The 56,560-nt window shown below is 65.5% G+C and carries 55 protein-coding genes and 1 tRNA gene (2 of these 56 cut by a window edge); 25 read left to right on the top strand and 31 right to left on the bottom strand.

The genetic code is table 11. The annotated features are described in order from the left end of the window. The 9 genes from hutH to V8J55_RS10210 form a co-directional block, all read left to right on the top strand. Positions 1-1,228 carry the 3' portion of a histidine ammonia-lyase gene (gene hutH, locus V8J55_RS10250; protein WP_336445494.1) on the top strand. The gene continues 293 nt to the left of window position 1, outside the view, so only the last 1,228 of its 1,521 coding nucleotides appear in the window; the start codon falls outside the window, past its left edge; its stop codon occupies positions 1,226-1,228. Further along, positions 1,228-2,031, top strand: a complete 804-nt coding sequence (hutG, locus tag V8J55_RS10245; RefSeq protein ID WP_336445493.1) for an N-formylglutamate deformylase — start codon at positions 1,228-1,230, stop codon at positions 2,029-2,031. The genes hutH and hutG overlap by 1 nt, the downstream gene beginning before the upstream one ends. Continuing rightward, entirely contained in the window at positions 2,028-3,689 is a 1,662-nt protein-coding gene (gene hutU / locus V8J55_RS10240; RefSeq protein ID WP_336445492.1) for a urocanate hydratase, read from the top strand. The genes hutG and hutU overlap by 4 nt, the downstream gene beginning before the upstream one ends. Positions 3,690-3,763: 74 nt before the next feature. Continuing rightward, positions 3,764-4,927 carry an acyl-CoA dehydrogenase family protein gene (locus tag V8J55_RS10235; protein ID WP_336445491.1) on the top strand — a complete coding sequence of 388 codons (1,164 nt, stop codon included), beginning with the start codon at positions 3,764-3,766 and terminating at the stop codon, positions 4,925-4,927. Continuing rightward, a complete protein-coding gene (locus V8J55_RS10230) occupies positions 4,927-5,763 on the top strand; it encodes an FAS1-like dehydratase domain-containing protein (RefSeq protein WP_336445490.1) in 837 nt (278 codons plus the stop codon). The genes V8J55_RS10235 and V8J55_RS10230 overlap by 1 nt, the downstream gene beginning before the upstream one ends. Positions 5,764-5,965: 202 nt before the next feature. Beyond that, the gene (locus tag V8J55_RS10225; RefSeq protein WP_037516455.1) at positions 5,966-6,496 is read left to right on the top strand and encodes a hypothetical protein; all 531 of its coding nucleotides are present in this window, start codon (positions 5,966-5,968) and stop codon (positions 6,494-6,496) included. 81 nt (positions 6,497-6,577) lie between these two features. Beyond that, complete coding sequence (locus tag V8J55_RS10220) at positions 6,578-6,985, top strand: hypothetical protein (protein ID WP_336445489.1); 408 nt, start codon at positions 6,578-6,580, stop codon at positions 6,983-6,985. Between the two features lie 7 nt (positions 6,986-6,992). Beyond that, complete coding sequence (locus tag V8J55_RS10215) at positions 6,993-7,727, top strand: C39 family peptidase (RefSeq protein WP_082639667.1); 735 nt, start codon at positions 6,993-6,995, stop codon at positions 7,725-7,727. A gap of 8 nt (positions 7,728-7,735) precedes the next feature. Beyond that, positions 7,736-8,302 (top strand): hypothetical protein, encoded by a 567-nt coding sequence (locus V8J55_RS10210; protein ID WP_336445488.1) that lies wholly within the window; start codon positions 7,736-7,738, stop codon positions 8,300-8,302. Between the two features lie 104 nt (positions 8,303-8,406). Here V8J55_RS10210 and V8J55_RS10205 read toward each other — a convergent pair whose 3' ends face one another. Then, positions 8,407-9,843 (bottom strand): hypothetical protein, encoded by a 1,437-nt coding sequence (locus V8J55_RS10205; protein ID WP_336445487.1) that lies wholly within the window; start codon positions 9,841-9,843, stop codon positions 8,407-8,409. Beyond that, positions 9,840-10,520, bottom strand: a complete 681-nt coding sequence (locus V8J55_RS10200; protein ID WP_336445486.1) for a helix-turn-helix domain-containing protein — start codon at positions 10,518-10,520, stop codon at positions 9,840-9,842. Before V8J55_RS10200 ends, V8J55_RS10205 begins: the two co-directional genes overlap by 4 nt. 358 nt (positions 10,521-10,878) lie before the next feature. Between V8J55_RS10200 and V8J55_RS10195 the strand changes: the two genes are divergently transcribed. Beyond that, complete coding sequence (locus V8J55_RS10195; RefSeq protein ID WP_052187702.1) at positions 10,879-11,145, top strand: response regulator transcription factor; 267 nt, start codon at positions 10,879-10,881, stop codon at positions 11,143-11,145. A 251-nt stretch (positions 11,146-11,396) separates the two neighbouring features. On the opposite strand, the gene V8J55_RS10190 is transcribed toward V8J55_RS10195, so the two are convergent. Then, positions 11,397-12,002 carry a cytochrome b gene (locus V8J55_RS10190; protein ID WP_336445485.1) on the bottom strand — a complete coding sequence of 202 codons (606 nt, stop codon included), beginning with the start codon at positions 12,000-12,002 and terminating at the stop codon, positions 11,397-11,399. 86 nt (positions 12,003-12,088) lie between these two features. Further along, a complete protein-coding gene (locus V8J55_RS10185) occupies positions 12,089-12,364 on the bottom strand; it encodes a hypothetical protein (RefSeq protein WP_310255246.1) in 276 nt (91 codons plus the stop codon). A 219-nt stretch (positions 12,365-12,583) separates the two neighbouring features. Here V8J55_RS10185 and V8J55_RS10180 point away from each other — a divergent pair, with 219 nt between their 5' ends. The 3 genes from V8J55_RS10180 to V8J55_RS10170 all read left to right on the top strand — a co-directional run bounded on the left by V8J55_RS10180 (position 12,584) and on the right by V8J55_RS10170 (position 14,429). Next, a complete protein-coding gene (locus V8J55_RS10180; RefSeq protein ID WP_336445484.1) occupies positions 12,584-12,853 on the top strand; it encodes a hypothetical protein in 270 nt (89 codons plus the stop codon). Between the two features lie 19 nt (positions 12,854-12,872). After that, on the top strand, positions 12,873-13,991 hold the full coding sequence (locus V8J55_RS10175) for a glycosidase (RefSeq protein WP_336445483.1): 1,119 nt from the start codon (positions 12,873-12,875) through the stop codon (positions 13,989-13,991). Between the two features lie 99 nt (positions 13,992-14,090). Continuing rightward, positions 14,091-14,429, top strand: a complete 339-nt coding sequence (locus V8J55_RS10170) for a hypothetical protein (RefSeq protein ID WP_336445482.1) — start codon at positions 14,091-14,093, stop codon at positions 14,427-14,429. Here V8J55_RS10170 and V8J55_RS10165 read toward each other — a convergent pair. From V8J55_RS10165 to V8J55_RS10145, 5 genes are all read right to left on the bottom strand, one after another. Further along, positions 14,409-15,716, bottom strand: a complete 1,308-nt coding sequence (locus V8J55_RS10165) for a glycoside hydrolase family 130 protein (protein WP_336445481.1) — start codon at positions 15,714-15,716, stop codon at positions 14,409-14,411. The genes V8J55_RS10170 and V8J55_RS10165 overlap by 21 nt on opposite strands. Further along, the gene (locus V8J55_RS10160) at positions 15,670-18,015 is read right to left on the bottom strand and encodes a glycosyltransferase family 4 protein (RefSeq protein WP_336445480.1); all 2,346 of its coding nucleotides are present in this window, start codon (positions 18,013-18,015) and stop codon (positions 15,670-15,672) included. Before V8J55_RS10160 ends, V8J55_RS10165 begins: the two co-directional genes overlap by 47 nt. A gap of 247 nt (positions 18,016-18,262) precedes the next feature. Continuing rightward, positions 18,263-18,880, bottom strand: coding sequence for a 2-dehydro-3-deoxy-6-phosphogalactonate aldolase (locus V8J55_RS10155; RefSeq protein WP_336445479.1), 618 nt, complete (start codon positions 18,878-18,880; stop codon positions 18,263-18,265). Then, entirely contained in the window at positions 18,877-19,749 is an 873-nt protein-coding gene (locus V8J55_RS10150; RefSeq protein WP_336445478.1) for a 2-dehydro-3-deoxygalactonokinase, read from the bottom strand. The genes V8J55_RS10155 and V8J55_RS10150 overlap by 4 nt, the downstream gene beginning before the upstream one ends. A 13-nt stretch (positions 19,750-19,762) precedes the next feature. Continuing rightward, a complete protein-coding gene (locus tag V8J55_RS10145; protein WP_336445733.1) occupies positions 19,763-21,346 on the bottom strand; it encodes a sodium/sugar symporter in 1,584 nt (527 codons plus the stop codon). A 211-nt stretch (positions 21,347-21,557) separates the two neighbouring features. Here V8J55_RS10145 and V8J55_RS10140 point away from each other — a divergent pair, with 211 nt between their 5' ends. Then, the gene (locus V8J55_RS10140) at positions 21,558-22,277 is read left to right on the top strand and encodes a FadR/GntR family transcriptional regulator (protein WP_336445477.1); all 720 of its coding nucleotides are present in this window, start codon (positions 21,558-21,560) and stop codon (positions 22,275-22,277) included. Here V8J55_RS10140 and V8J55_RS10135 read toward each other — a convergent pair. From V8J55_RS10135 to V8J55_RS10105, 7 genes are all read right to left on the bottom strand, one after another. Further along, positions 22,274-23,221 (bottom strand): family 43 glycosylhydrolase, encoded by a 948-nt coding sequence (locus V8J55_RS10135; RefSeq protein ID WP_336445476.1) that lies wholly within the window; start codon positions 23,219-23,221, stop codon positions 22,274-22,276. The two genes, V8J55_RS10140 and V8J55_RS10135, sit on opposite strands and share 4 nt — an antisense overlap. Further along, positions 23,221-25,935: a TonB-dependent receptor gene (locus V8J55_RS10130; protein ID WP_336445475.1), complete on the bottom strand. Its 2,715-nt coding sequence runs from the start codon at positions 25,933-25,935 to the stop codon at positions 23,221-23,223. Before V8J55_RS10130 ends, V8J55_RS10135 begins: the two co-directional genes overlap by 1 nt. Before the next feature lie 115 nt (positions 25,936-26,050). Then, positions 26,051-27,181 (bottom strand): endo-1,4-beta-xylanase, encoded by a 1,131-nt coding sequence (locus tag V8J55_RS10125; RefSeq protein WP_336445474.1) that lies wholly within the window; start codon positions 27,179-27,181, stop codon positions 26,051-26,053. Between the two features lies 1 nt (position 27,182). Continuing rightward, entirely contained in the window at positions 27,183-28,328 is a 1,146-nt protein-coding gene (locus tag V8J55_RS10120; RefSeq protein ID WP_336445473.1) for an aldose epimerase family protein, read from the bottom strand. Positions 28,329-28,394: 66 nt separating this feature from the next. Further along, the gene (locus tag V8J55_RS10115; RefSeq protein WP_336445472.1) at positions 28,395-29,255 is read right to left on the bottom strand and encodes an SMP-30/gluconolactonase/LRE family protein; all 861 of its coding nucleotides are present in this window, start codon (positions 29,253-29,255) and stop codon (positions 28,395-28,397) included. Beyond that, entirely contained in the window at positions 29,252-30,982 is a 1,731-nt protein-coding gene (locus tag V8J55_RS10110) for an IlvD/Edd family dehydratase (protein ID WP_443030816.1), read from the bottom strand. Before V8J55_RS10110 ends, V8J55_RS10115 begins: the two co-directional genes overlap by 4 nt. A gap of 108 nt (positions 30,983-31,090) precedes the next feature. Further along, complete coding sequence (locus tag V8J55_RS10105; RefSeq protein ID WP_443030801.1) at positions 31,091-32,116, bottom strand: glycosyl hydrolase family 43; 1,026 nt, start codon at positions 32,114-32,116, stop codon at positions 31,091-31,093. Between the two features lie 89 nt (positions 32,117-32,205). On the opposite strand from V8J55_RS10105, the gene V8J55_RS10100 reads away from it, so the two are divergent. After that, on the top strand, positions 32,206-33,168 hold the full coding sequence (locus V8J55_RS10100) for a Gfo/Idh/MocA family protein (protein WP_336445731.1): 963 nt from the start codon (positions 32,206-32,208) through the stop codon (positions 33,166-33,168). A 21-nt stretch (positions 33,169-33,189) separates the two neighbouring features. Next, positions 33,190-34,200 carry an alpha/beta hydrolase gene (locus tag V8J55_RS10095; protein WP_336445470.1) on the top strand — a complete coding sequence of 337 codons (1,011 nt, stop codon included), beginning with the start codon at positions 33,190-33,192 and terminating at the stop codon, positions 34,198-34,200. 18 nt (positions 34,201-34,218) lie between these two features. On the opposite strand, the gene V8J55_RS10090 is transcribed toward V8J55_RS10095, so the two are convergent. Next, complete coding sequence (locus V8J55_RS10090; RefSeq protein ID WP_336445469.1) at positions 34,219-35,286, bottom strand: glycoside hydrolase family 43 protein; 1,068 nt, start codon at positions 35,284-35,286, stop codon at positions 34,219-34,221. 323 nt (positions 35,287-35,609) lie between these two features. Here V8J55_RS10090 and V8J55_RS10085 point away from each other — a divergent pair, with 323 nt between their 5' ends. Both V8J55_RS10085 and V8J55_RS10080 read left to right on the top strand, forming a co-directional pair. Then, positions 35,610-37,301 (top strand): TonB-dependent receptor plug domain-containing protein, encoded by a 1,692-nt coding sequence (locus V8J55_RS10085; RefSeq protein ID WP_336445468.1) that lies wholly within the window; start codon positions 35,610-35,612, stop codon positions 37,299-37,301. A gap of 3 nt (positions 37,302-37,304) precedes the next feature. Beyond that, the gene (locus V8J55_RS10080) at positions 37,305-38,480 is read left to right on the top strand and encodes a TonB-dependent receptor domain-containing protein (protein ID WP_336445730.1); all 1,176 of its coding nucleotides are present in this window, start codon (positions 37,305-37,307) and stop codon (positions 38,478-38,480) included. A 141-nt stretch (positions 38,481-38,621) separates the two neighbouring features. Here the strand turns inward: V8J55_RS10080 and V8J55_RS10075 are convergent. From V8J55_RS10075 to V8J55_RS10060, 4 genes are all read right to left on the bottom strand, one after another. Beyond that, positions 38,622-38,698: transfer RNA gene (locus V8J55_RS10075), tRNA-Arg, on the bottom strand. A 49-nt stretch (positions 38,699-38,747) separates the two neighbouring features. Further along, the gene (locus tag V8J55_RS10070) at positions 38,748-39,215 is read right to left on the bottom strand and encodes a DUF1178 family protein (RefSeq protein WP_336445467.1); all 468 of its coding nucleotides are present in this window, start codon (positions 39,213-39,215) and stop codon (positions 38,748-38,750) included. Positions 39,216-39,217: 2 nt separating this feature from the next. Continuing rightward, positions 39,218-39,478 carry a glutaredoxin 3 gene (grxC, locus tag V8J55_RS10065; protein ID WP_037518367.1) on the bottom strand — a complete coding sequence of 87 codons (261 nt, stop codon included), beginning with the start codon at positions 39,476-39,478 and terminating at the stop codon, positions 39,218-39,220. A gap of 12 nt (positions 39,479-39,490) precedes the next feature. Beyond that, positions 39,491-40,363 (bottom strand): ComF family protein, encoded by an 873-nt coding sequence (locus V8J55_RS10060; RefSeq protein ID WP_336445466.1) that lies wholly within the window; start codon positions 40,361-40,363, stop codon positions 39,491-39,493. A gap of 24 nt (positions 40,364-40,387) precedes the next feature. On the opposite strand from V8J55_RS10060, the gene V8J55_RS10055 reads away from it, so the two are divergent. Then, on the top strand, positions 40,388-41,239 hold the full coding sequence (locus V8J55_RS10055; protein WP_336445465.1) for a methyltransferase domain-containing protein: 852 nt from the start codon (positions 40,388-40,390) through the stop codon (positions 41,237-41,239). Here the strand turns inward: V8J55_RS10055 and V8J55_RS10050 are convergent. Further along, positions 41,236-41,664, bottom strand: a complete 429-nt coding sequence (locus V8J55_RS10050) for a (deoxy)nucleoside triphosphate pyrophosphohydrolase (protein WP_336445464.1) — start codon at positions 41,662-41,664, stop codon at positions 41,236-41,238. The genes V8J55_RS10055 and V8J55_RS10050 overlap by 4 nt on opposite strands. Before the next feature lie 384 nt (positions 41,665-42,048). On the opposite strand from V8J55_RS10050, the gene V8J55_RS10040 reads away from it, so the two are divergent. Continuing rightward, entirely contained in the window at positions 42,049-42,222 is a 174-nt protein-coding gene (locus V8J55_RS10040; RefSeq protein ID WP_336445462.1) for a Flp family type IVb pilin, read from the top strand. A 90-nt stretch (positions 42,223-42,312) separates the two neighbouring features. On the opposite strand, the gene V8J55_RS10035 is transcribed toward V8J55_RS10040, so the two are convergent. The 5 genes from V8J55_RS10035 to V8J55_RS10015 form a co-directional block, all read right to left on the bottom strand. Then, entirely contained in the window at positions 42,313-43,824 is a 1,512-nt protein-coding gene (locus tag V8J55_RS10035; RefSeq protein ID WP_336445461.1) for a M48 family metalloprotease, read from the bottom strand. Positions 43,825-43,952: 128 nt separating this feature from the next. Then, positions 43,953-44,900, bottom strand: coding sequence for an acetyl-CoA carboxylase carboxyltransferase subunit alpha (locus V8J55_RS10030; RefSeq protein WP_336445460.1), 948 nt, complete (start codon positions 44,898-44,900; stop codon positions 43,953-43,955). 11 nt (positions 44,901-44,911) lie between these two features. Next, entirely contained in the window at positions 44,912-45,835 is a 924-nt protein-coding gene (locus V8J55_RS10025) for a tyrosine recombinase (protein WP_336445729.1), read from the bottom strand. Between the two features lie 107 nt (positions 45,836-45,942). Continuing rightward, positions 45,943-47,760, bottom strand: a complete 1,818-nt coding sequence (locus V8J55_RS10020) for a hypothetical protein (protein ID WP_336445459.1) — start codon at positions 47,758-47,760, stop codon at positions 45,943-45,945. Next, positions 47,757-47,882, bottom strand: a complete 126-nt coding sequence (locus V8J55_RS10015; RefSeq protein ID WP_268746392.1) for a hypothetical protein — start codon at positions 47,880-47,882, stop codon at positions 47,757-47,759. The genes V8J55_RS10020 and V8J55_RS10015 overlap by 4 nt, the downstream gene beginning before the upstream one ends. A 128-nt stretch (positions 47,883-48,010) precedes the next feature. Between V8J55_RS10015 and V8J55_RS10010 the strand changes: the two genes are divergently transcribed. Continuing rightward, entirely contained in the window at positions 48,011-48,589 is a 579-nt protein-coding gene (locus V8J55_RS10010) for a shikimate kinase (RefSeq protein ID WP_336445458.1), read from the top strand. After that, on the top strand, positions 48,577-49,689 hold the full coding sequence (gene aroB / locus V8J55_RS10005) for a 3-dehydroquinate synthase (protein ID WP_336445457.1): 1,113 nt from the start codon (positions 48,577-48,579) through the stop codon (positions 49,687-49,689). The genes V8J55_RS10010 and aroB overlap by 13 nt, the downstream gene beginning before the upstream one ends. Here the strand turns inward: aroB and V8J55_RS10000 are convergent. The 4 genes from V8J55_RS10000 to radA are packed head-to-tail and all read right to left on the bottom strand — an operon-like array spanning position 49,675 to position 53,915. After that, on the bottom strand, positions 49,675-51,582 hold the full coding sequence (locus V8J55_RS10000) for a cation:proton antiporter domain-containing protein (protein WP_336445456.1): 1,908 nt from the start codon (positions 51,580-51,582) through the stop codon (positions 49,675-49,677). The genes aroB and V8J55_RS10000 overlap by 15 nt on opposite strands. After that, positions 51,579-52,007, bottom strand: a complete 429-nt coding sequence (locus tag V8J55_RS09995; RefSeq protein ID WP_336445455.1) for an iron-sulfur cluster assembly scaffold protein — start codon at positions 52,005-52,007, stop codon at positions 51,579-51,581. Before V8J55_RS09995 ends, V8J55_RS10000 begins: the two co-directional genes overlap by 4 nt. Next, positions 52,004-52,543 carry a CvpA family protein gene (locus V8J55_RS09990; protein WP_336445454.1) on the bottom strand — a complete coding sequence of 180 codons (540 nt, stop codon included), beginning with the start codon at positions 52,541-52,543 and terminating at the stop codon, positions 52,004-52,006. The genes V8J55_RS09995 and V8J55_RS09990 overlap by 4 nt, the downstream gene beginning before the upstream one ends. Positions 52,544-52,553: 10 nt before the next feature. Beyond that, positions 52,554-53,915, bottom strand: a complete 1,362-nt coding sequence (gene radA, locus V8J55_RS09985; protein ID WP_037518547.1) for a DNA repair protein RadA — start codon at positions 53,913-53,915, stop codon at positions 52,554-52,556. A gap of 129 nt (positions 53,916-54,044) precedes the next feature. Between radA and fsa the strand changes: the two genes are divergently transcribed. From fsa to V8J55_RS09970, 3 genes are all read left to right on the top strand, one after another. Next, on the top strand, positions 54,045-54,695 hold the full coding sequence (gene fsa / locus V8J55_RS09980; protein WP_248457362.1) for a fructose-6-phosphate aldolase: 651 nt from the start codon (positions 54,045-54,047) through the stop codon (positions 54,693-54,695). A 144-nt stretch (positions 54,696-54,839) separates the two neighbouring features. Then, entirely contained in the window at positions 54,840-55,634 is a 795-nt protein-coding gene (locus V8J55_RS09975) for an enoyl-CoA hydratase-related protein (protein ID WP_336445453.1), read from the top strand. Position 55,635: 1 nt separating this feature from the next. Continuing rightward, on the top strand, positions 55,636-56,560 hold the 5' portion of the coding sequence (locus V8J55_RS09970; RefSeq protein ID WP_336445452.1) for an acetyl-CoA acetyltransferase. Its footprint extends 578 nt past the window's final position; the window shows 925 of its 1,503 coding nt (coding positions 1-925); the start codon lies at positions 55,636-55,638; the stop codon falls past the right edge of the window.

Raw genomic sequence — 56,560 nt, 5'->3', positions numbered from 1 at the left:
CTTGAAGCTCGCGAGCTTCGGCATGGGCGCGTCGGGGGTGAAGCGCGAAACGGTCGCGATGCTCGAAGCGATGCTGGCCAAAGACCTGACCCCGGTCGTCCCGTCGCAGGGTTCGGTCGGCGCAAGCGGCGACCTCGCGCCGCTGTCGCATATGGCCGCGGCAATGATCGGCGTCGGCGCGATCGAGGTCGGCGGCAAGACATTGCCCGCCGCCGACGCTCTCGTACAGGCGGGCCTCACTCCGCTCGACCTCGGCCCGAAAGAAGGCCTCGCGCTCCTCAACGGCACTCAATTTTCGACCGCCAACGCGCTCGCGGGTCTGTTCCGTGCCGAAACCGTCTTCCGCTCGGCGCTGATCACCGGCGCGCTCTCGACCGAGGCCGCCAAAGGCTCCGACGCGCCCTTCGACGCGCGCATCCATGCACTCCGCGGCCATGCCGGACAGCGCGAGGTCGGCGATACGCTGCGCGGCCTGATGGCGGGATCGGCGATCCGCGCCTCGCACGCGGTCGACGATCCGCGCGTGCAGGACCCTTATTGCCTCCGCTGCCAGCCGCAGGTGATGGGCGCCGTGCTCGACCTGCTGCGCCAGGCCGGAACGACGCTCGGTATCGAGGCCAACGGCGTTTCGGACAATCCGCTGATCTTCGCCGACACCGACGAGGCGCTGTCGGGCGGCAATTTCCACGCCGAGCCCGTCGCCTTCGCTGCCGACATGATCGCGATGGCGCTCTGCGAGATCGGATCGATCTCGGAGCGGCGGATCGCGATGCTCGTCGACCCGGCGCTGTCGGGTCTTCCCGCCTTCCTCACCCCGCGCCCCGGCCTCAACTCGGGCTTTATGATCCCGCAGGTCACCGCCGCGGCGCTCGTCAGCGAGAACAAGCAGCGCGCCTATCCCGCGAGCGTCGATTCGATCCCGACCTCGGCGAACCAGGAGGATCATGTGTCGATGGCCGCGCACGGCGCGCGCCGCCTGCTCGAGATGGCCGACAATGTCAGCGCGGTGATCGGCATCGAACTGCTCGCGGCGTGCCAGGGCATCGACTTCCATGCTCCGCTGAAATCGAGCGACGCGCTGGAGGCCGCACACAAGCATCTGCGCGCGGAGGTCCCCACGCTCGAGGACGACCGCCATTTCCATCCCGATATGGAGGCCGCCACCGCGCTGGTCCGGTCGGGCAGCCTTGTCGCCGCGGTTCCCGCCGACCTGCCAGGTCTCGCCTGATGGACTGGCTGCGCGTCCATCGCGGCGACGCGCCGCTCGTCATCGCCTTCCCGCACGGCGGCACCGACCTTGCGGGCCTCGACGAGCAGTTCGTCTCGCCCTGGCACGCGCAGATCGACACCGACTGGTACATCGACGAGCTTTACGCGTTCGCCGCCGACCTCGGCGCGACGCTGGTTGCCACCGATATCTCGCGCAGCGTGATCGACATGAACCGCGATCCGTCGGGTGCGTCGCTTTATCCGGGACAGGCAACGACCGAGCTGTGCCCGACGATGACCTTCGACGGCGACCCGCTCTATCGCTTTGATGCACCGGACGAGGCCGAGATCATGCAGAGGCTGAACTCTTACCACCGCCCCTATCACGATAGGTTGAGCGAAGAACTCGACCGCTTGAAAGCGACGCATGGCCGCGTCGTCCTGTACGACGCGCATTCGATCCGCAGCCACGTCCCGCGGCTGTTCGACGGCGAGCTGCCGCAGTTCAACATCGGCACCAACGGCGGCGCGACCTCAGCCCCCGAACTCGAAACAATCGTTGCGAACATCTGCGCCGCCAGCGGCAAGAGCCATGTCGTCAACGGCCGTTTCAAGGGCGGCTGGACGACGCGCCATTATGGCCGCCCCGACGATGGCGTCCACGCGATCCAGATGGAGTTGGCGCAGCGCGGCTATATGGCCGAGCCCGACGCGATCACGCACGCCAACTGGCCCTCCCCCATCGATCCGAACCCGGCGATCCGGCCCGTGCTGGAGCAAGTGATCGCCGCGACCCTCGATTTTGCGAAAGGAAAAGCATGACCCGCCTCGACAACAGCCGCGTGATCCGGCCGGCAACCGGGACCGAGATCAGCGCGAAGAGCTGGCTCACCGAAGCACCGATGCGGATGCTGATGAACAATCTGCACCCCGATGTCGCCGAAGCGCCGCACGAGCTCGTCGTCTATGGCGGCATCGGCCGCGCCGCGCGCGACTGGGAAAGCTATGACCGGATCGTCGAGACGCTGAAGCGGCTCGAAGGTGACGAGACCTTGCTCATCCAGTCGGGCAAGCCCGTCGGTGTCTTCCGCACCCACGAGAATGCGCCGCGCGTCCTGCTCGCCAATTCGAACCTCGTCCCCGAATGGGCGAACTGGGATCATTTCCACGAGCTCGATAAAAAGGGCCTGATGATGTACGGCCAGATGACCGCGGGCAGCTGGATCTATATCGGCAGCCAGGGCATCGTTCAGGGCACCTACGAAACCTTCGTCGAAATGGGCCGCCAGCATTATGGCGGCAGCCTTGCGGGCCGCTGGCTGCTCACTGCGGGGCTCGGCGGCATGGGCGGCGCGCAGCCGCTCGCCGCCGTGATGGCGGGCGCATCGTGCCTCGCGATCGAATGCCAGCCGAGCCGCATCGAAATGCGCCTGCGCACCGGCTATCTCGACAAGCAGGCGTCGAGCATCGACGAGGCGATCGCGATGATCGAAGCCAGCCATGCCGAGGGTACGCCCGTATCGGTCGGCCTGCTCGGCAACGCCGCCGAAATCCTGCCCGAGATCGTCCGCCGCGGCATCCGCCCCGACCTGCTCACCGACCAGACCTCGGCGCACGATCCGGTCAACGGCTACCTCCCCGCGGGCTGGACGCTCGACGAGTGGTTTTCGAAGCGCGAGAGCGACCCGGCCGCGGTCGCGAAGGCCGCGAAGGCGTCGATGGCGGTGCATGTCCAGGCGATGCTCGACCTGCAGGCCGCGGGCGTGCCGACGACCGATTATGGCAACAACATCCGCCAGATGGCGAAGGACGAAGGCGTCGAAAATGCGTTCGACTTCCCGGGCTTCGTCCCCGCCTATGTCCGCCCACTCTTCTGCCGCGGCATCGGCCCGTTCCGCTGGGTGGCGCTGTCGGGCGATCCCGAGGATATCTACAAGACGGACGCCAAGGTGAAGGAGCTGCTTCCCGACAACAAGCATCTCCACAACTGGCTCGATATGGCGCGCGAGAAGATCCAGTTTCAGGGCCTGCCCGCGCGCATCTGCTGGGTCGGGCTCGGCGATCGCCACCGGCTTGGTCTCGCGTTCAACGCGATGGTGGCGTCGGGCGAATTGAAAGCTCCCATCGTCATCGGCCGCGATCATCTGGACTCGGGCTCGGTCGCCTCGCCCAACCGCGAGACCGAGGCGATGCGCGACGGATCGGATGCCGTGTCCGACTGGCCTTTGCTCAACGCGCTGCTCAATACTGCATCGGGCGCGACCTGGGTGTCGCTGCACCACGGCGGCGGGGTCGGCATGGGCTATTCGCAGCACAGCGGCATGGTGATCGTCGCCGACGGCACCCCCGAAGCGGCGAAACGGCTCGAGCGCGTCTTGTGGAACGACCCCGGCACCGGCGTGATGCGCCACGCCGACGCGGGTTATGACATCGCGATCGACTGCGCGCGCGAGAAGGGCCTCGACCTGCCGAGCATCTAGCGCTTGTTTCAGTTGCGCCGAAACAGCTTCGCATCCTAAGGCTCTCCCCACGACAAGGGGAGAGCCAGAAGCCGATGTCCGAAGCGCAGCCGCCGAGCTACCCTGAAATCCGCGAGGCGGTGCGCCGCCTGTGCGCCGATTTCCCCGGCGAATATTGGCAGCGCCTCGACCGCGACCGCATCTATCCGACCGAGTTCGTCCGCACGCTCACCGAAGCGGGTTTCCTCTCGGTCCTCATCCCCGAACAATATGGCGGCTCGGGCCTCGGCCTCGGCGCCGCGACCGCGGTGCTTGAGGAAATCCATCGGTCGGGTTGCAACGGCGGCGCGTGCCATGCGCAGATGTACACGATGGGGACGCTGCTCAAGCACGGGTCGGAGGCGCAGAAGCAGGCCTATCTGCCCGCGATCGCCAGCGGCGAGCTGCGCCTGCAGGCGTTCGGCGTGACCGAACCGACCGCGGGCACCGACACAACGCGCATCCGCACTTTCGCACGTAAGGTCGGCGACAACTATATCGTCAACGGACAGAAGATCTGGATCAGCCGCGCCGAGCATTCGGACCTGATGATCCTCCTCTGCCGCACCACGCCGCGCGAGGAATGCGCCAAGCCGTCGGACGGGATGAGCGTTCTGCTCGTCGACATGCGCAAAGCGCAAGGTAACGGCCTGACGATCCGTCCCGTGCGCACGATGCTCAACCATGCAACGACCGAGCTGTTCTTCGACGACCTCGAAGTCCCCGCCGCGAACCTGATCGGCGAGGAGGGCAAGGGCTTTCGCTATATCCTGTCGGGCATGAACGCCGAACGCATCCTGATCGCGTCCGAATGTATCGGCGACGGCCGCTTCTTCATCGACCGCGCCACCGTTTATGCCAAGGATCGCCAAGTGTTCGGCCGCGCGATCGGCACGAACCAGGGCATCCAGTTCCCGATCGCGCGTGCTTACGTCCAGATCGCCGCCGCCGCCGAAATGGTCGACAAGGCGGCACGGCTGTTCGACGCCGGGCAGGATGGCGGGACCGAGGCGAATATGGCGAAGATGCTCGCGTCCGAAGCGAGCTGGTACGCCGCCGACATGTGCGTCCAGACGCACGGCGGCTTCGGCTTTGCCGAGGAATATGACATCGAGCGCAAGTTCCGCGAGACGCGCCTCTATCAGGTCGCACCGATCAGCACGAATTTGATCCTGAGCCATGTCGCGACCCACGCGCTCGGCCTGCCCAAGAGCTTCTGATGGACGATTATTCCGCCTGGGTCGGCCGCAGCGAAATACGCGAGGATGTCGCGGCCGCGGCACCGCTCGCGGGCCTCGCCGCGCTGCTCGACCATGACGTCTCGCCTTGGTTGCCTGGCACCGTGCCGCCGCTCGCCCATTGGCTCTATTTTCTGCCCACCGCGCGCCAGTCGGTGATCGGCGAGGATGGTCACCCGCGCCGCGACGGCACAGGCTTGCTCCCACCCGTCCCGCTCCCGCGCCGCATGTGGGCGGGCAGCCGCATCGAGTTCGTCGCGCCAATCGCGGTCGGCGCCGCGCTGACCCGCATCACCACGATCGATGCGATCAAGCCCAAGCGCGGCGCGAGCGGCGACCTGCTCTTCGTGACGCTGCGCCACGACATTGCGGCGGACGGCGTCGCCGCGATCCGCGAGGAGCAGGACATCGTCTTTCGCGCGCCCGCCACAACCGCGCCCGCGCCCACGCCAGCGACAGCAATCGAACCCCAGCCCGCCGACGCGGTGCGCAGCCTGTCGCCCGATCCGGTGCTGCTGTTCCGCTACTCGGCGCTCACCTTCAACGCCCACCGCATCCACTACGACCGCGACTATGCACAGCGTGTCGAGGGCTATGCGGGGCTCGTCGTCCACGGCCCGCTTATCGCGACCTTGCTGATGGATCACTTCTTGCGCACCGTGCCCGGCGCTCTCCCCCGCCGCTTCAGCTTCCGCGCCGAGGCCCCGCTGATCGACGGCGCCCCCTTCGACCTCTGCCTCGCCCGCGATGGCAATGCGACGCGATTGTGGGCACGCGACGCGGCGGGACGAACGACGATGCGCGCCGACGTCGCATAGCGGGACCCGGCCCAAGCAAATCCACCCACCGAGATCATCTGGGTATTTCTCCGCCCCCGACATTGCCAATTCGCAAAGCGGGTCATGCCGCGGCGGACCATGATCGCCTTGTTCGCACCGATGCGGACGGAGTCGGGGAGGATCCGCATCAGCCATGCCGATCGGCATCGCGCGCCATCCCCTTTTTGTAAGGAGAGTAGCCATGATCAAGAAAGTCATGCTGGCAGTGTCGACGCTGGCGCTTGCCGTCTCGGCCGCACCTGCGATCGCGCAGGGTCAAGACCAGGACAATGACAACACCACGACCGGTGCCTCTGGCAACAACAGCGACACCGTCGTCGTCAACGACCTGATCGACCTGTTCGTCCAGGACAATGCTGCCGACACCTTCTCGGATGACGATCAGGACAATGACGGCAATGGCTCGTTCAACGGCAACAGCTTCGTTGTGGCGACCCAGTCATTGAGCGCGACCAACACCAACCAGAATCTCGACGAAGTCGTCGACATGGATGGTGAAGACGACAGCGACACGAATGTCGGCTATCAGAGCGGCAACAACAGTGTGACCGGCAGCGCCTTCGCGGCCTATGCCGGCATTCTGAACGCCGCCTGGAACACGGGCATCAACGCCAACACCCAGGCAGCGACCAACATCGCGGCGAGCGGCACTGTCAGCTTTGGCGACAGCGGCGGCAACGGTGGTGCCGGCGGCGGCGCCGGCGGCGACTAACAGCGTCCCCCGGATGGCCGGCCCGACCCACTGGAGGGCCGGCCATTTCCCAAATTTTCGCTTTCAAGGAGCGCCCGCGCTATGAAACCCCCGATCGTCCCGGCCCTGCTGGTCCTGGCAGGCCTGTCCGTGCCCGTATCGGCACAGCTGCCACCGCCCGAAGCAGCGGCGCCGCGCGTGGTCGAGGCCGTCGCGGCCGAAGCCGATGCAGCCCCGGCGATCGCGGCGCGGCCCGAACGCAAATCGCCGATGCTGAAAGACAAAGAGCTCGACACGCTGCGCGGCGGCCAGTCGCTCGTCATCACCAATCAGACGATGGACTCGATCGTCAGCGGCAACGTCCTCAAGGGCGACTATACCGCGGGTGCGGTCACGCTGAGCGATTTCGCGCTTTCCAATTTCAACGGTGTCGGCAATCTGCTGATCAACACCGGTGCGCAGGTCAGTGCCCAGAGCGGCATGAACCTGACCATCAACCTCGGCGATTGAGTTCGCCATGCGGCCCATGCGCGCCTTGATCGCGGGCATGCTATGCGCCCTTGCTGCGGCGCCCGCCGCCGCCGAGGTCCGGCTGACCGGACCCGAAACGGGCGGCAATTACCAACTTCAGGTGATGACCTGGTGGGATATTCCTTTCCGCTCGGTCGTTCGCCAGCGCTATGATTTCAGCTGCGGTTCCGCCGCGATCGCGACCTTGCTCACCTATCATTATGGCGCGCCGACATCGGAGGCGATGCCTTTCCGCGCGATGTGGAAAACGGGCGACCGCGAGGCGATCCGCAAGGTCGGCTTCTCGATGCTCGACATGAAAAACTATCTCGCCTCGCGCGGCTTTCGCGCCGAAGGCTTCCGGATCACCGCCGAGCAATTGAAGCAGGTGAAGCGCCCGACGATCGTCCTGATGGACCTCAAGGGCTTCAAGCATTTCGTGGTCGTCAAAGGCGTCCGCGGCGACCGCGTGCTCACCGGCGATTCGGTCCTCGGCCTCAACGAATATTCGCTCAGCGATTTCGAGAAGCATTGGAACGGCATCGCGCTGGCGATCGTCGAGGGCGGACAAAAGCGCCCGTCCTTCAACCTTGCCGGCGACTGGGGTCCCTGGTCGCAGGCGCCGCTCGAAGATGAGGGCGCGCTTCGCGTTTCGATCAGCGATCTGACGACCAACCTTCCCCCGCAATATCAGCTGACGCCGCAAATCCTGCTCGATGTACGCGTCGGCACCGTGAAATGAGGCCGACCATGTCCCCCCGCATCCTCCTGCTCGCCTTCGCGCCGGTGCTCCTCGCGGCAAGCGAGCCCGCGGCCGACGATCCGCTGGCGGACGCCGAGACGGTATCGGACGAGGTGCTGGCGACGCAGCGCGGCGGCTTTGCCTTTCAGGGCATGGTGATCGCCTTCGGCGCCGATATTCGCAGCTTTGTGAACGACGAACTTGCGCTCCGCACGATCGTCAGCTGGACGCCCCAGGGATCCTCGATCGAGCGCTTCGTGTCACCGGCGCTCACCGCGGTCGACGCGGCGCAGATCCAGGGCGGCATCCTGACCAGCGGCGGCATCACCATGCGCGTCGGCGATGAACCGGTATTCCTCGCGAACAATGGCCAGACCGCGCTGATCCAGCGCACCGACGCGATCCAGAATGTCCTGATCAACACCGCCAGCAATGTCTCGCTGAACCAGCAGGTCGACGCCGTGCTCGACATCAGCGGCTATGAAGGTTTCCGCGACGCGCTGGCGTCAACGCGGATGAGCGACGCGATTGGCGCCGTAATGGGCGCGCAGACGGTCGGCGCGCTCGGCAACTGAACGACCCCCCGCCCCTGTTTCGACAGGGACGGTTCACCTCGCCCCGCCTCTTTTGGCGGGGCTTCTTTATGGGGTTCTTATGGAGTTGGGTTCGGCCGCCCGGATCATAATTTCCCGCCGAACGGCATGCGCAGCGTGATCGACACGTCGGGCGCATCTTCGGTCACGCCAATTTCGAAGCCCATGTTCAGAACGTCGCGTTCGGTCAGGCGGTACGACATGCCGAAATTGAGCGAACCGACATGGATATAGTTGGATTTCTGATTCGTATCGCCAATCTCGGTCTTGGTCGGGAAGATATAATTGTGCCGGTAACCGAGCGAGAAAGAGAAGCGCGGGTTGAGCGCGAAACCGAAGCCGATGTTGGCCGAAACCGCGTCGCCCGGATCGACGCGCCCGATCAGCACCTCGCCGACTAGTTTGTTCACGTCGCGCGGGATATGATAGAGATAGGCCGCGCCGCCATAGATCACCGCGGGATCGGACGGCATCAGGAAATTGAGCCCAGGCTGTACCGCCCAGAAACCCGACCCGGTGGCGAGCCCCGTGGCGACGCCGAATTCGTCGTAGCCGACCTCGAACGGCCCCTTGCCCGTGTCCGATTTCACCCGCAGCGTTCCGACGAAGATCGGCTTTTGCCCGACCGGGCGGTTGAATTGATAGCGCAGCGAGAATTCGGCGTCGCCGACCCCGTCCTCGCGCAGCGCGATCGACCGGACGATGCCCTCGTCGCGCTGCTGGACGACCTCGATCCGGTCGTTGCGATAGAGATAGGGGATGCGCACCTCGGCCTCGAGCCGGTCGCTGATGCCGTAGCGCAGCGAGGCCGTGCCGACGAGCGTGTCGCGGTCGGCGTCGGTCGCCTCGATCAGCCCGATCTGGATCCCCGGGATCAGCTCGATCCCGCGGAAGACAAGACGATTGGTCGACGAGCGCGTATATTCGAACGAGGGTTCGAAAATGAGGTTGCCGGCGCGCGTCAGCACCCCCTGCCCTTCGGGAACCGCGGCGACGCGTTCGGCGGTCGACTCGCTCGGCGGCGGTGCCTCGCCGACCGGCGCATCGGGCAGCGCGACGGCGTCGCTGCCGGGGCCGGGAAGCGCGGGGCCGGCAACGCCTTGTCCCATGCCGGTCCCGCGGAACATGTCGAGCGGCGCCTCGGCGAGCGCGAAGGACGAGAGCCGGTCGATCTGCGCCTGCTGGGTGATAAGCTGTCCCTGCATCTTCACGATATGCTGCCGCTGCTCGGCGAGCATCACATTCTGCTGGTCGATGAGCGCGCGCTGCTCGGCGATGATCCGGCGCTGCGCGTCGATCTCGCTCTCGACGCTCGCGGCGGGCGGACTTTCGGCGGCGCCGTCCGGCGCCGCAGCCGCCGCATTCCATGTTGGCGCGGTATCGAGAAAGGGAAGCGCCTCGCACAGACATTCGAGCGCGGGCGTGTCATGCGCCCTGGCCTGCGAGGGCGTAAAAACCGCCGACAGCCCGACGGCGGCCACACCCACATGGCGCAGCACGGGCGGCGCTGACACATTGCTCATGCGCCGGCCCCCTGCCCGGTGAAGCTTCGCCGCGGCTGCATCGCGCGCAACTTGTCGATCGCGACGCCCATTTCTTCGCCGGCAATGGCGCGCAGTCCGTCGAGGTCGACGAGCCGGCACAGTTGCGGCCCCTCCAGCTCGATCAGACCCTGGCGGACAAAGCCCGAGATCGTCCGGCTGACCGTATGGATCGTCAGGCCCAGATGATCGGCAATATCGCCGCGCGTCATCGGCAGGGGAATGCTGCCGAGCGCCGACAGCCGCTTCGCCGCGATCAACAGGAACGCCGCGACGCGTTCATTGGCATTGCGGCGGCCGAGCAGGAATATGCATTGGTTCGCGCTGTCCAGCGCGCGTTCGAGCGCGCGGTTCTGCCCGAGCGAATCGGGGTCGCCACCCAGCGCCGGGCGGCGGGTCAGGATCGTGTTGGTGACCGCTTCGGCCGCCGCGTCGCGCGCGCCATATCCGACGCCGAACACATCGCCCTGATAGAAAAACCCCGTCAGCTGGCGGTGCCCGTCGACATGGAAATGACAGGTTCTGACCGTGCCCGAGATGACTTCGAACCAGCAATCGCCGGGATCACCCTGCGAGAAAATAATCTCGCCTTTCCGGAATTTTAGGATGGTGTCCTGCGGAATGGACTCGCGTTGAAACTCTGCCGACAGACCTTGCACGCCACGTCTCCAATCTGGAATTGGTATTTGCGGCGACCCCGTTTGCGAGTCTCATCTGCCTTTGCGGGTACTGAATCCATCCGCATAAAAACCAAGGAATTCGTGTGTATGAACAGCCTAGGAAAATCACTTACGTAAATTTTCTTAGCATTTGAGGATGGATTAATAATGAATTTCAGCATCATAGCTATATTGGCATGTGCCGTGCCGTTATATGCTTAATTAGCTTAGGTTAATTGATAAACAGCGCACAAACATATATCATCGAAGCCAGAGCAGGTGGGTTGCGGCAATTGCCGCGCAAAAGATGCTCGTCGGTCGCACTGTGTCTACGCCTTGGGTGTCAGGGGATTGCGCCGTGCATCAAAACGCTTTGAACGTCGAACCGCATTTGACCTTTCGCGAGCATCAGATACTCGAACTGGTCGCCGTCGGCTGCTCGGCCAAGCAGATCGCGATCGAGATCAACATCGCTCCACGAACCGTCGAACGGCACATCGAAAATGTGCGACTGAAACTCAATGCGCGCAACCGCGCGCATCTGATAACCCAGGCCATGCACCTGGGCCTGCTGGTCATCGAAACGCCGTCGCCCGACGAACCGACGCTCTTCGAACTCAAATGATGGTGCATCCGACATGGATATGATGGGCATCGATAGCGAAAGCAGATGCTGACCACCGGTCAGGCCGGCGAATGCTGATGAAGGCCGGGAGGGAGCGCCGCGCCCGGCCCCAGCCTTCATTCCTATGGGGTGTCAAATAAACGGATAGGTCACGCCATAATAGCCATAGACGCCGCGGCCGTAATCGTCGGTATTCGATGACCGCGCCGGTCGGGCAAGCCGCGCCCGCGCACTGACGCGACAGAAAATTGTCAGGGCGAAGCGACGGGGTGTTCGCCGGCCGCTTGAAAAGGCGGCATCCGGCCCGCCGCACGATGCCGCGCGATCTGGTGCTTGAGCGCGGCAGCGACATGCAGGACGAGGAGCGCGAGCGTAACGAACACCAATAGTTCGTGAACGCCGCCGAGCCGTTCGCCGGCTTCTTCGGAAATTCCGGGGACCAGCGGGAGCGGAATGCCGCCAAGCAGCGGCGTGACCGATTTGCCCTCCGCGCTCGCACCGCCCGACACGGCCATCAGGCCGGTAAGCGGCAGGGCAAGCAGAAGGACGTAAAAGGCCCGATGCGTCCAGACGCTCGCCAGACGTTCCCAGCGCGGCAGTTCGATCGGAAAGGGCGGCGGCGGATACGCAAGGCGCCAGGCAAGGCGGACAAACGCAAGCAAGAGGATTGTTGCCCCGAGCGTCTTGTGCACGATGAAGAGGTCGCCGCGCGCCGGACCGCGGTCCATGCCGGAAAAGGTGAAACCGACGACCACCTGCGCCACAATGATCAGCGCCATCAGCCAATGCAGGAGAACCGCGCCATTATTATAGCGCAACAGCCGTTCCTGCGGCGTGGCTTCGGGGACGCTCGCCATTTCGGTTCAACGCATCGTAAATACAAACGATCCATCGAGCGGCGAGCCCATCTTCCGGGCAGACTGCGGCCCGCGGCGCTATTCGATCAAAATTCCGAGATCGTTTCATCCTCGATCGCCGCGCGGATCATCCGGTCCCAGACATCGGCGTCACCGACCGCGAGCATCCGCCCGCTCGGCTCGCGCAGCGTACGAAGCGCGGCGAGCGCGGCATCGGTATAGTCGGGCCATAGAGCATCGACCGCCGGACCCGCCGACGTTAGTTCGCCTTCGGCATTTTTGCTCAGCGCATGACCGGCGAGCGCGCGCGCGACACGCTCGACGGGAGCGGTCGCGGCATGGTCGAGGTTGCCGTGCGACATGGTGGATCTCCTTTTCGTGACATGAGCTCAACGTTCGCCGAGCCACCCGGGTTGCAGACCGGCGCCGTTCGTAATCGAAGCCGCTTTGTTCCATCGCCTGCAACCGCCGACGGACAGGATTCCCGATAAAAATTGCCGGCCCCACCTGCCGCCACGGAAACCCCGCGGCGTGTCATTCGTTGCTCATTGCGTAAACGGGGAGGCGCGAAAGGAGTCGACGTGATTACCTATGCGCTTCGTTATGCGGACGACGGGATCGGCATTGAAAAACGCGTCGAATTCGAAGCCGATACGCCGGCGCAGGCCCTGTTGATCGCGCAAGGCGAGGCCGAGGGACGCTGGGCAGAACTCAGCGCGGACGGTCGGCCGATCTGCCTGCTCGGGCGCGAAAACCTGGGCGCCGGCAACTATTGGGTCATCCGGCCGCAACAGCAACCCGAGATTGTAGCTCCGATCAGCGCGCCACAGACCCCGGAGCGCGCGGAGTAGCAGGTCGGAGCGCCGCCATATGGACTTCGCGATAGACCACCTCATCTTCGGCCCCGACGACGTCGATCTCGGACGCTCGCCGCTCACGGGCGCGTTCGATGCCGAGACCTATGTGCTCGGCGCCTTTAATCCCGGCCTCACCCGGCTCGAAAACGGCAATCTGCTGATGATGGTGCGCGTCGCCGAAGCATTGCGCGATCCGATCGCCGATGGCCATGTGCGCGCGATCCGCTGGACCGAGGGCGGCTATCGGCTCGACGCCTGGCCGCTCGATCTTTGCGATACCGCCGACCCGCGCAAATTCATGGTACGCGGCGGCGCGTGGCGCGTGATGGCGCTGACCTCGCTCTCCTGGCTCCTTCCGGTCGAGCTGTCGCCCGACGGGCTCGATCGCGTCGCGATCCATTATGACAAGGCGGTGGCACCGCAAGGCAGCTTCCAATGCTATGGCGTCGAGGATGCCCGAATTTCGCGGGTCGACGACCGCTGGCTGATGACGACCTGCTCGGTAAGCCCCGAACGGCATTCGACAACGCTCTACAGCTCGACGAACGGGATCGACTGGCGCTTCGGGGACATCGTCCTCGACCACCAGAACAAGGACATGCTCATCTTCGAAGGCCGCATCGACGGGCGCTACTGGGCACAGACGCGCCCGCTGGGCGACCTCTATTTCGCCTATCCGCCGGGCTCGGAGTGGCGCGCGGGACCGTCGATCAATCTCGCGACTTCGCCCGACGCCCTGCACTGGAAACCGCATCTCGCGCCGGGCATCCGCCCGCATGCCGATACGCTCGCGACCGCGCGGATCGGCGGCGGCACCCCGCCGATCCTCACCGACGATGGCTGGCTGACGCTCTGGCACGGAGTCGAACCCAAGGAAATCGTCGGTATCTACCGCACCTATTGGTCGCTGCTCGACCGGCGCGATCCGTCCAAGATCCTGCGAACCGGCGACCAGCCGTTGATCGAAGCTAATGCCGACCTCACGCGCCCGCTGGAGGACCAGCTCTACGTCCGCGACGTCGTGTTCACGACGGGGATCGCCGACGGAGGCGACCATTATGTCGTCGCGTCGGGTGAAGCCGACCTCGCCTGCCGCATCACCCATATCCCGAAGTCGGTTTTCGCCGCCTGAGATGCGAGAGGCCGGCTGGCATCGAAAAAGTCCGGACACCATCACCGGCCTGCAACCATCGCCGCGTCGCGCCGTTGCTTTCTTCGAGAGGAAAAACCTATGGCAAAGATGGCGGCATCGCACCCGGGCGCACTCCGGCTCCGGGGCTTCGCCGGGATATTCGGCGGCATCGCGCTCGCCTGGCTCGCGGCACGCGTGATACGCAGGCGGGCCGGGCCGGCGAAGGCCGACCGCCATTCGGCTGCCTTTCGCGACCGCGAGACCGATGCCGAAAATTTCGATCAGACACGATCGGCCGGCCCCGACGCGATGCGCGACGGGATCCGCCGGCCATGGGAGGCGATCGATCAGGCCATCGATGAGTCCTTTCCGGCGAGCGACCCGCCGGCAACTTACGGATCCGGGAACGTCCGCCCCTCAGGCGAGGTGGCGAAGTAGGTCGTCGATCGAGGCGATCGCGAAACCGATCGCGCTGTCCGATATGCCGAACGGAATGAAAAGCTCGTCGCCGACGCGCATCGCGCCGCAGGTATAGACGACATTGGGCACATAGCCTTCGCGATCACTCTCGGCGGCGGCGAGGATCGGGCAGGACGTGCGCCCGAGGACGCGCGATGGGTCGTCGCGATCGAGGAGCGCCGCCCCCAGGCTGTATTTGCGCATCGCCCCGACGCCATGGGTGAGGAGAAGCCAACCCGCATCGCACTCGATCGGGCTTCCGCAATTTCCCATCTGGATGAATTCCCAGGGAAATTCGGGGCGCATCAGGATCGCCCCTTCCTCGTCCCAGCACGTCAGCGTGTCGGACGCGAGCAGGGTGATATTCTTGCCGTCCTGCCGCCCGATCATCAGATAGCGTCCGTCGATCTTGCGCGGGAACAGCGCCATGCCCTTGTGCCGCGCGGCCCGTCCGGTGAGCGGCGCGAGGCTGAAGCTTGTGAAGTCGCGGGTGCGCAGCAGTTCGGAGCGGATCGCCTGCCCCGAATAGGCGGTGTAGGTTCCGATATATTCGGTGCTGCCATCGTCGTGAACGAAGCGCACGAGGCGAAGGTCCTCGAGCCCGTTACGCTGCGCCTCGGTCACGGGAAAAAGGACGCTGTTCGAGATCGCGCTGTCGGGCTGGCGGTGCACGGTCACGGCATCGTCGGGACCGATATGATGGCGGTCGTCGGCAACCGCCGCCATCGCCGGCCCCGATTGCGGCCAGAGATGGAAATCGCCGCCGGGGCCGATGATGCCCTCTCGAAAGGCCACCGAGCTGATATGCCCCTCGCCCACCGCGCGCATCGACATCAGGAAGCGCTGCTGGTGCGCGGCGAGCCCCGTCTGGTCGGGATGCGGCACGACGCTCGGGTTCATCAGCGCCGCCGCAGCATAACTATATTCGTGGCAGAAATAGGCACCGATCAGGCGCCGCTTGACCGGCGAGACGCTGCTCACGGCAAGCGCCAGATCCTCGGCGATCTCGGCGAAGCGTTCGTCGAAAATTTTGCCGATCTGCCAGTGCCGCTCGGAAAAATCCTTCCAGATCAGCCCAAGCTCGAGCTCCGCCTGATCCTCGTCGAGCGCGACGACGTCGGCGACGAGTTGCGCGGCGCGCGGCGGTTCGGAAACATTCGACGCCCAAGCGAGGTGGAAGGGTCGCAAGACGACCCGCGCGGGATCGGCGCTGAGCTTTTCATTGAGTATGTGCAGCGGCGACTGGTCGGGTCTGCAGATCAGCATCGATAAGGCCCGCCTTTTCGTTGATCCCCGCCTGCCAGAATAGGTCGTCCATCGCGTGATAGGCAAGGTGAAATGCCAGCACCGACTCGGCGCCGACATTCGTATTGACGCCCCGCGGGGTCAGTCCGTCGCAGCAGCGCCCGGTCGCGGCGTTCGCGAGCGCGAGCGACCGGTCGTTGTCGCCGTGGAACCAGCGCCAGGCCATATCGGCGCGCGCGCTCCAGCGCGGCAGACCGGTCGAGGCGAAAGCCTCGCCGCAAGCGGCAATCGTCGCCCACGCCTCCAGCGGCTGCTGGTCGAAGGGCAAGGTTTCGCCGGCGAGACCGAAACCCTCGGACCCCGCCTGGCGGAACCATCCGCCCGCGCCCGTCTGGCGGTCGCAAAGCCAGTCGAGCGCCGCAAGCCCCGCCTCTTCGAGGGGGAGCGAGCGCAGCCGGAGACCAGCGCGCATCAGCGCCTCGGCGAGCCGGGCATTGTCATAGGCAAGCCCGGCTTCGAACCAGTCCCACCCGGGGCGGCGCGAAGATTTCCAGAGCGTGTGGAGAAACGCGCCGCCGCGCTCGATCAGCGCGCGCGCATCGGCATGCGCAGGGTGACGCTGAAGCAATTCGTCGGCGCCGAGCATCGCGAACGCGATCGCGCGCGGGCTCCGGAAATCCCCAGCCATCGCGGCGGTGCGCCCGAACCATTCGAGCCCCCAGTCGGCGAGCCCCGAAAGCGGCGCACGGCCGGCACAATGGCCAAGCACCCAGAGCGCCCGCCCGTTGCTGTCCTCCGACCCCTCCGCCTCGAGCCATTGGCGGTCATAGCCCATGAAGTTGCGGAAGCGGCCGTTCGCGGGATTCCACGCATGCTGGACAAAGCTCGCATAGCGCAAGGCGAGCGCTTCGTTTTTGGCGAAGGCTTTGGACCCGAGGCTGTTGAGGAGCATCAGCGCGCGCGCATTGTCATCGATGCAATAGCCGTGGGCGCGATCGGGGACGATACCGAAGCCATGCTGGAAGATCCCCACCCCGTCGCTCATCGCGCGGATCGCGCCGAGCGACGGCGGTGCGCGCTCCTCCTTGATGGCCGCCGCCGGGGTAAGCTGGCCGAGCAGCGCGGTATATTGCCGGGCGATTTCGGGCCAGGCGGTGCGCCGTCCGCGCCTATAGGCCCGGTGCTGGAGGGCGCGGCGCTCCTCCGGGACCGAGAGAAGGAGGAGCACCGCCTCTGCGATCGCGTCGCTGTCACCCTGCGGCACCAATATGCCGACATCGTCCGCCAAAAGCTCGCGGGCGTGAACGAAGGGTGTCGAGACGACCGCGCGTCCGAGCGCGACGGCATAGGCGAGCGTGCCCGACGTAATCTGGGCGAGATTGGGATAGGGCGCGAGATAGATATCGCACAGCTCGATCTGGTCGAGCAGTTCCTCCGTCTCGAGGAAACGGTTCTCCCAGGCGATATTATCCTTCACTCCTAGGCTTTCGGCGAGCGTCTTGAGGCTCTCGCGGTACGCCTCGCCTTCGGACGCGAGGAGGTTGGGATGGGTCGCGCCGACGATGCGATAGAGGATGCCGGGATATTGCGCGGCAATGACCGGCAAGGCGCGGATCGCGGTTTCGAGCCCCTTGCCGGGACCGAGGAGCCCGAACGTCGAAAGGACGGGCCGCTCCGCGAGCCCGAGCGCCGCACGCAGCGGCGGCGACGCGGTGAAGGGCCGGTCGGGCGTCCCATGTTCGATCAGGACGACCGAAGCGGGTTCGGCGCCATAGATGTCAATCAGCGTCCGGCGCCCGAATTCGCTCATCACCACCAGCCGCGACGCGCGCGCGACGAGCCGCCCGATCACGCGCCGCTGCGCGTCGCTCGGTTCGGCGAGCACGGTGTGCAGCGTGACAATCAACGGCGCTGCGATGCGATCGACCAGTTCGAGAACCAAGTCGCCCGCGGGTCCCCCAAAGATGCCGAATTCATGCTGGAGCCAGACCGCCGCCGCGGCGCTGCGGTTGATCGCCGCTGCAGCGGCTCGATAGGAGGCGGAACTGTCGTCGTCGATCGAGCAGGTGATCGCGGCGTCGCTGACTTGCACATGCGAGGAACGCATCGCGTAGACATCGACCGCGAGGCCCGCGCCCGTCGCCATGAGATGATCGTAGACATCGGCGGTGAAGGTCGCGATCCCGCACTGGCGCGGTCGGAAACAACCGATCAGCGCGATCCGCTTTCGCGCCTGCGGCGGCAATTTTGCGGAGATTTCGCGGAGGAGATCGTCGCCTGAAACGTCTGAAAGAGAAAGGACTTCCGGATCACATTTCATTGCGACGCCTTTTCTGATTTCCCCCTCAATCGAACTGGACTCGGTGCCCCCCGACCGCTTGGAGAAGCGGCAAGCACATCATCACAACCCCATCAACGCCTGCACCGCGTCACAAGTTGCGCCGCGCCGTCGCGGGACAAAGGCGTTCCGGCCCGGTCCACGAGATCGCGCCCGTCGCCGCTTTTCGAGCCTTTTCCTCGCGCCGCAGATTCGACCGGTGACGGAAGCCGTCCGGTCGATATGGACTTTAACGGCTCGCCAGGACGAAATCGTCGGCATGCCGTTTCAGATCGCCGAGCGCGATCCCGGGGCGATAGAGCGCGCCGCCCAGCCCGAAGCCCGTCGCCCCCGAAGCGCGCCAAAGCGCCAATTTATCGGGGGTGATGCCGCCCGTGACGATCACGGGGACATCCGGCGGCAAGACCGTTTTCAGCGCTTTCAAGATTTGGGGGGACGAGGCTTCGGCCGGGAAATATTTCAGCGCCGTCGCCCCGGCCGCATGCGCCGCGAACGCTTCCGACGGGGTGAGGAAACCCGGAACCGACGCGAGGCCCGCTTCCACGGTCGCGGCGATGACGGCGGCGTCGGTGTTCGGTGACACGATGAGCCGCCCGCCCGCCGCGGCGACGTCAGTCACCTGGCTGCACGACAACACCGTCCCCGCGCCGACGACCGCCCGATCGCCGACCGCGCCAGCCAGTATCGCGATGCTGCGCAGTGGGTCGGGCGAATTCAGCGGGACTTCGATGAGGGTAAACCCCGAATCCACAAGCACCTCGCCCGCCGCCGCCGCCTCTTCCGGCCGGATTCCCCTGAGAATGGCGATAAGCGGGCATTGCGCCAGCGCCGAAGCGAAATCCATCATAGCTCCTTCCAGATTCGGGTGATGCCGGCGACAAAGGCGGCATGGCTATCGACGAGGATCGCCGAGCCGCCCAGTTCCTCGATCGCGCAGCGGTAAAGCCCGCCAAGATGGGCATCGGCAAGCACATGCACCGGCTCCGACGGGTCGGTGAGGCGCGCGCGGACGTCGCTGCCGATAAGCAATCCGCTGGTAAAAGACGCGCTTTGCTCGAGCGGCAGCGACCCGAGCAGGCGGGCCGCGCGGACGGAGAAGAGCAGCGACAGCAGATCCTGCCCGTGCGCCTGACGGACGCCCGCCAGGAACCCCTCGTTCGGTCCGACATCGCCGTCGAGCAGATCGGCCAGCAGGCTGTGCTGCTTGAGCAGCGCGAATAATTCACCGGTCATCGTCGTGGTGAAATCGACGAGGCGGCCGTCCGCGACCCGCGCCCATTTGCAATGGGTGCCGGGCTGGCAGAGCATCGCTTCGTCGGGCACCAGCCCCGCCTCGAGCGCGCCGAGAAACTGGACCTCTTCGCCGCGCATCACGTCGGCGCGGCTGTCGTCGAGGCGGCACACGCCGGGGACGATCGCGGTGCGCCGCGCGTCGATCCACTGCGTGCCGCGCGCGATGGCGGCAAAATCGGCGGGCGCCGGCACATAGGGAATTTCGTGCCAGCCGCGCTTCGATCCGACCATGCCGGCGCACAGCATCGGGACATCGCCAAAGCGCGCGCGAATACCCGCCGCCTCGGCATCGAAACTGCCCGGCGCAATCGCCAGCACGCCGCGGTCGTCGCGCTCGGTTTCGATCACCGCGCCGCCCGCGTCGATGCTGTACACGCGGCGGTTGGTGGTGCCCCAGTCTATGGCGAGAAAATGTCCGTCCATGCGCCCGTCCGACCTACCACCAGGTCGCATAGAGCGCGATCAGGATCGCGATGACCGCGCCGCTTGCCACGTTGAAACTGGTCGTCGTGCGGAAACTGACGCCTTCGGCCGTGATGCGGTCCTTGTCGGCGGTGGCCGGCATCAGCAGCGACAGGCCCACCGCCAGCGCGAGCGCGATCAGGAATACGATCCCCATGCGATCCATGAACGGGATCGAAGGCGCGAGCAGCTTGAACAGATAGGAGAAACCGACCGACGCCACCGCCGCGGCGATCGCGCCCGCCTCGCTTGCGCGCTTCCAGAACAGGCCGAGCAGGAAGATCACCGTGATGCCGGGAGTGAAGAAGCCCGAAAACTCCTGGATGAACTGGAACGCCTGATCCGAACCGCCGAGCAAGGGGCGCGCCGTGATCAGCGCGAGCAATGTCGCGACCACGGCGACCACGCGCCCGACGAGCACCAGTTTCTTCTCGCCCGCCTCGCTCCGTTCGCCGGCATGCGCGGGCGAGAATTTGGCATAAAGATCGAGCGTGAAGATCGTCGCGATCGAATTGATCTTCGACGCGGTCGACGCCACCACCGCGGCCATCAGCGCCGCAAAGACCAGCCCCAATATGCCCGCGGGCAGCAGCCGCATCATCGTCGGATAGGCTTCGTCGGGTTTCGCGAGGTCGGGCGCAAGCATCACCGCGGCGATCCCCGGCAGCACGACGATCACCGGCATCAGCAGCTTGAGAAAGGCCGCGAACACGATGCCCTTTTGCGCCTCTGCCAAGCTCTTCGCCGCGAGCGCGCGCTGGATGATATATTGGTTGAACCCCCAATAGGACAGGTTCGCGATCCACATTCCGCCGATCAGCACCGAGATGCCGGGCAGATCTTTGTAGAAGGGATTGTCCGAAGTCAGGATCATGTCGAAGTGCCCGGGCAGTTCGCTGGTCAGGCGGCTGAAGCCGCCGATCAGCCCCGCGTCACCGCCGATTTCGCTGAGCGTGATGCCCGAGATGAGCAGACCGCCGAGAACGAGCAAGGTGACCTGGACGATGTCGGTGAGCGCGACCGCCTTCAGCCCCCCGTAGAGCTGGTAAAGCAGCGCAAAGCCGCCGAGCGCGAACAGCGCGACATCCTGATCGACCCCTGCCACCTTGTTGACCGCGATCGACCCCAGCCAGACGATCGATGTGAGGTTCACGAAGATGTAGAGCGCGAGCCAGAAAATCGCCATTAGCGTGCGGATGTTGGTGCCGTAGCGCTGTTCGAGGAACTGCGGCATCGTGAAAATCTCGTTGCGGATGAAAATCGGCAGGAAAAATTTGCCGACGATCAGCAAGGTGAGCGCCGCCATCCATTCATAGGAGGCGATCGCCAGACCGATCGCATAGCCCGATCCCGACATGCCGACGATCTGCTCGGCCGAAATATTGGCGGCGATCAGCGACGCGCCGATCGCCCACCAGGGCAGATTCTTCGACGCGAGGAAATAGTCGGCGCTGTCCTTGGCCTTGCCGCCCTTTTCGCGGCTGACCCACTGCGCGAGCCCAAAAATCCCGATCGCATATGCGACGATCACCATCACATCGAGCGTCGTCAGCGTCATATTCGGCATCCCCTTTCCCGCGGTGTCCCGCAAACGCCGCGCCGAAAAAGCGCGATCGTCTATTTATACGATTTATAGGACTTTATATTTATATGATCTATGCCACTTGTCTAGAGCCTAGCTGCGGGCGATACAAAGTGCGAGTGAGCCCGCGAGGGACGGGATACCGCGAAGCGCCTTTTCCGGCGGTGCGGGCAAGAGAGGGAAAAGCGTGCAACCAGGCGATCCGGCGGAACTGCGAACCCGATTGGGACGCAACCTCACCTATGGCCTCCTCGATGCGCTGGGCCGCGCGATCGTCATCGGCGCTTACGAAGACGAGCCCTTTCCCACCGAGGCCGAGCTGGCGAAGCAGCATGGCGTCAGCCGGCAGGTGACGCGCGAGGCAGTGAAGATGCTGACCGCCAAGGGCCTGCTCAGCGCGCGCCCGCGCCAGGGCACGATCGTCCAGCCCGCGACGACGTGGAACCTGTTCGACACCGACGTCCTGCGCTGGCTTCTTGAACGCAAATTTTCGGTCGACCTGCTGCGCCAGTTCAACCAGCTGCGCGTCGCGATCGAGCCCGAGGCGGCGGCGCTCGCCGCCGCCAATGCGAGCGATGCCGAGCTCGAGCCGATCCTTGCCGGACTCCGGCGGATGGAAGCGGCGGAGCGCGGACTCGACGATACGCTCGACGCCGACATCGCCTTTCACGTCGCGATCCTGCGCGCGTCGGGCAACCCCTTTTTCGTCCAGTTCCGCGACGTCGTGACCACGGCGCTCCGCAGTTCGATCCGCTTCACGAACCGTATCAAGGGCCGTTCGGCGAGTGTCGCCGACCATGCGGCGGTCAGCGAGGCGATCGTACGCCGCAATCCCGACCGCGCGCGCAAGGCGATGAAGAAGATCATCGGCGACGTCCTCGACCTCATCGAAACGAGCGAAGACTAGTCGGTCATGGCGATCGGCAGGATCGCCCCGTCGGACGCGTAACGGACGGGCTCAACGGCTATACGGCGCTTGCCCTGCAACGGCGCGCTTTTGTCGCGCGTCGGCCAGCGGTGATAAACGATCAGCCAGTCGCCGCTGGCGGGGTCGCGAACGAAGCTGTGGTGTCCGGGGCCTTGATAGGCCGCATCGGACTGCAGCAGTACACCGCGATAGCGCCAGGGGCCGGCGGGCGAAGGGCCGGTCGCATAATGGACCGAATAGCCCGCGCTGTTCCAGGCGCCGTGGCTGTAGGAAAGATAATAGATGCCGGCGCGTTCGTGCATGAAGGCGCCCTCGGTAAAATGCGGCGGCTGTTCGGTCGCGACCTCGTCGACGATCGAAAGCAGGTCGTCCGCCAGCCGATAGATGCGAAGGCGCGATCCGGCGCTGCCGCCGGCGTAGAGGTAAAAACGGCCGCTCGCGGGATCGCGGAATATCATCGGGTCGATCGCCTCGAACCCCGCATCGCCCGTGAGCAGCGGGCGGCCCGAGTCCGCGAACGGGCCCTCCGGCCGATCGGCGACCGCGACGCCGATCCGGCTGGGCGTCGGGTTTTGCGGACCGACCGAATAGAAGAGATAGTAGCGACCGTTCGCCGCGATCAGCGCCGGTGCCCAAAGATGGTGGCGAGGCGCGCCGTCATCGTCGATCCAACCGATCGCGTCACGGCGCAGGATGACGCCGCGAAACCGCCAATGCCGCAGATCGCGCGTCGTCCAGGCCGACAGCCGGTCTCCTCCGCCGCCGTCGGTCGGATAGATCCATAGTTCGTCGCCGATCGCCACCGCATGCGGGTCGGCCCCGGCAAGCGATTGCGGCCCCGAAAGCTCGGCGGGCGTGACCGGACCGGGCAGCGAAATCGCTACCGCGGCCGCCCACGCCCACCGACGGCGGGAGGATATCATCAGAAGCGCGCGCGCAGGCTCGCTCCATAGAAGCTGTCGTCGACGCGGATGTCGTGCGGGAAGCCCGGCGTGTGGAAATAGCTGTAATATTTGCTCTTGAGGACGTTCACGCCGTCAACGCTGAGCGCCAGATTCTCGTTGATGTCATAGCTGACCGAGAAATCGAGCCGGCCGTTCGCCTTGACGCGGTTGAACTTCGCGCCGTCGCCCGGCACCAGCAAGCCGCCGCCGAACAGGCCCTCGTTGAACTTGCCGCGCCAGGTGTAAACGACGCGCGCGGTGAAGCCGTATTTCTCGTACAGGCCGCCGATATTATAGCTATATTTCGACACGCCGAGCAGCGGTTCGCCGACGAGCGGATCGGTCGGGGTCTTGATCTTGCTGTCGGCAAAGGTGAAGTTTCCGAACATGCCGAGCCCGTCGAGCCCTTCGGGCAGGAAATCGAAGAACATCTGTCCGCTGACTTCCACACCCTTCAACTGGGCACCGCCCAAGTTGCGCGGACGCGAGATATTATAGGTGATGCCGTCGATAACCTCGGGCTCGACGCCGATCGCGACGCGATCCTTGATCTCGCGGTAGTAAACGGCGGCCGAAACATAGCTCGACGGGCCGAAATAATATTCCGCGGTCGCATCCCACGCTTCCGATTTCTGCGACCGCAAATCCGGATTCCCGCCATTGCCGTTGGGGCGGATATTGGCGTTGTTCGGCACTTGATAGAAAAGGCCGGGGTTGAGATCGCCGAACGCCGGGCGCGACAGCGTCTTGGCATAGGTCGCACGGAGCTGGAGTTCGGGCGTCAGCTTCAGCCGGACGCTGGCGTTCGGCAGGAAGTCGGTTTCGGTGCTCGACCGCCGGACAGGCGTCAGCACGCCGCTCACCCGGCCCGTCCCTTGCAGGTCCCGGTCGTTCGTTACCCAGCGCACCCCGACAAGGCCGTCGACCAGCATGTCACCGCCAAGGTCGGCGGCATATTTGATCTGCGCATAGCCCGACATCGTCTTTTCGTTCGCGCGGTAGCTGCGCGACGGGTCCGGCGCCGGGTCGCCCGTCGGCGCGCCATAGAGCTGGCGCAGGAGGTCGGTGTTTTCGCGCAGGAAGTCGGGATCGGGAGTGTACCAGTTCGCCCCGTTGTTGATGAACGGGATCGACGCCGGCGACAGGATCAGGAAATCGGAAGGCAGCCCGACCGAATTGACCTGCGTGACACGGTTGCCGCCGGGCGCGGCGGGGCCGCCGGCAAAGCCTTCGAACGACGCCTTGCGGTCCGCATAGCGAAAGCCGAGCTGGATCTGGTCGATGAAGCTTTCGACGTCGTAGCTGAAGTCGGTCCGCCACGCCTTCAGCGAGCTTTTCGAGGTGTTGATGTCCTGGAACAGGCTGTTCGCAAAGCGGAAATCATTGGGATCGCTCAGCGGATCGCCCGTCATCACGGTCGTGCCATGCCCATTGTCGTTGATGGTGACATTCACCGCGGGGATCGTCTTGCCGATATCGACGATGATGTTGCGCGCCTTGAACGTCGTGTCGAAATAGGAAAGATCGGTGTCGAAATGAATGCGGTCATTATCATACCGCATGCCGCCCGCGATCAGCCATTGGTCGGTCTTGTCGCGCTTGGCCTGGGTGCTCGTCAGGCCGGGGACATTGTTGAAGGTCGCGCTTTCGCCAAGGCACAGATTCTGGTTGGTCCCGCCATTTCGGGTCGGGAAGCCCCCGCCGTCGACCTGCGCCGTGAAACATTCGTCGCCCGCGACGGCGTTGGTGATGTTTTGCGCCGCGAAGATATCGGAGAAGATGAAATTGGTGGCGAAGCGCGAGCGATAGCCGCTGTAGAGACCATCGACATACAGCTCGAGTTCGGGGGTCGGTTTCCACTGGAGCGCAAGATTGGCCTGCGGGCGGCGATAGCCGCCGGTGTCGGTCAGCCCGCCGACGCAGGTCGGCAGTACGATCCCCGCGGCGCCCGGAGGGCCGTTGGAGCCCGAGCGCGGATCGCAGTTGAACGAGATCGGCCGGTTGAAATTCTGATCCGAGTAGGAAATGTTGAGGAGCGCACCGAACTCGCCGTCGCCGACATTCCAGTGGCCGCTGATCAGTCCGCCGACCGTATAGCTGAACTTGTCGACTTCCTTGCCATAGCTGCCGCGCGCGTTGAGCGCGACGCTGACGCCTTCCTTGAAGTTGAACGGCTTCTGCAGCTTGAGGTTGATGACACCGGCCACTCCGCCTTCGAGCAGGTTGGCCGAGTTCGATTTATAAACCTCGGCCCCCGCCAGCGCCTCGGCGGGCAGGTCCTGAAAGGCGAAGCCGCGGCCGACCCCGGTGAAGATCTCGCGCCCGTCGAGCGTCGTCAAAATATCGCCGATGCCGCGGACGAGCGGGCTGACGACCTCGTTGTTGAAGCCGTTGACGGTCTGGATGCCGGGAACGCGTTGCAGAGCGGCCGCCACGGTGGAGTCGGGGAATTTGCCGATGTCGTCGGCGACGATCGCCTCGACCACCTGGTCCGAATTGCGCTTGATGTTGCGAGCCGCCTGCAGGCTGGCGCGCTGGCCGGTCACGACGATTTCGCGATCGGTCGCCGCGGTGTCTTCGCTGGCCACGCTGCCAGTTTCGACTTGCTCGTCCGACGTCTGCGCCGCGGCGGACGCCGATGCGAGCAAGGCCGCCATCGACGCACTCGTAAACATGAACAATCTGGTCTTCATCGGTCGTCTCCCCATAGAGCTGCCAGGTGGTGTTTCACCCGATCTTGTTGATTTGAAATATCTTATTTGTAATACAAATTATTTAAGCACAAAAAATTGAAGGATCGGACGCGCGCTATTTTGTGGGCACGACACCCTTCGGCGCGGCGGTCAGCCGCTTGATCAGGTCGACTTCAGCCTGGCGATACGGCGTGCCGTCGCTGCGCAGAACCTCGTGGAACCAGATCGTCGGCTCATCGCCGGTATAGGGCTTTTTCCAGCTATCCCACGGCAACCGCGTCTGCGACTTGCCATCGACAAAGCCCCAGTTGATCATCGCGACGCCATATTTCTTGCCCAGCGGCAGCGAGCCGTCGAAGGTCGATCCATTGCCGCGCGCCATATATTCGGTGCACAGCAGCGGGCGGCCATAGACCTGAAGCTGCTTGACGCGGCGTTCGAACGTCTCGGGCCAATTATAGTCGTGGAAGGAAATGACGTCGGACTGCGCGACCTGAATTTTCTCGACCGCATCGAGCTTGTTCACGTCCGACCATTCGTCGCCGATCCACAGCCCGCTGGTCAGCGGCTGTTTCGGCTTCGCGCTGCGCGCCCAGTCGAAGACCTGGCCGAGCAGGCCGGCAACCATCGCCTTCTTGTTCGGCGTCGGTTTGTAATTGCCGCCGCCGTCATTGTTCGGCTCGTTCCAGACGTCCCAGGCGAGGACGCGGTCGTCGTTCGCGAAACGGCCGACGACGTCCTTCACATAGGCTTCGAGCTTGCCGTGCTGCGATTTGTCGGCAAGCCGCGCGGCGCCCGGCGCCTGCATCCAGCCGCTGTTGTGGACGCCGGGGATCGGCGGATGCTGCGGGCCCGCAACGGGGTTCGGGTCCCAGCAGCTGTCGAAGAGCACGAATATCGGCTTGATCTTGTGCTTCGCCGCAATGGCGAGGAACTGGTCCATCCGCTGCTTCAGCCCCTCGGGGTCGTTCTCCCAGAGCAGATTGTGCAGATAGACGCGCATCGTGTTCATGCCCATCGCCGACGCCCAACCGAGCTCCTTGTCGATCGTTGCGGGATCGAAGGTCTCTGCCTGCCACATCTCGAACTGGTTGATCGCGGTGGCGGGGTTGTAATTGGCGCCGACGAGCCAGGGCTGTGCCTCGTACCAGCTGTGCGCCTGCGCCTTGGTCCAGCGTTCGGCGGCATGCACGGGCGATATCAGGAACAGCGCGGCGCAGACGAGCGCCATCAACGTACGAAGCATCTCACTCTCCGAAAAAGAGACGGTAAACCATCTTGTTTATATAGGTTTCGCCCGGGGCCAGCCGAGCCGAGCCCAGCGCGGGCTGGTTCGGCGTGTCCGGAAAAATCTGGGGCTCGAGCACGATCGCATCGCCTTGGCGATAGAGTCTGCCCGCCTTGCCGACGACGGTGCCGTCGAGGAAGTTGCCCGAATAAAATTGCACGCCGGGCTGGTTCGACCACAGCTCGAAGCCGCGGCCCGAAACGGGCTCTTCGACCCGGGCGAGCTGGCGCAGCGTCTTCGACACGGTCTTCGCGACGACGAAATTATGATCATAGCCCTTGCCGGTCACGATTTGCGGATCGCTCGCGTCGCGCACCCGTTCGCCGACCGCGTGCGGCTTGGTGAAATCGAACACCGTGCCCGCGACGGGCTGGAATATGCCGGTCGGGATCAGCGTTTCGTCGACCGGGGTATAGGCCGCTGCGAGGATGGTCAGCACATGCCCCATCGCCCCCTGCCCTGACCCTTCGCCGGCGAGATTCCAATAACCGTGGTTGGTGATGTTGACGATCGTCGGCTTGTCGGTCGTCGCGCGATATTCGATGCCGAGCTCATTCTTCTCGTTGAGCGAATAGGTCGCCAGCACGGTAAGCTTGCCCGGATAGCCCTGGTCGCCGTCGGGGCTGACATAGCGCAGCGTGACCGAGGCCGTGTCGCCCTTCTTTACCTCGACAACTTCCCACAACACCTTGTCGAAACCGGCGGTACCGCCATGCAGCGAATTGCCGATATTGTTGACCGGGGTCTGATACTGTTTGCCGTCGAGGCTGAACTTGCCCTTCGCGATGCGGTTGGCGAAGCGCCCGACGGTCGCACCGAAATATTCGGATTTGGCGAGATAGCCGTCGATCGTCGGATAGCCGAGCTGGACGTCGGCGACCTTGCCCTGCTTGTCGGGCATCATCAGCGCCTGGATCGCGGCGCCCCAGCTGATGATCGTCGCCGAGACGCCCTTGGCGTTGGTCAGCGTCACCGCCTCGACCTGCCGTCCGTCGGGAAGGGCGCCAAAGGGCTTTCGCTGCGTTTCCGCCGCGCCCGCGGGGGCAAGGGCCATCGCCCAGCCGGCCGCCCCGATTGCGAGCGATGCCGCAAGCTTCGCCTTCATTGTGATCTCTCCCTGTTCATGGTCTATCACGCACCCTTTTGCGAGTAAAGCCGTTTAATATGATAATTAACTTGCGAACTGCCGTGGAGCGAAACCCCGGACGCCGGCATCGACCTCGAACAAGGCACCGGCGTGCGGGGACTCGCCGTCGTCCTCGGCGGCCGAGGTGACGAACAGGCGGCCCAAATCGGCGCCCGCGAAGGCGCAACTGGTGAGCTGCGACGCGGGCAGCGCGATGCTGCGGTCGAGGCTGGCGTCAGGCGCATAGCGCTCGATGCGGCCGGCGCCCCAGAGCGCGATCCATAGCCCGCCTTCGGCATCGAAGGTCATGCCGTCGGGGGTGCCGTCGCTATCGGCGAAATCGAGGAAAATGATGCGATCGTGCAGGCTGCCGTCGTCGGCGATGCGGTAGCGATAGACGTGCCCCAGCTTGCTGTCGGTATGGAACAGATGCTCGCCGCCGGGCATCAGCGCGGGGCCGTTCGCGATCGTGTAGCCGGTATCGACGCGGGTGACGCGGCGATCGGGATCGAGCCGGTAGAGGCTTCCGCTCGCGCCCTCGCAATCGAACGGCATCGTCCCCGCCCATATGCGCCCCGCGTCGTCGGCCTTGGCGTCGTTCATCCGGTTCGCGGGCAGGTCGGGCTCGGGGTCGTGAAACGGCGCCACCGTGAAGGGATCGAGCCGCAGCTCGGCGAAACCGCTTTGCAAACCGGCGATGAAACCATCGCCCGGCGCGCGTTCAATCACCCAGCCGATCGGCTCGGCGAGCGTCCAGCGGGTCACGTCCCCGCCCGCGAGGTCAAGCCGATTAAGCGCGCAGCCGAGGATGTCGACCCAATAGAGCGCATTGTCGCGCGGCGACCACAAAGGCCCCTCACCCAGCCGGTCGCGCGTATCCCTCTCGACGATCGCGAAAGCGCTCAATGGCTGTCCCTCGGCAGGCCGGCATTTTGGGCGAGGCGCTGAAATTTGGTCGCATCCTCCAGCGCGGCGCCGCTGTCGAACTGACCGACGAGCTGACGCTGAATCTCCTGCCACGGGGTCTGCGAAGCCGGATAGGCATAGCCGCCCGCCTGTTCGAGTCTGCTCCGCCGAGCGGCAAGCTCGGCGTCGTCGACCAGCATGTCGGCGGTGCGGCGGACCAGATCGACGCGAATGATGTCGCCCGTCGCCAGCAGCGCCAGCCCGCCGCCGCCGGCCGCCTCGGGCGATGCGTTCAGGATCGAGGGACTGCCCGACGTGCCCGACTGCCGCCCGTCGCCGATGCAGGGCAAGGTGTGGACCCCCCGCTTGATGAGCGCGACGGGGGGCTGCATGTTCACGACTTCGGCGCCGCCCGGATAGCCGATCGGCCCGGCGCCGCGAATGACAAGAATGCAGTCCTCGTCGATGCCGAGCGCCGGATCGTCGATGCGCGCGTGATAATCCTCGGGCCCGTCAAAAACGATCGCACGGCCTTCGAAGACATTCGGCCGTTCGGGGTCCGACAGATAGCGGGTGCGGAAGGCGTCGGAGATCACACTCGCCTTCATCACCGCCGAATCGAACAGATTGCCGCTCAGCACCATCAACCCGGCATCCTCGCGAAGCGGCGACTCAAACGGCCGGATCACCGCCGCGTCCTGCGTCACGGCTTCGCCGCAATTCTCGGCGAGCGTGCGGCCGTTGGCGGTCAGCACATTCCCGTCGAGCAGCCCCTGGCGCAGCAGTTCGCCGATCACCGCCGGAACGCCGCCGGCGCGATAGAAATCCTCGCCCAGATATTCGCCCGCGGGCTGCAGGTTGACGAGCAGCGGAACATCCTCGCCCTCGCGCTGCCAGTCGTCCATCGTCAGTTCGACCCCGATATGCCGCGCGATCGCATTGAGATGGATCGGCGCATTCGTCGAACCGCCGAGCGCGGCGTTGACCTTGATCGCGTTGAGGAACGCGGCACGGGTCAGGATGTCGGAGGGCTTGCGATCGGCGTGGACCATCTCGACGATCGTGCGGCCGGTCTGCCACGCGCATTCCTGGCGGTCGCGATAGGGCGCGGGGATCGCCGCCGATCCCGGCAACGCCATGCCCAGCGCTTCGGCCAGGCTGTTCATCGTCGTCGCGGTGCCCATCGTGTTGCAATAGCCGGTCGAAGGCGCCGAGGAGGCGACGAGTTCGACAAAGCCCTTATAGTCGATCTCGCCCGCCGCGAGCATCTCGCGCGCTTTCCACACGATCGTGCCCGACCCGGTGCGCTGTCCCTTGTACCAGCCGTTGATCATCGGCCCCACCGACAGCGCGGCCGCGGGGATATTCACCGTCGCCGCAGCCATCAGGCACGCCGGGGTCGTCTTGTCGCAGCCGATGGTGAGGACGACGCCGTCGAGCGGATAGCCATAAAGCGTCTCGACGAGACCGAGATAGGCGAGATTGCGGTCGAGTCCCGCCGTCGGCCGCTTGCCCGTTTCCTGAATGGGGTGCACCGGAAATTCGATCGGGATGCCGCCCGCGTCGCGGATCCCCTGCTTCACCCGATCGGCGAGGATGATGTGATGGCGGTTGCACGGCACAAGGTCGCTGCCCGTTTGCGCGATCCCGATGATCGGCCGGTTCGACTGCAGCTCCTCGAGCGACAGGCCATAGTTCAGATAGCGCTCGACATAGAGCGCGGTCATGTCGGGATTGTCGGGATTGTCGAACCACGACCGCGACCTGAGTGCCGGCCGCTTCGATCCGCCATCTTGCTTGTCGTCCGTCACATTATTTCCTGACTTGATTCAATATCATTTGAAGGCCGCGACCAGCTTGTCATACTGCGCCTTGCTGATCTCGATCATCGATCCGTGCCGTGCGCCCGCGGGCACCGCATAGCGGTTCCATTCGGTCACGCCGCTGTTCCCCGACATCTGGAACCAAGGCCCCTCGAGCCGCGGCGCCTTCGAGACGCCATAGCTGGTGCCGGCATATTGCTCGTAATAGAGCAGCCAGTCGGCGCCGTTCGGGGCGCGGATGATCGTCGGCGCCTCGCGGAAATTGGGGCTGAGCGCCGGGCCGGGGGTCGGATAGGGGCCGGACATGTCCTTTGCGCAGGTGATGCGGACGGTCTTGCCCGTCGTCCAGGCGTAGGAGGGGTAACGCTCGTCCTTCAGGATCGCGCAATAGCCGCCTTCGGGGTTCGGCTGGATGACCGTATCGATCGTCGCCATCTCCCATTCGAACAGGCGCCGCGGCGGCCCGGCAAAGCTTTTGAGGTCGGGCGACAGGACGTAAAGCGTGCGCTGGCTTTCCCAATAGCGCTCGGGGTCGCTCGCCGACCCCGGCACGGTCGGCGTGTGCCAGCTCAGCAGGAAGCGCTTCGACGGCTTGTCGAAATAAAGCTTGGGCGCGCCGATGCGCTGGAGCGGATTGGCGAGGCCGACCGCGGACTGCAGATCGGGCTGATAGGTGCCATAGGGCGTCCAGGTCACTAGGTCGTCCGACACCCAGAAGCGGATCAGCGGGTCCTCGTCGCTCTTGTTGCCGACCAGATAATAGCGCCCGTCGGCCCCCTGTGCGATCGAAGCGTGGCCGTGATAATCCTTCGACACCGGCTTTCCACCATTGAGCTCGGTCCAATAGAGACCGTCGCGGCTGACCGAATAATAGAGGATGCCATAATGACCGGTCTTCATATGCGCGAACAGATAGGCCTTGTCCGGATGGACATAGGTGTCGGGCGCCGAGGCCGGCTGCGTGTTATCCTGCGCCAGCGCCGGCGCCATCAGGGCGGCGAGCGCGAAGCAAGCCATCGACAGTCTGCGAAGCGGCATAAACTCTCCCCTGTGCGGACCTTGCGCGGCCCCTTGCATAAGCTCTAATCTCGTATAAGCAGATATATATGATAAATAAAGAGGACGCGATGGACGAGAGGAAAGATTTTTCGAGGGCGCGCGAAGGCGCGGAAATCCGCCTCGCGCTGGTCGGTATCGGCAAGATCGCACGCGACCAGCACCTGCCGGCGATCGCGGCCGATCCGCGCTACCGGCTGGTCGCGACCGCGAGCCGCAACGATTCGGTCGATGGCGTGCCCGGCTATCGCAACCTCGACGAACTGCTCGCCGCCGGTGTCCAGCTCGACGCCGTGTCGCTGTGCACCCCGCCCGAAGGACGAGCCGATATCGCGCGCCGCGCGATCGATGCCGGCCTGCACGTGATGCTCGAAAAGCCGCCCGGCGTCACCGCCGACGAAGTGCACGCGCTGGCGCGCCATGCGGCGGCAAAAGGCGTCACGCTGTTCGCGTCCTGGCACTCGCGCGAAGCCGCCGCGGTCGACACCGCGCGCGACTGGCTGTCGGGCCGCTCCGTAACCGGCGGGCGGATCATATGGAAGGAGGACATTCGCCAGTGGCACCCTGGGCAGGAGTGGATTCTCGAGCGTGCGGGCATGGGCGTCTTCGATCCCGCGATCAACGCGCTCTCGATCCTGACCCGCATCCTGCCGGCACGCTTCGAGGTCGAGACCGCGGCCCTCGACATTCCAGGCAACCGGTCGGCCGCGATCGCCGCCGCCTGCACGCTGCGCAGCGCCGAAGGCTATAAGATCGAAGCCGATCTCGATTTCCTGTTCACCGGCGCGCCGCGCTGGGACATCGAAATTGCAACCGATGCCGGGCAATTGACCCTGCGCGACGGCGGCGCCACCGTCGAGCTACCCGGCGCCGCGCCGCATAGCGGCGAAAATCGCGAATATCCCCGCCTCTATAGCCGTTTCCACGCGCTGGTCGAAGCCGGCGAAATCGATGCCGACACCGCGCCGCTCGAACTCGTCGAACAAACATATGACCTCGGCACGCGCCGCAGTGCGCCGCCGTTTGAATTTTGAGAGGAAACCGGCAGGAGATTCGTGATCCCGAACGATAGCGAAGCCCTCGATCGGCGAACCCTCCTGAGACTGGCCGGCGGGGCGGCGCTGGCGATGGGAGCGCCGCGCGCGCTTGCCGCAAACCCCGCGCCAACCGATGTCGAGCAAATCTGGCCGGGCCGCGAACTTGTCCGGCTCTGGCCCGGCGCGGCGCCGGGCACGCCTTCGCGCCTGCCGCCGTTCAAGATCGAGGACCGCGGCACCCCCTCCTTCCTCAACCGCGTTGTGAGCGGGATTTCCGATCCCGCGATGTTCGTCTGCCGTCCCGCCAGACCGAATGGCACGGCGATATTGCTGATGCCCGGCGGCGGTTATGGGGTCGAATATGTCGACAACGACGGCCTGCGCGAGGCCGACTATTGGACGGCCCGGGGCATTACTGCCTTCATCCTCGTCTATCGCCTGCCCGGCGAAGGCTGGGTCCGGCATTCGGATGTGCCGTTGCAGGATGCACAGCGCGCGCTGCGGCTGATTCGCGCCCGCGCCGACGATTATCGCGTTGCTTCCGACCGGATCATGCTCCTCGGCTCGTCGGCGGGCGGCCACCTCGCGGGATCGCTTGCAACGCGTTTCGGCGAAGACGTCTATTCCCCTGTGGATGCCGCCGACCGACAATCGGCGCGGCCCGATCTGGCGGCGTTGCTCTATCCCGTCATCTCGATGCAGGCCGACATCACGCATTCCGGTTCGCGTGCGGCGCTGATCGGCGCGGCCGCGCCCTTGTCGCTTGTCGATCGATATTCGGTCGACCGCCGCATTACGGACGATACCCCACCGATGTTCCTCGTCGCGGCAGGCGATGACGACATCGTGCCGGTCGAAAACAGCATTCTCGCTTATCGGGCGATGCTCGCGCAAGGGCGCAGCGTATCGATGCACCTATTCGAAACCGGCGGGCATGGTTTCGGTCCGAACCTGCCCACCGCGAGTCCCGCGTCACGCTGGCCCGACCTGCTTCTGGCCTTTGCCGCCGCCCACGGGCTTCTGGGATGATGCCGGTGCCGGACGCGCCTAGCGCTCGCGGCCACCCGACGGCACCGGAAGCCTTTTTCCTATGGCGACGGGCTTGTCGAATTCGGGCCAGCCCGCGTCAGTCCAACCGAAACGCTGGATATGCGGGGCCCGTTTTGCGGTGCAGCCCATGCCCGCGGCCGGATTGGCATGATAGATGATCCAGTTCTCCCGGCCGTCGGGCGACCGGAAAAAGCCGTTATGCCCGGTCGCATAAACGCCATTGGCGCTTTTGAAGACGGGCTGCGGCGACTTGCTCCACGCGGCGGTGTCGAGCGGATCGGCACCCGGCGGCGCGCGGAGCAGCCCCAGCGAATAATCGTCCGACCAACAGGCGCTGGCCGAATAGGTCAGGAACAGGTCGCCCTTCGGGCCCGCCAGGAATTCGGGACCTTCGACGATCTGCCGCCCGCCCTGCCGTTCCCATGCGTGATCGGGCCGCGCGATCACCGCCTCGCGTCCCTTTAGCGTCCAGGGATTCGCCATCTCGGCGATCGCGATGGCGCTGTCGGGTCCGATATAGGGCGAATAGACGAAATAGCGTTTGCCGCCGTGATCGAAGACGGTGCCGTCGATCCCGGCGTGCGCCGTGTTGACGCGGCCGCGATCGATCCATTTGCCGCGCATCGGATCGGTGTCCGCGTTTTCCAGGACAAAGACCGCGCGATGATCGTCGTCGGTGAAACCGCTGGCGGTCGCGGAATAATAGAGGAACCATTTCCCATCGATGCGATGCAGTTCGGGCGCCCATATCGAATGCGCGTTCGCCCCCTCCTTCGGCGGCGTCCAGACGGTCACCGGCTCGACCTCGCCCAGCCTCGCGACATTGTCGGTCCGCCACAGCGCGATCCGGTCGCCGAGCGTATGGGTGTAATAATAATATCCGCCGTGCTGCAGGATCCACGGATCGGGACCCGAGGGAAGCAGCGGGTTGACGAAGGTGGCGACACTCGCCTCCTCAGCCGCCGCAGGCGATGCCAGACCGCCGATTGCCGCGACAGCAACACCCCACGCGACCCGCCGGACGAAACGGCGCGCAAGACGGTTGGCCGAGCCCGAAAAAAGCATGCGCCTCTCCTCATTGTTCTGATCATTATTTATAATATAAGTATGATCAAGTTGGCAACCGGCGACTTGGGCGCGTATGCGTGGATGCGTTCTGGCCGGTAGCGGCCTGTCAGCTTTCACTCGGATATTGTGAGCGCGGCCGGCCAATCACGTAAGGATTTCGCGCTCCATCCGGACTGTGGCCCTAGGGCCACAGCGCCGCATGATTCGTATGCGGCGGGAGCTTGGCGTTCATCCTAACCCTTTTCCCGAGCGTTGCTGACGCGGCTGCCGGATTTCGGCGGCCGCACACATATGCCTGAAAACAACAGGAGGAGAGGATAATGACCCAATTCCAGCAATTTGCTCGGTCGGGAACAGCCGTCATCGCCGTCGCGGCAGCTCTGGCAAGCGCCGCCCCCGGCAACGCACAGCAATCGGAACCGCTTCCGCAGGACAGCACGGCCGAAACATCGGGGGAAACCATTGTCGTCACCGGTTCGCGTATCCGCCGCGACCCGCTGGATCAGGAAGCCCCGATCGCGTTCATCGGTCAGGAGGATATCGCGAAGACCGGTCTCAATTCGGTCAACGACGTGCTCCAGCGGCTGCCCAGTTCCGGCGGCGGTCTCAACAGCAAGTTCAACAACAGCGGCAACCTCGGCAATCCGCCCGACGGCGGCGGCGTCGGCGCGGGCGCGGCGGAAATCGACCTGCGCTACCTCGGCTCACGCCGCGTCCTCGTGCTCGTCGACGGCATCCGCTATGTGAACGGCGCTTCGGCGAGCGGCGTCCCCGGATCGACCGACCTCAACTCGATCCCCGAAAGCGCGATCGAGCGCATCGAGGTGCTGCAGGACGGCGCCTCGGCGATCTACGGGTCCGACGCGATCGCGGGCGTCGTCAACATCATCACCAAGAAAAGCCAGGAGGGGCTCCGCGCCAGCGCGCAGGTCGGCGGTTATGGCCAGGGCGACGGCTTTACCAAGAGCGCGCAGGTTAGCTGGGGCAATGGCCGCGGCCCAACGCAGATCGTCGTCGGCGCCAACTATGTCCAGCAGGACGGCGTCCTCGCGGGCAGCCGCGCGATTTCGCGTTTCCCTGCGCCCTATTCGAACACCTGCCTCGATGGCGGCTGTTCGGGCTTCGTGCCGCTCGGACGCTTTATCGTCTTCGGGGCGCCTGGCGCCCGAAATGATTTGACGCTGCGCGGCCCGGTAATCGGCCGCAACCCCATGTATAACGCGGGCAATCCAACCGATCCGGCAAGCGATTTCAAGGCCTTTGGCAACGCCGACCGCTTCAATTTCGGCCCGTTCAACTATCTCCAGATTCCGGTCGAGCGCTATGGCGCCTTTATCAACGCCCGCCAGGAAATCTCCGACAGCATCAATTTCTCGGTTCGCGGGATCTGGAACCAGCGCAAATCGAAGAACCAGGCCGCGCCGCTGCCCTTCGGTTTCGGCCCCGCCGCGGGGCTGACGCCGGTACTCGACGCGATCACCGTCGATGCGACCAACCCCTTCAATCCGTTCGGGGTAACGCTCGACGCGAGCAACACCGATCTGGTCTATCGCCGCTTCGTCGAGGGCGGCCCGCGCCGCTTCAACCAGACCGTGACGACCCTCTATGGCGTCGCGACGCTCGACGGCAGCTTCGAGTTCGGCGGCGGGCGCAAATGGTATTGGGACGTCAACGCCGCCTATGGCCGCAACAAGGCCAAGCAGACGATGTTCGGCAACATCAATTCGGATCGCCTGCGCCGCGCGCTCGGCCCGGTCGCTGCCTGCACCGGCGAATGCGTGCCGTTCAACATCTTCGGCGGGGTCGGTTCGATCACCCAGCCGATGATGGACTATGTCATGTTCACCCAGCGCGACCGCAGCCGCCAGTCGACCTTCAGCGCCTCGGCCAATTTGACCGGCAGCCTGTTCGATCTGCCGGGCGGGCCGCTCGGCATCGCGGTCGGGGTCGAATATCGCAAACTGAAAGGCAGCTTCGATCCCGACCCGATCGTCGCCGCGGGCTTCAGTTAGGACATCCCGGCGCTGCCGACGCGCGGCAGCTATAATGTCAAGGAAGCCTATGCCGAACTCAGCGCTCCGGTGCTGTCCGACACGCCCTTCTTCGACCTGCTCGAATTCACCGGCGCGGTGCGCTGGTCGGACTATTCGACTTCGGGCTCGACGACGACGCTGAAGGGTGGGGTCAACTGGAAACCGATCCAGGACCTGCGCCTCCGCGCCTCCTATGCTGAAGGCTTCCGCGCCCCGTCGATCGGCGAATTGTTCGGCACCCAGTCGCGCTTCGACCAGCAGATCAACGATCCCTGCTCGACCTCGACGACCACAGGCCAGAACTGGAACAATAACTCAACCGTTCGGACCAATTGCATCGCGCAGGGGGTTCCGGCCGCCGGCTATGCGCAGGCCAATCCGCAAATTTCGGTGCTCGTCGGCGGCAATCAGGATCTGGCAGCCGAAAGTTCGAAGAGCTGGATTTTCGGCGGCGTTTACAGTCCCGGCTTCATCCCCGGCCTGTCGATCGAGGCCAATTATTACGACATCAAGATCAAGGGCGCGATCCAGGCGGTGAATGCCGAGATCACGCTGGCGCAATGTGCCGGGCAGAATGATGCCGACGCCTGCGCGCTCGTCACCCGCGCAGCGGGCGGCCAGCTGACCTTCGTCGAGGGCCTGCTCCAGAATATCGCGGGCATCCGTACCAAAGGGATCGACGCCAACCTGACCTACCGGACACAGAAAACGTCCGCCGGGCGGTTCGGCTTCACCTGGAACAACACCTTCCTCACCCAATATGACGTGATCGTGCCGACCGCCGACGGCTCGTTGGTCGTCAGCCGCGAAGGGACCGAACAGGGCAGTCCCAGCCAGGCCTTCCCCAAATGGAAGTCGGTCGGGATCCTCGACTGGGACGGCACATCGATCGGCGCAACGCTGACCGGCCGTTATGTTTCGGCGATCCGCGAACCACTGGCCAATGACAACAAGTTGAAGGCGCGCTTCTACACCGATTTCCAGCTGCGCTGGTTCCCGGCGGAGGATCCCGAGGCCTTCGGCTTCGCGCTTGGCGTGAACAATTTGTTCAACGTCAAGGCGCCGGGGTGCATCAGCTGCGACATCAACAATTTCGATCCCACCGCCTATGACTTGCCCGGACGCTATTATTACGTCCGCGCCAGCTTCAAAATGTAGGCATTCGGGCGTGGAGGGTGATCGATCTCGCGCGAGATCGATCACCCCTTCGCATTGCGATCCAACATCCCCTATCTGACGGGCGGAACGAAAGAGGCGGAAGCGCTGCCGACGGCGATCGAATTCGGGCAGGCGGAAAAATGGTGCACCCGACAGGATTCGAACCTGTGGCCCCCAGATTAGGAATCTGATGCTCTATCCTGCTGAGCTACGGGTGCGCCGCCGCTCGTTTAGCGGTGCAGCGCGCAAAGCGTCAATCGCGATGGATCAATTGGCCGCCTCGGGCGGGACGATCGGCACCAGCAGGGGCATCGCGGCGATCCCGTCGTCGTGCAGCGATTGCGCCTCTTCGGGCGAGGCCTGGCCATGGATCAGGTCTTCGGCCGCGCGACCTTCGTGCATCGCACGCGCTGCATCGGCGAAATCGCGCCCGACCCAGCGCGACTGCGGCAGCATTTCGGCCTGCTTCGCGGCAATGTCGGCGAACAATTTGCGCACCAGGTCGGGCGATGGCTCGGGCGAATCCGCCGGTTTGGTGGGCGGCTGCACCGCCCCCTGACGGTTGGACTTGGCACCGACCCGCGGCGCCATCACCGCCTTTTTCACATCGTCATCGCCGCACACCGGGCAGTTGATCAGCCCACGCGCCTGCTGGTCGGAGAAACTCTCGCTGCTCGCGAACCAGGCCTCGAAACGGTGATCACCGGCGGCGCAGCAAAGGTCGAAAACGATCAAGGTCAGCCCAGTCCCAACAACGGATCGAGCCCGCCGCGCGCGTCGAGCGCCGCCATATCGTCGCTGCCGCCGATATGCTTGCCGTCGATGAATATCTGCGGGACGGTGCGCGCGCCACCCGCGCGCTCGACCATCGCGTCGAACCCGGCACGGTCCATCGTCAGGTCGATTTCCTGATATTCGACGCCCTTGCGTTCGAGCAGCGCCTTGGCGCGCGAGCAATAGGGGCAGAAGAACTTCGTAAACACTTCGATCTTGGCCATGCGGCTATCCTGTCATCCTTCATTCGCCATATCGGAATCCAACGAAGCAAAGTCAAATATGTTGCTTGTCATCAGGGCATCGGGAATGACGCGCGCCCAGGTGAGCGCCGAGACGCGCGCCGCGCCGCTGCGCCCGAGCACCCGCGCCGCCGCGCGCAGCGTCGCACCGCTGGCGTGGACGTCGTCGACCAGCACCAGATGCCGCCCCGCCGCGCGCGCCTTGGCATCGCCCGCCAGCGCAAAGGCGCCGGCGACGATCCGGTCGCGCTCGCGCCGTCCCTTGCCGCGCAGCGATGCCGTCGCCTTGGTACGCAAAAGCAGGTGATGATCGCGCGGCGCGCCCGTCAGCCGCGCCAGTTCGTCCACGATCAACGCCGCCTGATTGAACCCGCGCGACCACAACCGCCAGCGGTGCAACGGCACCGGAACCAGCAGCATCGCATCGATATCCCCCAGCATCGCGAGCTGCCGTGCCATCAGCCGCGCCATCAACCGGGCATGCCCGGCCCGCCGCCCATATTTGAGACGCAGCGCCACCGTGCGCGCGACAGGACCATAGGCGACCGCCGCGGGCGCGCCCTCGAACGGCGGCGCGTTCGCCAGGCACGCGCCGCATAGGCTCGACCCGCCGGGCAAGGCTGTCGGCAACGGAATCGAGCAGCGGGAACAGGACGGTCCATCGAGAAAGTGAAGCGACGACCAGCAGGTCAGACAGAACTGGCGGTCTTCGCCGACGATGACGCCGCAGCCGGGGCAGCGCGGCGGCAGCGCATAATCGACGATCGCACGCGCCGCGGCGCGCAATCCGCCCAGCCATGCCCCGGCCGGCGCGCCATCTTTTTCGACATCCCCCGTCGTCGTCGCCATCACCGGCTTGTGAAGCATCGCCCGGGACGGCACAAGCGGCGCATGTCGCAGCCTCCCCGCCCGCTATTCTCTCCGGCCCGCCACCGCGCCCAGCGCGACCGCATGGCGCACCTGCCCGCATCGGCCAATTTCCTCGCGCCGCTCATCGCCGAAACCCTGCTCGACCGGCTGGCGATGGTGACGCGCGAGTTTTCCCGCACATTGCTAATCGGCGCGCACGACACCGCGCTCGCCGATCATCTGCGCGCGACCGGCACCACCCTCACCATCGCCGAGGCGGGGTCGCGCCTTGCCGCCCGCAGCGGCGCCATCGCGGTCGAGGCCGACGCGATCGACCTGCCCTTCGCCAGTTTCGATCTCATCGTCTGGCCCGGGGGGCTCGATAGCGTCAACGACGTCCCCGGCGCGCTGCTCCGCCTCCGCGCGCTGCTCGCCCCCGACGGCCTGCTGCTCGGCGCCTTCGTCGGCGACGGCAGCCTGCCCCGGCTGCGCCGCGCGGTTATGACCGATGGCGTGCGTTCGGTCGCGCGGCTGCATCCGCAGATCGACCTCGCCGCGATGGGCAATCTGCTCCAGCGCGTCGGCTTCACGCTGCCCGTCGTCGACGTCGACGCGCTGACGGTGCGTTATGGCGACTGGTTCGCGCTGGTGCGCGACCTGCGCGCCGCCGGCCTGTCGAGCCGGCTCGCGCCCGCGCCGCCGCCGCTGACGCGCGAGGAAACGGTCCGGATTGCCGCCGCTTTCGCAGGCCAGGCCGATCCCGACGGCCGGATTGCCGAAAGCTTCCGCATCGTCCATTTCAGCGGCTGGGCGCCGCATCCCGACCAGCCGCAACCCGCGCGGCGCGGCAGCGGCACCGCCTCGCTCGCCGAAGCGCTCAAACCGAAAGATTAGATCAGCGCCTCCAGCAGGCCGATCAGCGGCTTGTCGGCGGGCGGCATGTCGAGGCCGTGCAGTTCGACGGGGCGCACCCAGCGCAGCGCGCTGGCGTGCTGTGCCGCCGGCACCCCGCGCCATTTGCGGCAGACGAACAGTAACAGCAGCAGATGCCGGTCGCCGAGCATGTCGCTCGCGAAACAGGCGGGCGCGAGGCAGGCGTGATCGACATCGATCGCAAGTTCCTCGCCCAGTTCGCGGATCAACGCCTGCTCGGGCGTCTCGCCCGGTTCCAGCTTGCCGCCGGGGAATTCCCACAATCCCGCCATCGACAGACCGTCGGGGCGCTGCTGGACAAGTAGCCTTCCGTCGCGGTCGACGAGCGCGGCCGCCACGACAACGAGCGAGCTTTCCTGCGGCTTTCCGGGGTTTGGCACGGACAAATTGTTAACCTTCCTGTGTAAATATGGGCACCCTCGGGAACTATAAATTCAGTCAGGGGTGGAACAATGCGAAACTTTTACAGGCTGATGCGGTCGACCAGGGCCGCTACAGCCGTCGAATACGGGCTGATCCTGGCCCTTGTCTTTTTGGCGGCCGTCGTTGCGGTAAGCAATGTCGCCAACTCCACCAACAGCATGTGGGGACGCGTCTCGAACGCTGCCGAAAATAATATGTAGCACCGCGGCGGCGGCCTCGTTTCGGGGCAGCCGTTCACCGGTTTCGGGCGGATGCCATTAAGATTTTCAAAACCTATTCGCCCTAAACCCCCAGATGTTGACCCAGACCAGACCGTCAACAGGGTAAGTGAAATCAGGAGACCAGTCATGAAGTTCATCAAGAAGTTCGTTCGCGATACCAAAGCCGCCACCGCCATCGAATATGGCCTGATCGCGGCCCTCATCGCCGTCGCCGGCATCGCCGCGATGGGCGCAGTCGGCAACAGCGTCGGCAACACCTTCAACAAGGTTTCGACCGAGCTCAACAACAAGAATAAGTAATCTCGTTGTGCTCGCGCCGCTTATCGCGGCGGAAATCGGAAAGGGCGGTGGAGCGATCCACCGCCCTTTTTCATGTTCCCGCCAAAAGCATTATCTGCTCGCGTACACGACGATCTTCACCCGCTGTCCCGGGGTCAGGCGGCTCGATGCGGTCAGGCGGTTGAGCACCTGGAACCGTTCGGTCTGATAATTGCTATAAGCCATTCGCCGCGCGAGGCTGGCGAGTGTATCGCCGCGCCCGACGGTCACGACATCGATCCGCCGCGGCCTGATCGCCGCCGCTTCCGCTGTGCTCAGCCGCCGGACGCTGCTGAACATCGAATTGAACACGCTGCCGCCGCCCGCCTGCGTCAGCGCGACGAAATGAAACGCGCTGCTGCGAGAAAATTCATAAGCGAATACGGTGACATCGACCTGTCCCGACTGGGTATTCACGCGTGCGGTTGAATAGGATGCCGGGATGCCGTTCACCGTCGTGCGCTGGATCGCGCCGGGGCTGATCGACGCGTTACCTGCCACCGCCCTGAACGCGGCGACGATATAGGCATTCATGTCGCCGCTGTACGGCCCCGTCGTGAACTGCGCTTGCCCGCCATTGCCGCTGACCGACACCGCATCGGCGGCATTCTGCATGCCATAGCCGTTCGGCACCGTGAAACGCAGCCGGAGATCGGGGTGCAGGAAATCCCGCCCCTCGACCACGCCCTGCGCCGGATCGTCGCCATAAAGCACATTATCGACCGAAGCGAGAAAGGCATCGGCATTGCGGTTGCCGCCGCTGCCGCCCGCCCGGCTCGCCAGCGTCTGCGCGTTGCGCACGCGCGACGCGGGGTCCGGGTGGGTGCTCGCCCATTCGGGCAGCGAGCGCGCGTCGCCGCCCGACAGGCGCGCGTCGAGCGTCGTCTGGTTGGCGAGGCTCGTCAGCATCGTCGACAGCGCCATCGTGTCATAGCCCGCGCTGCGCAGATATTGGACGCCGAGCTGGTCGGCCTGCAATTCCTGGCTGCGCGAAAAGCCCAATGTCGCGAGCTGTGCCACGCGCATCGAATTATTCTGGAGCAGCCCGCCCAGCCCGCCGAGCAGCCCGCCATTGTCGCCGATCGCCCCGCCCAGCACTGCGCCGAGCACGCCGAGGATCTGGTTGCGCGTCGCCGCCGACTGGCGCTTCTTGCTGTGCTGCGCCGCGACATGGCCGACCTCATGCCCGAGCACGCCGGCGAGTTCGGCTTCGTCATTCATCAGCGCCATCAACTGGCGCGTCACGTAAACATAGCCCCCCGGGATCGCGAAGGCATTGTTCACCGGCGAATTGAGCAAGGTGACGGTAAAATCGCTGGGTGAGCGCGACAGGCCCGACTGAACGGCGATATTCTGCCCGACGCGGTTCACATAGGCGGCCTGCGGGCCATTATAAGCGCCGCCGAATTCGGCCATCAGCTGCGGATGCGCGTCGGTGCCCTGCTTGCGTTCGGCGGGCGAAATGCTCGTCGCGGTCTTGATCGCCTTCAGCTGCGCATCGGCAACCCCGGTCAAGGCCAGGCTGCCGAGCGCTGCCGATGCCGCCAGCTTGATCGCCAGCCCGTTTTTCGTCTTCCGGGTCATTGCCGCGCCTCCCTTATGCTTCTGGTCATCAAGGAATATCCTCGATTCACGACAAGGCAAGCCGCGCCATAGCCCGGACTTGTCCTTGCCTTGATCGGGAACGCAAATGCGCGCGATCGGGTTCCGGTTCAGGCGCGGCCCATGGCGAGGAATTTTTCCTCGCGCGCCGCGAGCAACGTCTCGCGCGGCAATCCTGCCAGCGCGCCCAGTTCCTGCTCGATCGCATCGCCGAGCGCCGCAATCGCGACTTCGGGCGCGCGATGCGCGCCGCCGACGGGTTCGGTGACAATGCGGTCGATGATTTTCAGCCCCAGCAGGTCCTGCGCCGACATTTTCATCGCGGCCGCGGCGTCGGCCGCCTTGTCCGACGTGCGCCACAGGATCGACGCGCAGCCCTCGGGCGAAATCACCGAATAGACGGCATGTTCGAACATCAGCACGCGGTTCGCGGCGGCGAGCGCAATCGCGCCGCCTGAGCCGCCCTCGCCCACCACCGCGGCGACCATCGGCACGCCGAGCGCAAGGCATTGTTCGGTCGACCGTGCGATCGCTTCGGCCTGCCCGCGCTCTTCGGCCTGGATTCCGGGAAAGGCACCCGAGGTGTCGACCAACGTCACCACCGGCAGCCCGAAACGGTCAGCAAGCTGCATCAGGCGGATCGCCTTGCGATAGCCCTCGGGCTTCGCCATCCCGAAATTATGTTTCATCCGCGACGGGATATCGTCGCCCTTTTCGTGGCCGATCACCATCACGCGGCGGCCGCGGAATCGCGCCATTCCGCCCAAAATCGCCTGATCGTCGCCGAAGTTGCGGTCGCCGGCCAGCGGCATCCAGTCGTCGAACAGGCCGGCGACATAATGTTTAAAATGCGGGCGATCGGGGTGGCGCGCGACCTGCGTCTTTTGCCAAGGCGTCAGTTTCGAATAGATTTCACGCAGCAATTTCGAGGACTTATCCTCAAGCTGCGCGATATCATTGTCGATGTTGAGCGTCGGGTCGTCCCCCATTTCGCGCAATTCGGCAATCTGTCGATCGAGCGCGGCGACCTGTTTTTCGAAATCCAGAAAGGCTGTCATGGCGGAGAGCGCTAGGACGAAGGCGGCGCAACGTCAACTTCGGGGTGGGCGCCATCTATCCGCGCCAGCGGATGCCGTTTGTTGACCAGCTCGACGAGGCGGCGGCTGTCGACATGCGTGTAAATTTCGGTCGTGGCGATATCGGCATGGCCGAGCATCAATTGCAGCGCGCGCAGATCAGCCCCGCCCTCGAGCAGATGCGTGGCGAACGCGTGGCGCAGGACATGCGGGCTGATCGCGGTCGGGTCGATCCCCGCCCGCGCGGCGAGCTCGCGCAGCATCTGGAACAGCCGCACGCGCGAGATATGCGCCTTGCCCGATGCGAACAGCCAGGGCGACCCTTCGGCCACGAGCGGAAGCCAGCGATCGAGCACGCCGCGCGCGCGTTCGGACAGCGGGACCAGCCGCTCCTTGTCGCCCTTGCCGCGGATGATCAGATATTCGCGCTCGCCGGCGATCGCACGGCGGGGTAGCGACACCAGTTCGCTGGCGCGGAGGCCCGAACCATAGAGGAGTTCGAGCAGCAGCAGCATCCGCACCGCCGCCACAGGCGGCACCTCGCCTGCCGCCTCTTCCTCGGCCTGGTCAAACAATCGCTCGACATGCGCGTGGGTCAGGATGCGCGGGAGCGGCCGGCGCGTCGCGGGCCGCGCGATATCGAGCGCCGGATTGTCCGCGCGCTCGCCTTCACCCTGCAGGAAGGCGAAAAACTGGCGCAGCGCCGACAGCTTTCGCGCCGCGCTGCTTGCCGCAAGCGACTGATAATCCGCCATCAATTTGCGCAGCACCGGCGCATCGGCGTCGATCAGCCGGCCCTTCACCCACTCCGCCGCCTGCTCCAAGTCGCGGCGATAGGCGGCCAGCGTGTTGCGCGAGGCGCCGCGCTCGGCCGCCATCATTTCGAGGAAACGGTCGATCAGCGCCGCGTCAGGCATTTGAAAAGGCGGCACCGGCCCGCTCCCCCGCCCGGCCTCCCCAACGATAGTAGCCTACGGGAGGCCGGGCGGGGGAGCGGGCCGGTGCCGCATCGTTCAGGAAACCCTCAGACACGCACCAGCGCTTCGGCCGCGATCATCCGAGCTTCGGCCGCGAGGCCCACGTCGCGCAGCGCGCGGACGATGTAATAGAGATGGTAGGGCGGGACTTTCGACCACTCGCCCTGCATCCCCGCCGCAGCGAGGAGTGCCACCATGCCGGGCTCGCGGCGCTCGGCCGCCGCCATGATCGCGCGCGACCAGCGCGTCTGCTTGCCCAGATCGACCTCCAGATCGTCCGCCGCCGATGCTGCGGCGCTCGCATCGAGCCGCCCGAGACCGGCGAGACCGGCGAGCAGGAATTTCGACCGCAGGGTGTCGGCGCTGTCGTCGTCGCCCGCAAACTGGCCGACCACCCCCGCGCTCATGCCGGTAAGCGGGCGCGGCGATCCCACCGCGAGCACGCCCCATGCGCGACTGCCGACCGATACGGTCGGGACCCACGCGATGGCATTTTCGTCATATCCGCCCGCGAGCATCGACCCCAAAAGCTGCCAGGGATCACCGCCCACTTCGGTATTCACCGGCAAGGCCGCGGCGGCGCGTGCGGTTGCGACCATCGCGGCATAGCTTTGCGCCGGCGTGCCGCCCGCGCCCCACAACTGCTGCATCGCGGCATAGCGGTCGACGCCGGCCGCGAGGCGAAACGCACTGCGCAGCTGATCGGTCTGCGTCACGATCGCCTCGGCGGGCTCTTCTTCGCTCGCAGCGGCGCTCAGCAGCGACACATAGGCTTCGCTAGACAGCACACCGCGCGCGGCGGCTTCGGGCGCGGCGGCGATGCGGCTCGCCATGTCGGTCATCGGCGCGAGCACCGTCCAGCTTTTGATATTGGACGGCGCCGCGGCGCGCAGCGCCTCGGGCACCGGGATCGCGGTCGCGGTCGCCATGCCGAAACGCCAGCTCGTCAGCCGGTCGATATTGTCCCACTCGATCGTCGTCGAGCGGCGCCCGGCGCCCGTCGCGCCAAGCACGCGTTCGGCAAGCAATATGTCGAAGTTCGAAATCTTGCCGCTCGACCGCACCCGGCCGATCGCCCAGCCCGCCGGCCCGGCTTCGCCCGACAGTCCCGAACAGATCGCCGACGACAGGCGCCACGCCTGCTCGTCGCCATGCGCGAGGCCCGCGGGGACATAAGGACACATGCCCGCCGGATCGGCATTGGCAAGATAGGTTTGCTGCGCGGCGGCGACGAGGCGCGGGCTGGCGCGGTCATAGTCGACCGACTGGACGATCCGGCGCGCTATGATCGATTCGCCCATGCGCAGCAGCAGCGACGTGCGAGCGGCGGCGAGATCGGCGCCGTTGATCGTGTCGGGGGTGTCGATCGCCGACGCGAGCGAGCGGCGAAGCAATATCTGCCCCCAGCGCGACGCGAACTGGCCGTTCGTCTTGCCCATGATCGCGGCGGCATATTGGCCGCGCACGCCGAACGCATCGGGCGCAAGCCCGCCCGTTTCGGGCGTCAGCGGCCCGATACGCGTCAGCAGGCGCCGCGCGCCCGGCGGCAGGTCGTATTTCAGCCCGCCCGATTCAACCTCTTCGCCTTCCTCGCCCTCTTCACCGGTTTCGGCGGACGCACTCGCGCTCGTGGCCCCCACGGTCGGTGCGACCGGCGGCGGAGCGGTGCCGTTAACCGGCGGCGAACCCGGAGTTGGCGTCGCGGTCGGCGACGGCGTCGGGGCCGGACGCGGCGCGGGCGTCTCGGCGGGGTTGCCGAAGCCTTCGGGCAGCAGCGATTCCTGCGCGAGCGCGGGCAAGACCAGAGCGGCGGCTAGCGCGGTGCCCGAAAGGCCCAGCGTCAGCGAAAGCGTTTTCATCTTCATCGAGGAGCGCTTTCGGCAATCTTGTCGGTCACGTCCACCTCAATCATTCGCGGCTCGATCGGCCGGCCCAGGAACAGCAGGAACAGAAAGAACGCCGCCAGCACCAGCGCCAGCACGATCAATCGTGCGATCCAGCGGCCTTTTCCCGATCTGCCCCGAGCGCGCAATATCCAATGCCTGCCGTTCGTCTCATTTGAACCGCAGCAAAACGATTGTTCCGCGCGGCCCCTTCGGTATAGCCGCGCGCACCATGTCGCGAAACCCGAAAAGCCCGGCTCCAGCCGTCCCCGCGTCGATCCGCGACCGGTCGATCGTGCTCGTCGGGCTGATGGGGTCGGGGAAATCGACGATCGGCCGCCGCCTCGCGCAGCGACTGGGCATGCGCTTCGCCGACGCCGACGACGAAATCGAACGTGCGGCAGGCATGACGATCTCCGATATTTTCGCGCGTTTCGGCGAGGCGCATTTTCGCGACGGCGAGCGCCGCGTGATTTCGCGCCTGCTGGGCGAAAAGCCGATGGTGCTGGCGACCGGCGGCGGCGCCTTTGTCAACGAAGAGACGCGCGCCCTGATCCTGCAGGGCAGCCTTTGCATCTGGCTCGACGCCGATATCGCAACGCTCGTCGAACGCGTCGGCCGCCGCAGCCATCGCCCGCTGCTCAAGAACCGTGACCCCGGCGAAGCGCTGCGCGAACTGGCCGCGGTCCGCAACCCCATCTATGCCGAGGCGCATATTCGCGTCAGTTCGGCAAGCACGCCGCACGACCATACGGTGCGCGCGATCCTGGAGGCCCTGTCAAAGTGGGAAGATGCGAAATGGAAAGCCTGACCGTCGAATTGGGCAGCCGCAGCTATCCGATATTGATCGGCGACGGGCTGATCCAGGGCATCGGCGACCACGTCGCGCCGCTGCTGAAACGCCCGCGCACGATGATCGTCACCGACACCAACGTCGCCGAACAATATCTGATCCCGCTCGGCACCTCGCTCGCGATGGCGAACATCTCCTTCTCCTCCTTCGTGCTCGATCCGGGTGAAAGCACGAAGAGCTGGGCGGGGCTCGCGCGCCTCACCGAATGGCTGATCGGCGAAGGCGTCGAGCGCGGCGACCATGTCATCGCGCTGGGCGGCGGCGTGATCGGCGACCTCGTCGGTTTCGCGTGCAGCATCGTCAAGCGCGGCTGCAACTTCATCCAGGTGCCGACCACCCTGCTGGCGCAGGTCGACAGCAGCGTCGGCGGCAAGACCGCAATCAACGTTCCCGCGGGCAAGAATCTGATCGGCGCCTTCCACCAGCCCGCCTTGGTCGTGATCGACCCGACGACGCTCGAAACGCTGCCGCGCCGCGAACTCGGCGCCGGCTATGCCGAAGTCGTCAAATATGGCCTGATCGACGACGCCGGTTTCTTCGCCTGGTGCGAGGAGCATGGCGCGGCGCTGCTCGCGGGCGACAGCGTGGCCCGTCACAAGGCAATTGCCCATAGCGTCGCCGCCAAGGCGCGCATCGTCGCCGCCGACGAGCGCGAGACGCAGGACATTCGCGCGCTGCTCAACCTCGGCCACAGCTTCGGCCACGCGCTCGAAGCCGAAACGGGCTATTCGGACCGGCTGCTCCATGGCGAAGCGGTCGCGGCGGGCATGGTCCTCGCGCACCAGTTTTCGGCCGCGAACGGCCTCTGCTCCGCGGCGGACGCCGAACGCGTGCGCGCGCATCTTGCGAGCGTCGACCTGCCGCACAGCCTCGCCAGCGCGGGCGTCAACACCGATGGCGCGACGCTCGCGGGGCATATGGCGCACGACAAGAAGGTGCGCGGCGGCAAACTGCCGCTGATCCTGACCCGCGGGATCGGACAGAGCTTCGTCACTGAAGACTATGGACTCGATGCCGTCGCGGCGTTTCTCGACGGCGACACGTCAGCTGATCGCTGACGCCTGCTCGCTTTCCTCGTCCTTCGGATCGTCTTTCAGCGCCTTCGCCGCCAAACGCCGCAAGCGGAATTTCTCGAGCACGCTTTCGGCCTCGCGTCCGCCGCCCGGTTTGAAGCGATGGTCCATGCCCGCCGAAATGTCGCCCTCGTCGATCTGCGCCTGCAGCCGCGTCTCGTCGAGATGGCGCAAGGTCGCCTCGACATCCTCCATCTCGCGCGGATCGACGTCGAGATAGCGTAGCGCGGTGAGGCCCATCGCGACCGAACTTTCGAAAACCTCGCGAATAACCCCGTCGACCCCGGCCCCGTCGATCGCGAGCAACTGGCGGCGATCGAAGACGCGCATCAGCACTTTCGCATTCGGGAAGGCATCGACGATCGGCTTCAACGCCGCGGCATCGACCGAGGCATCGTCGATGCAGAAGATGATCAGTCGCGCCTCGTCGGCGCCCGCGCGGCGGAGCAGGTCGACGCGTAGCCCGTCGCCGAAATAGACTTTGGTATCGAAGCGGCTCGACAGCTCGATCTGGCTCGGTTTCTTGTCGATCAGCGTCACCGAGCAGGCGACGCCGTGCAGCATCTGCGACACGATCTGCCCGAACCGTCCGTACCCGACGACGATCGCCGACCCGCGCGGCGCGCCCTCTGGATCGTCGAGGTCGAACGGCTCAGCCGCGGGCGAAAATTCGAGGTTGCGCGCGAAGAGCATCAGGAACGGCGTCGTCACCATCGACAATGTCACCACCGCGCTGAACAGGCTCGCCGCTTCGGGCTCGATCAGCAGGGCGTCGGCGGCCTGCGCGAACAGCAGGAAGCCGAACTCGCCGCCTTGGCTGAGCAACAGGCCGAGCCCGAGTGCCACCGGCCACGGTTTGCCGAACAATTTCACGATCAAGGTGAGGACGACGACCTTCACCGCGACGAGTCCGAGCGCGAGCGAGAGGACAAGCAACGGCCGCTCGATCACCGCCCCGACGTCGAGCACCATGCCGACGGCAAGGAAGAAGAGGCCGAGCAGGATCAGGCGGAAGGGTTCGACATCCGATTCGATCTCGTGCCGATAGGGCGAATCGGCGAGCATCACGCCGGCGATAAAGGCGCCGAGCGCGGTCGAGAGGTGCAGGCTGTGCATCAGCGCGGCGCTCGCCAGGATGGTGAGCAGCCCGACGACGACGAACAGCTCGCGCTCACCATAACGCCCGATGATGCGGAGCAGCGGATTGACCACGAAGCGGCCCGCAAGGACGAGCACGACGATCGCCCACAAAGTGAAAAAGGCCATCTGCCACCCCGGCGGCGCCGACGGATCGGCGGGCGCGCGCGACAGCACGGCGACGATCGTGATCATCGGCACGATCGCGAGGTCCTGGAACAGCAGGATCGAGAAGGCTTTCTCGCCAAAGGGCGAATTGATCCGTCCCGAGCTTTTGAGGCCGGGCAGCACCTGCGCGGTCGACGACAGCGCGAGCGGCAGGCCGAGCGCGAGCGAGGCCGCCGGGCTGAACCCCAAGGTCAGATGGATAAGCCCGGTGAGCACGAGCCCGGTCACGACGACCTGCGCCATGCCGAGCCCAAAGATCGCGCGGCGCATCTGCCACAATCGCCCCGGCGACAGTTCGAGCCCGACGAGGAAAAGCAGGAAGGCGATGCCGAGTTCGGCAAAGGCGAGCTTCGATTCGCCGCCGCCGACGAGCCCGAGCCCGTGCGGACCGACGATCGCCCCCGCGATCAGATAGCCGAGCACCGCGCCGAGCCCGAGCCGGCGAAAGATCAGCACAAACAAGGTCGCGACGCCGAGCAGGATCGCGCCTTCGACCAGCGCGGTGTCGGTTGCGGTTTCGGCCACCTTTTCGGCCGCCTCTGAGGCGGCCGCGGTGAGCGCGAGCAACGTCATGCCGCCGCCGCCCGCTCCTCAAGCGCCGCGATGGCGGCGTCGAAGGGCAGCAGGATCGCGCCGTGGCGCGCCGGATAGCCCTGCGCCGGCGCGAGCAGGTCGAACCCCGGCCAGTCGGGCTGCGTGTCCGCGCCCGCGAACCAGCTGGCGATCCCGTCGCGCGCGGCGCGCAGTTCGGTCAGGCCGAGCCCCGGCGCGTGGCGCGCCAACAGTGCCGCCGATGCCTGACCCAGCGCGCACGCCTCGACATGCATGCCGACGCGCGTCACCCGGCCCGCGTCATCGGTATCGAGATCGAGAATGATCGCGCTGCCGCACAGCGGCGCGCGCTTGCTCACGCGGTGGCGCGCATCGGCGATCGGCAGATATTCCGCGGTCGCCACCGCCAGCGCCAATATGTCGCGATTATAGAGCGGCGCGCTCATGGTTTGCCGGCCCCGGCGGCTTCGGCCTCACGCGCCTCGGCGCGGCGCTCGGCGATGACCTTGCTCATCGCCGCGCTCGTCGCGTTGAGCGCCGGATAGGTGCGGCTGTCGGTCATCCACGCGGGGCGCTGCATAACGCCATAACCTATATCATAGAGCAAGGTGAGTAGCATGAAGCCGATCGACGCGATCAGCAGCCCTTTCACGGCGCCGAACCCCGCGCCCAGCCCGCGGTCGAACCCGCCGACCAGCGACGCGCGGCTGCGCTGTCCCATCGCGCGCGATCCCCATTTGGCGAGCGCGAACACGCCGCCGAAGAGGAGTACGAAGGCGAGCGCCGCGGCGCCGCCTTCGGTCCCGACCCAGCCCGCGAGAAGGTCGGTCACCAGCGGGTGAAAGAAACGCACCGCCGCGATCGCCAGAATCCAGGCGAGCAGCGTCGTCACCTCCTGCACGAGGCCGCGCGAAAAACCGAGCACCGCGCCGCCGCCAACCAGCACCAGCACGACGATATCCAGAGCCGTCAGACTTCCCATAGGCCGGTCGCTAGTCGCGCCCGAGCATCAGGTCAACGAGTTCGCCGAGCCGCCCGAAACCGGTGACCGAAATCCCGCCGACCGCTTTCATGCCCGTCGGCCCCCAGCCGCGCGAAAAACCGAGCTTCGCCGCTTCGCGGAGGCGCAAGCCGTCGTGCGAAACCTGCCGCACCTCGCCCGACAGCGACAGCTCGCCGAATACGATGGCGTCGGCGGGCACCGGCCGCTCGCTGAACGCCGAGATCAGCGCCGCGGCGACCGCGAGATCGGCGGCGGGATCGGTGAGCCGATAGCCGCCCGCGATGTTGAGATAGACTTCGGCGGCGCCCATCTGGAGCCCGCAGCGCGCCTCCAGCACCGCAAGCACCATCGCAAGCCGCCCGCTGTCCCAGCCGACGACGGCGCGGCGCGGTGTCGCCCCGCTCGCCAGCCGCACGGTCAGCGCCTGCACCTCGACGAGCACCGGCCGCGTTCCTTCGAGCGCGGGGAAGACGACAGACCCCGGCACATCGCGGCTGCGGTCGGTCAGGAACAGGCTCGACGGGTTGCTGACCTCGCCCAGCCCTTCCTCGCCCATCGCGAACACCCCGATCTCGTCGGTGCCGCCAAAGCGGTTCTTCACCGCGCGGAGGATACGATATTGGTGGCTGCGCTCGCCCTCGAACGCCAGCACCGTGTCGACCATATGTTCGAGCACGCGCGGCCCCGCGATCGTCCCGTCCTTGGTGACATGCCCGACGAGCACGATCGCGGCGTCGCTGTCCTTGGCATAGCGGATCAGTTCCTGCGCGCTCGCGCGCACCTGGCTCACCGTCCCCGGGGCACTGTCGATCAGGTCGCTGTGCATCGTCTGGATCGAATCGATCACGACAAAATCGGCGGTCTGCTTGTCGAGCGTCGCAAGGATGTCGCGCACCGATGTCGCGCTGGCGAGCGCCACCGGCGCATCGCCCAGCCCCAGCCGCTGTGCGCGCAGCCGCACCTGCGCCGCGGCTTCCTCGCCGCTGATATAGACGACCGACTTGCCCGCCTTCGCGAGCCGTCCCGCCGCCTGCAGCAGCAAGGTCGACTTGCCGATCCCCGGATCGCCGCCGATCAGCGTCGCCGACCCCGCGACGAAACCGCCGCCCAATGCGCGATCGAATTCGGCGATACCGCACAGCATCCGCTCGGGCATTTTGCTCTCGGCATCGAGCGTTTCGAGCGCGAGCGTGCGTCCGCCGCGGCTGAGGTCGTGCTTGGCCGAAAACACCGTTTCGGCAGCCTCCTCGACCAGCGTGTTCCACTCGCCGCAATCGGCGCATTGCCCCTGCCAGCGATAGGTGGCGGAGCCGCAATTCTGGCAGACATATTGACGTTTCGCTTTGGCCATGCGGCTCGCATAATCGGAACAAAGAACGAACGCCAGCGCTTTCATCGAAGCCGACGGTTCAGTTTTTGCCCGCGTTGCTCTAGGGCGTCGTCAAACCCGAATCACCTTCCCACAGGAAAGCCCCGCGCCATGAAATTCTTCGCCGACACCGCCGAAATCGCCGACATCCAGGAGCTCGCCGCGACGGGCCTGCTCGACGGCGTGACCACCAACCCCTCGCTGATCGCCAAGTCGGGCCGTGACTTCAAGGAAGTCACGAAGGAAATCTGCGCGCTGACCACCGGCCCCGTGTCGGCCGAGGTGGTCGCGCTCGACCATGCAACGATGATGAAAGAGGCCGAGATCCTCCGCAAGATCGCGCCGAACGTCTGCATCAAGGTGCCGCTGACGATCGACGGGCTCAAGACGTGCAAGGCGCTGACCAGCGACGGCACGATGGTCAATGTCACGCTCTGCTTCTCGGCCGCGCAGGCTTTGCTCGCCGCAAAGGCCGGCGCGACCTTCGTCTCGCCGTTCGTCGGCCGTCACGACGACAATGGCTTCGACGGGATGCAGCTCATCTCCGACATCCGGCTGATCTACGACAATTACGGCTATGAGACCGAGATCCTCGTCGCGAGCGTGCGCCACGGCATCCATGTGCTCGAAGCCGCCAAGATCGGCGCCGATGTGATGACCGCGCCGCCGTCGGTGATCAAGGGGCTGTTCAAGCACATCCTGACCGAAAAGGGCATCGAAGGCTTCCTCGCCGACTGGGCGAAGACCGGCCAGTCGATCTAAGGCATCGTCGCCCCAGCGAAAGCTGGGGCCGGTTGCGGCTTGGCGCTTGGCCGATAGCGACCCCAGCTTTAGCTGAGGTGACGGTTAGCAGTTGACGTAAACGTTAAGTCATCGCGATACTCGCCCGAAAGGGAGAGATTCGCGATGACCGACACCACCATCCTCACCGAACGTCGCGGGCATGTGCTGATCGTCACGATCAACCGGCCCGAGGCGCGCAACGCGGTCAACGCCGCGGTCCATATCGGCATCGGCACCGCGCTCGAAACCGCCGAAAACGACCCCGAAATCCGCGCCGTCGTCATCACCGGCGCCGGCGACAAGAGCTTTTGCGCGGGCGCCGACCTTGTCGCACTCTCGCGCGGCGAAAGCCTCTATCCCGACGATCCGGCGCAGCAGGCGTGGGGCTTCGCCGGCATGGTCTCGCACCCGATCTCGAAACCGATCATCGCCGCGGTCAACGGCTTCGCGTTCGGCGGCGGCTGCGAGATCGCGCTGATGAGCGACATCATTATCGCCGCCGACCACGCGCAATTCGGGCTGCCCGAGGTCAAGGTCGGGCTGTTCGCCGCGGCGGGCGGCGCCTTCCGCCTCGCGCAGCAGCTCCCGAAGAAGCTCGCGATGGAATATATGCTCACCGGCGACCCGATCCCCGCCGCGCGTGCCGCCGAATTCGGGCTGGTCAATCATGTCGTGCCGCTCGCCGACCTGCTCCCCACCGCGCTCGCGCTCGCCGAAAAGATCGCCGCCAACGCGCCGCTGTCGGTGCAGGCGTCGAAGCGCGTCGCGCTCGGCATCGACGAAGGGCGCATCGCCGCCGACGCGCCCTATTGGGAACATAACACCCGCGAGCGCGGGGTGCTGATGCGCAGCGAAGACGCGCGCGAGGGGCCGCTCGCCTTTGCGCAGAAGCGCAAGCCCGAGTGGAAGGCGCGCTGATATGGTGATGACCGATCCCGAACGCATTCCCGTGATCATCGGCGTCGGGCAGATCAACGACCGGCCCGAAGACCCCGATCAGGGACTCGACTCGCTCGGGCTCATGGTCGAGGCACTCAAACTGGCTGACGCCGATGCCGGGGGCGGGCTGCTCACCGAACTCGACAGTCTCGCGATCGTCGACCAGATCAGCTTCCACAGCCTCGGCAAGCTTCCCGAACCGCTCGCCGCCGCGATCGGCGCAACGCCCGCGATCAACTATCAGTCGGCGGCTCCGCACGGCGACACGCCGGTGCGCCTGCTCAACGAAGCCGCGAACCGCATCGGCGCAGGCGAGGTCAAACTCGCCGCCATCGTCGGGGCCGAAGCGCTGCGCACCGCCGCCGGCCGTGCCGCCAAGGCCGCGAGCGGCGAGGACAAAAGCTATAATGCGATCCGTAAGGTCGCAACGCGGCGCGAACCCAATTATGCCCAGACCCACGGGCTTGCCGCGCCGGTCGATGTCTACCCGCTCTACGAAAATGCGACGCGCGCGGCGTGGGGCCAGAGCCTCGAGGACGCGCAATTCGAAAGCGCCGAAATCTGGGCGCGCTTTTCGGAGGTCGCTGCAGCGAATGAGGGCGCGTGGATCCGCAAGCCCGCGTCGCCCGAGGACATATTGCGCGTCGACGAGCGCAACCGCCCGATCGCCTTCCCCTATTCGAAGCTGATGGTCGCCAATTCGTCGGTCAATCAGGGCGCGGGCTTCATCGTCGCGAGCCTCGCCGAAGCATGGCGCCGCGGTATCGCCGAAGACCGCCTGATCCATATCGGCATGGGCGCTGCCGCAAAGGAGCCGCCAAGCATCCTTCACCGCGACCGTTACGACGGCAGCGTCAGCATGGAGACCTCGATCACGCGCACGCTCGAATTGAACGACATGGGCG

Source organism: Sphingopyxis sp. CCNWLW2, from assembly GCF_037095755.1.
In the GTDB taxonomy this organism is placed as follows: Bacteria; Pseudomonadota; Alphaproteobacteria; order Sphingomonadales; family Sphingomonadaceae; genus Sphingopyxis.
This window is presented reverse-complemented; position numbering and strand designations above follow the sequence as displayed.

Coding starts and splice junctions, on each gene's coding strand:
- hutG (WP_336445493.1), top strand. CDS start 1,228: ATGGACTGGCTGCGCGTCCATCGCGGCGACGCGCCGCTCGTCATCGCC.
- hutU (WP_336445492.1), top strand. CDS start 2,028: ATGACCCGCCTCGACAACAGCCGCGTGATCCGGCCGGCAACCGGGACC.
- V8J55_RS10235 (WP_336445491.1), top strand. CDS start 3,764: ATGTCCGAAGCGCAGCCGCCGAGCTACCCTGAAATCCGCGAGGCGGTG.
- V8J55_RS10230 (WP_336445490.1), top strand. CDS start 4,927: ATGGACGATTATTCCGCCTGGGTCGGCCGCAGCGAAATACGCGAGGAT.
- V8J55_RS10225 (WP_037516455.1), top strand. CDS start 5,966: ATGATCAAGAAAGTCATGCTGGCAGTGTCGACGCTGGCGCTTGCCGTC.
- V8J55_RS10220 (WP_336445489.1), top strand. CDS start 6,578: ATGAAACCCCCGATCGTCCCGGCCCTGCTGGTCCTGGCAGGCCTGTCC.
- V8J55_RS10215 (WP_082639667.1), top strand. CDS start 6,993: ATGCGGCCCATGCGCGCCTTGATCGCGGGCATGCTATGCGCCCTTGCT.
- V8J55_RS10210 (WP_336445488.1), top strand. CDS start 7,736: ATGTCCCCCCGCATCCTCCTGCTCGCCTTCGCGCCGGTGCTCCTCGCG.
- V8J55_RS10205 (WP_336445487.1), bottom strand. CDS start 9,843: ATGAGCAATGTGTCAGCGCCGCCCGTGCTGCGCCATGTGGGTGTGGCC.
- V8J55_RS10190 (WP_336445485.1), bottom strand. CDS start 12,002: ATGGCGAGCGTCCCCGAAGCCACGCCGCAGGAACGGCTGTTGCGCTAT.
- V8J55_RS10185 (WP_310255246.1), bottom strand. CDS start 12,364: ATGTCGCACGGCAACCTCGACCATGCCGCGACCGCTCCCGTCGAGCGT.
- V8J55_RS10175 (WP_336445483.1), top strand. CDS start 12,873: ATGGACTTCGCGATAGACCACCTCATCTTCGGCCCCGACGACGTCGAT.
- V8J55_RS10170 (WP_336445482.1), top strand. CDS start 14,091: ATGGCAAAGATGGCGGCATCGCACCCGGGCGCACTCCGGCTCCGGGGC.
- V8J55_RS10165 (WP_336445481.1), bottom strand. CDS start 15,716: ATGCTGATCTGCAGACCCGACCAGTCGCCGCTGCACATACTCAATGAA.
- V8J55_RS10160 (WP_336445480.1), bottom strand. CDS start 18,015: ATGAAATGTGATCCGGAAGTCCTTTCTCTTTCAGACGTTTCAGGCGAC.
- V8J55_RS10155 (WP_336445479.1), bottom strand. CDS start 18,880: ATGATGGATTTCGCTTCGGCGCTGGCGCAATGCCCGCTTATCGCCATT.
- V8J55_RS10150 (WP_336445478.1), bottom strand. CDS start 19,749: ATGGACGGACATTTTCTCGCCATAGACTGGGGCACCACCAACCGCCGC.
- V8J55_RS10145 (WP_336445733.1), bottom strand. CDS start 21,346: ATGACGCTGACGACGCTCGATGTGATGGTGATCGTCGCATATGCGATC.
- V8J55_RS10135 (WP_336445476.1), bottom strand. CDS start 23,221: ATGATATCCTCCCGCCGTCGGTGGGCGTGGGCGGCCGCGGTAGCGATT.
- V8J55_RS10130 (WP_336445475.1), bottom strand. CDS start 25,935: ATGAAGACCAGATTGTTCATGTTTACGAGTGCGTCGATGGCGGCCTTG.
- V8J55_RS10125 (WP_336445474.1), bottom strand. CDS start 27,181: ATGCTTCGTACGTTGATGGCGCTCGTCTGCGCCGCGCTGTTCCTGATA.
- V8J55_RS10120 (WP_336445473.1), bottom strand. CDS start 28,328: ATGAAGGCGAAGCTTGCGGCATCGCTCGCAATCGGGGCGGCCGGCTGG.
- V8J55_RS10110 (WP_443030816.1), bottom strand. CDS start 30,982: ATGACCGCGCTCTATGTCGAGCGCTATCTGAACTATGGCCTGTCGCTC.
- V8J55_RS10105 (WP_443030801.1), bottom strand. CDS start 32,116: ATGCCGCTTCGCAGACTGTCGATGGCTTGCTTCGCGCTCGCCGCCCTG.
- V8J55_RS10100 (WP_336445731.1), top strand. CDS start 32,206: ATGGACGAGAGGAAAGATTTTTCGAGGGCGCGCGAAGGCGCGGAAATC.
- V8J55_RS10090 (WP_336445469.1), bottom strand. CDS start 35,286: ATGCTTTTTTCGGGCTCGGCCAACCGTCTTGCGCGCCGTTTCGTCCGG.
- V8J55_RS10085 (WP_336445468.1), top strand. CDS start 35,610: ATGACCCAATTCCAGCAATTTGCTCGGTCGGGAACAGCCGTCATCGCC.
- grxC (WP_037518367.1), bottom strand. CDS start 39,478: ATGGCCAAGATCGAAGTGTTTACGAAGTTCTTCTGCCCCTATTGCTCG.
- V8J55_RS10060 (WP_336445466.1), bottom strand. CDS start 40,363: ATGCTTCACAAGCCGGTGATGGCGACGACGACGGGGGATGTCGAAAAA.
- V8J55_RS10055 (WP_336445465.1), top strand. CDS start 40,388: ATGTCGCAGCCTCCCCGCCCGCTATTCTCTCCGGCCCGCCACCGCGCC.
- V8J55_RS10040 (WP_336445462.1), top strand. CDS start 42,049: ATGAAGTTCATCAAGAAGTTCGTTCGCGATACCAAAGCCGCCACCGCC.
- V8J55_RS10035 (WP_336445461.1), bottom strand. CDS start 43,824: ATGACCCGGAAGACGAAAAACGGGCTGGCGATCAAGCTGGCGGCATCG.
- V8J55_RS10030 (WP_336445460.1), bottom strand. CDS start 44,900: ATGACAGCCTTTCTGGATTTCGAAAAACAGGTCGCCGCGCTCGATCGA.
- V8J55_RS10025 (WP_336445729.1), bottom strand. CDS start 45,835: ATGCCTGACGCGGCGCTGATCGACCGTTTCCTCGAAATGATGGCGGCC.
- V8J55_RS10020 (WP_336445459.1), bottom strand. CDS start 47,760: ATGAAGATGAAAACGCTTTCGCTGACGCTGGGCCTTTCGGGCACCGCG.
- V8J55_RS10010 (WP_336445458.1), top strand. CDS start 48,011: ATGTCGCGAAACCCGAAAAGCCCGGCTCCAGCCGTCCCCGCGTCGATC.
- aroB (WP_336445457.1), top strand. CDS start 48,577: ATGGAAAGCCTGACCGTCGAATTGGGCAGCCGCAGCTATCCGATATTG.
- V8J55_RS10000 (WP_336445456.1), bottom strand. CDS start 51,582: ATGACGTTGCTCGCGCTCACCGCGGCCGCCTCAGAGGCGGCCGAAAAG.
- V8J55_RS09995 (WP_336445455.1), bottom strand. CDS start 52,007: ATGAGCGCGCCGCTCTATAATCGCGACATATTGGCGCTGGCGGTGGCG.
- V8J55_RS09990 (WP_336445454.1), bottom strand. CDS start 52,543: ATGGGAAGTCTGACGGCTCTGGATATCGTCGTGCTGGTGCTGGTTGGC.
- radA (WP_037518547.1), bottom strand. CDS start 53,915: ATGGCCAAAGCGAAACGTCAATATGTCTGCCAGAATTGCGGCTCCGCC.
- fsa (WP_248457362.1), top strand. CDS start 54,045: ATGAAATTCTTCGCCGACACCGCCGAAATCGCCGACATCCAGGAGCTC.
- V8J55_RS09975 (WP_336445453.1), top strand. CDS start 54,840: ATGACCGACACCACCATCCTCACCGAACGTCGCGGGCATGTGCTGATC.